The organism is Williamsoniiplasma lucivorax ATCC 49196 (assembly GCF_000518285.1).
Classification (GTDB): Bacteria; Bacillota_I; Bacilli_A; order Mycoplasmatales; family Mycoplasmataceae; genus Williamsoniiplasma; species Williamsoniiplasma lucivorax.
In genome coordinates, this window is the sequence record NZ_JADH01000003.1 from 1 (window position 1) to 57,671 (window position 57,671).

At 30.3% G+C, this 57,671-nt stretch carries 51 protein-coding genes, 1 pseudogene and 1 other annotated feature (1 of these 53 running past the window's edge); of the genes and pseudogenes, 7 read left to right on the forward strand and 45 right to left on the reverse strand.

Annotation, left to right across the window (positions count from 1 at the left end; genetic code table 4):
* From P695_RS05275 to oppB, 24 genes are all read right to left on the reverse strand, one after another.
* On the reverse strand, positions 1-275 hold a 275-nt coding region (locus P695_RS05275), incomplete at its 3' end, for a hypothetical protein (RefSeq protein WP_035026160.1).
* Positions 276-355: 80 nt separating this feature from the next.
* The gene (locus tag P695_RS0101285) at positions 356-1,213 is read right to left on the reverse strand and encodes a hypothetical protein (RefSeq protein ID WP_028126505.1); all 858 of its coding nucleotides are present in this window, start codon (positions 1,211-1,213) and stop codon (positions 356-358) included.
* 20 nt (positions 1,214-1,233) lie between these two features.
* Positions 1,234-1,524, reverse strand: coding sequence for a hypothetical protein (locus P695_RS0101290; RefSeq protein WP_146063643.1), 291 nt, complete (start codon positions 1,522-1,524; stop codon positions 1,234-1,236).
* Between the two features lie 313 nt (positions 1,525-1,837).
* Positions 1,838-5,269: a lipoprotein gene (locus tag P695_RS0101300; protein WP_028126507.1), complete on the reverse strand. Its 3,432-nt coding sequence runs from the start codon at positions 5,267-5,269 to the stop codon at positions 1,838-1,840.
* A gap of 280 nt (positions 5,270-5,549) precedes the next feature.
* Positions 5,550-6,902 carry a Sapep family Mn(2+)-dependent dipeptidase gene (locus P695_RS0101310; protein ID WP_028126508.1) on the reverse strand — a complete coding sequence of 451 codons (1,353 nt, stop codon included), beginning with the start codon at positions 6,900-6,902 and terminating at the stop codon, positions 5,550-5,552.
* Positions 6,903-6,958: 56 nt separating this feature from the next.
* Positions 6,959-7,873, reverse strand: coding sequence for a DnaJ domain-containing protein (locus P695_RS06255; RefSeq protein ID WP_028126509.1), 915 nt, complete (start codon positions 7,871-7,873; stop codon positions 6,959-6,961).
* A gap of 74 nt (positions 7,874-7,947) precedes the next feature.
* Positions 7,948-8,133, reverse strand: a complete 186-nt coding sequence (locus tag P695_RS06335; RefSeq protein ID WP_244868774.1) for a DnaJ domain-containing protein — start codon at positions 8,131-8,133, stop codon at positions 7,948-7,950.
* 8 nt (positions 8,134-8,141) lie between these two features.
* Positions 8,142-8,981, reverse strand: a complete 840-nt coding sequence (locus P695_RS06340; RefSeq protein WP_051437296.1) for a hypothetical protein — start codon at positions 8,979-8,981, stop codon at positions 8,142-8,144.
* A 170-nt stretch (positions 8,982-9,151) separates the two neighbouring features.
* A complete protein-coding gene (locus P695_RS05985; protein ID WP_084331583.1) occupies positions 9,152-9,388 on the reverse strand; it encodes a DnaJ domain-containing protein in 237 nt (78 codons plus the stop codon).
* Positions 9,389-9,409: 21 nt separating this feature from the next.
* The gene (locus P695_RS0101330; protein WP_028126510.1) at positions 9,410-10,045 is read right to left on the reverse strand and encodes a hypothetical protein; all 636 of its coding nucleotides are present in this window, start codon (positions 10,043-10,045) and stop codon (positions 9,410-9,412) included.
* A 95-nt stretch (positions 10,046-10,140) separates the two neighbouring features.
* Positions 10,141-11,013 (reverse strand): J domain-containing protein, encoded by an 873-nt coding sequence (locus tag P695_RS0101335; RefSeq protein WP_028126511.1) that lies wholly within the window; start codon positions 11,011-11,013, stop codon positions 10,141-10,143.
* Between the two features lie 53 nt (positions 11,014-11,066).
* The gene (rpmA, locus tag P695_RS0101340; protein WP_420855364.1) at positions 11,067-11,363 is read right to left on the reverse strand and encodes a 50S ribosomal protein L27; all 297 of its coding nucleotides are present in this window, start codon (positions 11,361-11,363) and stop codon (positions 11,067-11,069) included.
* 5 nt (positions 11,364-11,368) lie between these two features.
* Entirely contained in the window at positions 11,369-11,680 is a 312-nt protein-coding gene (locus P695_RS0101345; protein ID WP_028126513.1) for a ribosomal-processing cysteine protease Prp, read from the reverse strand.
* Positions 11,681-11,700: 20 nt separating this feature from the next.
* A complete protein-coding gene (gene rplU, locus P695_RS0101350) occupies positions 11,701-12,003 on the reverse strand; it encodes a 50S ribosomal protein L21 (RefSeq protein WP_028126514.1) in 303 nt (100 codons plus the stop codon).
* 7 nt (positions 12,004-12,010) lie between these two features.
* Positions 12,011-12,088: a sequence feature (ribosomal protein L21 leader region), on the reverse strand.
* 102 nt (positions 12,089-12,190) lie between these two features.
* Complete coding sequence (locus tag P695_RS0101355; protein ID WP_028126515.1) at positions 12,191-12,544, reverse strand: hypothetical protein; 354 nt, start codon at positions 12,542-12,544, stop codon at positions 12,191-12,193.
* A 251-nt stretch (positions 12,545-12,795) separates the two neighbouring features.
* Positions 12,796-13,683, reverse strand: a complete 888-nt coding sequence (rsmI, locus tag P695_RS0101360) for a 16S rRNA (cytidine(1402)-2'-O)-methyltransferase (RefSeq protein WP_028126516.1) — start codon at positions 13,681-13,683, stop codon at positions 12,796-12,798.
* A gap of 38 nt (positions 13,684-13,721) precedes the next feature.
* A complete protein-coding gene (gene greA, locus P695_RS0101365; protein WP_028126517.1) occupies positions 13,722-14,192 on the reverse strand; it encodes a transcription elongation factor GreA in 471 nt (156 codons plus the stop codon).
* A 27-nt stretch (positions 14,193-14,219) separates the two neighbouring features.
* The gene (gene uvrC / locus P695_RS0101370; RefSeq protein ID WP_028126518.1) at positions 14,220-15,986 is read right to left on the reverse strand and encodes an excinuclease ABC subunit UvrC; all 1,767 of its coding nucleotides are present in this window, start codon (positions 15,984-15,986) and stop codon (positions 14,220-14,222) included.
* Between the two features lie 18 nt (positions 15,987-16,004).
* Positions 16,005-16,745, reverse strand: coding sequence for a hypothetical protein (locus P695_RS0101375; RefSeq protein ID WP_028126519.1), 741 nt, complete (start codon positions 16,743-16,745; stop codon positions 16,005-16,007).
* A gap of 97 nt (positions 16,746-16,842) precedes the next feature.
* Positions 16,843-19,632 (reverse strand): oligopeptide ABC transporter substrate-binding protein OppA, encoded by a 2,790-nt coding sequence (oppA, locus tag P695_RS0101380; RefSeq protein WP_028126520.1) that lies wholly within the window; start codon positions 19,630-19,632, stop codon positions 16,843-16,845.
* 15 nt (positions 19,633-19,647) lie between these two features.
* Positions 19,648-21,495, reverse strand: coding sequence for an ATP-binding cassette domain-containing protein (locus tag P695_RS06385; protein WP_028126521.1), 1,848 nt, complete (start codon positions 21,493-21,495; stop codon positions 19,648-19,650).
* A 1-nt stretch (position 21,496) separates the two neighbouring features.
* A complete protein-coding gene (locus P695_RS0101390; protein ID WP_028126522.1) occupies positions 21,497-23,056 on the reverse strand; it encodes an ABC transporter ATP-binding protein in 1,560 nt (519 codons plus the stop codon).
* Positions 23,057-23,071: 15 nt separating this feature from the next.
* A complete protein-coding gene (gene oppC, locus P695_RS0101395) occupies positions 23,072-24,070 on the reverse strand; it encodes an oligopeptide ABC transporter permease OppC (RefSeq protein ID WP_028126523.1) in 999 nt (332 codons plus the stop codon).
* A gap of 15 nt (positions 24,071-24,085) precedes the next feature.
* Positions 24,086-25,444, reverse strand: coding sequence for an oligopeptide ABC transporter permease OppB (gene oppB / locus P695_RS0101400; RefSeq protein WP_051437301.1), 1,359 nt, complete (start codon positions 25,442-25,444; stop codon positions 24,086-24,088).
* A 325-nt stretch (positions 25,445-25,769) separates the two neighbouring features.
* Between oppB and P695_RS0101405 the strand changes: the two genes are divergently transcribed.
* Positions 25,770-26,270, forward strand: a complete 501-nt coding sequence (locus P695_RS0101405) for a hypothetical protein (protein WP_104207559.1) — start codon at positions 25,770-25,772, stop codon at positions 26,268-26,270.
* 28 nt (positions 26,271-26,298) lie between these two features.
* Here P695_RS0101405 and P695_RS05830 read toward each other — a convergent pair whose 3' ends face one another.
* The 4 genes from P695_RS05830 to P695_RS0101435 form a co-directional block, all read right to left on the reverse strand.
* On the reverse strand, positions 26,299-28,869 hold the full coding sequence (locus P695_RS05830; protein WP_051437303.1) for a DNA translocase FtsK: 2,571 nt from the start codon (positions 28,867-28,869) through the stop codon (positions 26,299-26,301).
* 62 nt (positions 28,870-28,931) lie between these two features.
* Positions 28,932-30,740, reverse strand: coding sequence for a ribonuclease J (locus P695_RS05295; RefSeq protein WP_169728734.1), 1,809 nt, complete (start codon positions 30,738-30,740; stop codon positions 28,932-28,934).
* Positions 30,741-31,061: 321 nt separating this feature from the next.
* Positions 31,062-32,546 (reverse strand): hypothetical protein, encoded by a 1,485-nt coding sequence (locus P695_RS06045; RefSeq protein WP_146063642.1) that lies wholly within the window; start codon positions 32,544-32,546, stop codon positions 31,062-31,064.
* Between the two features lie 847 nt (positions 32,547-33,393).
* Positions 33,394-34,698, reverse strand: coding sequence for a thymidine phosphorylase (locus tag P695_RS0101435; protein WP_028126527.1), 1,305 nt, complete (start codon positions 34,696-34,698; stop codon positions 33,394-33,396).
* Between the two features lie 307 nt (positions 34,699-35,005).
* Between P695_RS0101435 and P695_RS0101440 the strand changes: the two genes are divergently transcribed.
* Together P695_RS0101440 and P695_RS0101445 are read left to right on the forward strand one after the other, a co-directional pair.
* Entirely contained in the window at positions 35,006-37,708 is a 2,703-nt protein-coding gene (locus P695_RS0101440; RefSeq protein WP_028126528.1) for a PTS glucose transporter subunit IIABC, read from the forward strand.
* Between the two features lie 33 nt (positions 37,709-37,741).
* On the forward strand, positions 37,742-38,836 hold the full coding sequence (locus P695_RS0101445; RefSeq protein WP_028126529.1) for a MupG family TIM beta-alpha barrel fold protein: 1,095 nt from the start codon (positions 37,742-37,744) through the stop codon (positions 38,834-38,836).
* An 82-nt stretch (positions 38,837-38,918) separates the two neighbouring features.
* Here P695_RS0101445 and P695_RS0101450 read toward each other — a convergent pair whose 3' ends face one another.
* Positions 38,919-39,722: a diacylglycerol kinase catalytic domain-containing protein gene (locus P695_RS0101450; RefSeq protein WP_028126530.1), complete on the reverse strand. Its 804-nt coding sequence runs from the start codon at positions 39,720-39,722 to the stop codon at positions 38,919-38,921.
* 93 nt (positions 39,723-39,815) lie between these two features.
* Between P695_RS0101450 and trpS the strand changes: the two genes are divergently transcribed.
* Positions 39,816-40,829 (forward strand): tryptophan--tRNA ligase, encoded by a 1,014-nt coding sequence (gene trpS, locus P695_RS0101455; protein ID WP_028126531.1) that lies wholly within the window; start codon positions 39,816-39,818, stop codon positions 40,827-40,829.
* Positions 40,830-40,851: 22 nt separating this feature from the next.
* Here the strand turns inward: trpS and P695_RS0101460 are convergent, their stop codons facing one another.
* The 15 genes and pseudogenes from P695_RS0101460 to P695_RS0101530 all read right to left on the reverse strand — a co-directional run bounded on the left by P695_RS0101460 (position 40,852) and on the right by P695_RS0101530 (position 54,257).
* Positions 40,852-41,214 (reverse strand): hypothetical protein, encoded by a 363-nt coding sequence (locus P695_RS0101460; protein WP_028126532.1) that lies wholly within the window; start codon positions 41,212-41,214, stop codon positions 40,852-40,854.
* Positions 41,215-41,284: 70 nt separating this feature from the next.
* Positions 41,285-43,738, reverse strand: coding sequence for a PTS fructose transporter subunit IIABC (locus tag P695_RS05300; RefSeq protein WP_051437305.1), 2,454 nt, complete (start codon positions 43,736-43,738; stop codon positions 41,285-41,287).
* A 140-nt stretch (positions 43,739-43,878) separates the two neighbouring features.
* A complete protein-coding gene (locus tag P695_RS0101470; RefSeq protein WP_028126533.1) occupies positions 43,879-44,922 on the reverse strand; it encodes a cell envelope integrity TolA family protein in 1,044 nt (347 codons plus the stop codon).
* A gap of 698 nt (positions 44,923-45,620) precedes the next feature.
* Positions 45,621-45,971 (reverse strand): annotated as a pseudogene (rplT, locus tag P695_RS05305) (50S ribosomal protein L20); the annotation flags it as partial.
* Positions 45,972-45,991: 20 nt separating this feature from the next.
* Positions 45,992-46,186, reverse strand: coding sequence for a 50S ribosomal protein L35 (rpmI, locus tag P695_RS0101480; protein WP_028126534.1), 195 nt, complete (start codon positions 46,184-46,186; stop codon positions 45,992-45,994).
* 23 nt (positions 46,187-46,209) lie between these two features.
* A complete protein-coding gene (gene infC, locus P695_RS0101485; protein WP_028126535.1) occupies positions 46,210-46,764 on the reverse strand; it encodes a translation initiation factor IF-3 in 555 nt (184 codons plus the stop codon).
* A gap of 206 nt (positions 46,765-46,970) precedes the next feature.
* Entirely contained in the window at positions 46,971-47,264 is a 294-nt protein-coding gene (locus tag P695_RS0101490; protein ID WP_028126536.1) for a PTS sugar transporter subunit IIB, read from the reverse strand.
* A gap of 156 nt (positions 47,265-47,420) precedes the next feature.
* The gene (locus tag P695_RS0101495; protein WP_028126537.1) at positions 47,421-48,125 is read right to left on the reverse strand and encodes a hypothetical protein; all 705 of its coding nucleotides are present in this window, start codon (positions 48,123-48,125) and stop codon (positions 47,421-47,423) included.
* A 2-nt stretch (positions 48,126-48,127) separates the two neighbouring features.
* Positions 48,128-48,334, reverse strand: a complete 207-nt coding sequence (locus P695_RS0101500; protein WP_028126538.1) for a hypothetical protein — start codon at positions 48,332-48,334, stop codon at positions 48,128-48,130.
* A gap of 72 nt (positions 48,335-48,406) precedes the next feature.
* The gene (locus tag P695_RS05310) at positions 48,407-49,918 is read right to left on the reverse strand and encodes a PTS transporter subunit EIIC (protein ID WP_051437307.1); all 1,512 of its coding nucleotides are present in this window, start codon (positions 49,916-49,918) and stop codon (positions 48,407-48,409) included.
* 116 nt (positions 49,919-50,034) lie between these two features.
* Complete coding sequence (locus P695_RS0101510; RefSeq protein WP_028126539.1) at positions 50,035-50,331, reverse strand: MPN207a family PTS transporter accessory protein; 297 nt, start codon at positions 50,329-50,331, stop codon at positions 50,035-50,037.
* A 125-nt stretch (positions 50,332-50,456) separates the two neighbouring features.
* Positions 50,457-52,142 carry a PTS transporter subunit EIIC gene (locus P695_RS05315; protein WP_051437309.1) on the reverse strand — a complete coding sequence of 562 codons (1,686 nt, stop codon included), beginning with the start codon at positions 52,140-52,142 and terminating at the stop codon, positions 50,457-50,459.
* A gap of 113 nt (positions 52,143-52,255) precedes the next feature.
* On the reverse strand, positions 52,256-52,834 hold the full coding sequence (locus P695_RS0101520) for a hypothetical protein (protein WP_028126540.1): 579 nt from the start codon (positions 52,832-52,834) through the stop codon (positions 52,256-52,258).
* Positions 52,835-52,843: 9 nt separating this feature from the next.
* Positions 52,844-53,089 (reverse strand): hypothetical protein, encoded by a 246-nt coding sequence (locus tag P695_RS0101525; protein WP_028126541.1) that lies wholly within the window; start codon positions 53,087-53,089, stop codon positions 52,844-52,846.
* A 1-nt stretch (position 53,090) separates the two neighbouring features.
* The gene (locus P695_RS0101530; RefSeq protein WP_028126542.1) at positions 53,091-54,257 is read right to left on the reverse strand and encodes an SIS domain-containing protein; all 1,167 of its coding nucleotides are present in this window, start codon (positions 54,255-54,257) and stop codon (positions 53,091-53,093) included.
* A 149-nt stretch (positions 54,258-54,406) separates the two neighbouring features.
* On the opposite strand from P695_RS0101530, the gene P695_RS0101535 reads away from it, so the two are divergent.
* Positions 54,407-55,177, forward strand: coding sequence for a DeoR/GlpR family DNA-binding transcription regulator (locus tag P695_RS0101535; protein ID WP_028126543.1), 771 nt, complete (start codon positions 54,407-54,409; stop codon positions 55,175-55,177).
* 49 nt (positions 55,178-55,226) lie between these two features.
* Here the strand turns inward: P695_RS0101535 and P695_RS0101540 are convergent, their stop codons facing one another.
* Positions 55,227-55,700, reverse strand: coding sequence for a PTS sugar transporter subunit IIA (locus P695_RS0101540; RefSeq protein ID WP_028126544.1), 474 nt, complete (start codon positions 55,698-55,700; stop codon positions 55,227-55,229).
* Between the two features lie 138 nt (positions 55,701-55,838).
* On the opposite strand from P695_RS0101540, the gene P695_RS05835 reads away from it, so the two are divergent.
* On the forward strand, positions 55,839-56,741 hold the full coding sequence (locus P695_RS05835) for a TMEM164 family acyltransferase (RefSeq protein WP_028126545.1): 903 nt from the start codon (positions 55,839-55,841) through the stop codon (positions 56,739-56,741).
* A gap of 94 nt (positions 56,742-56,835) precedes the next feature.
* Positions 56,836-57,671, forward strand: the 5' portion of a protein-coding gene (locus P695_RS05325; RefSeq protein ID WP_051437310.1) for a TMEM164 family acyltransferase. Its footprint extends 16 nt past the window's final position; the window shows 836 of its 852 coding nt (coding positions 1-836); the start codon lies at positions 56,836-56,838; the stop codon falls past the right edge of the window.

Consider the following 57,671-nt stretch of genomic DNA (forward strand, 5'->3'; position numbering starts at 1 on the left):
TCATTTTTTTGTTCTTCTGTTAAATCATTAATAATTTGGGGAATATCAGAGTCATCTCTTTTATTTGGTCTTCCTGAACCTTTTTTACTTTTAAATGCTTCCATACCTAAATTATCTAATAATTTTGCTTTTTTTCTAATTCAACGTCTAAGTTCTTTTAAATTTGGGTTGTGTTTTCTTATCTTTAAGTATGATTTTACAGCATCACTTATTCCCTGTTTTTTATATATTTCTATAACATTAATTCATTGTTGTTTAGTTAGTTGTTTTGGCATAAAAAATTCCACACTTTCTTTTTTGATTGTGTAGAATCATTTTTTCCGTGTTTAGAATGTGGTAACTTAAGTTTACTCATTTAGACTACTAATAATGAGTTCTTTCGATTGTTATTATAAATGAAAAAATGTTGTGCATTTCACATTTGAATAAATTCAGTAAATGTTGATACAAAATGTTCTACAGAGTCATAGATGTTTCCGAAACGGAGAAAAAATTTACTTTTAACTCACCCATTCAATGATTCTGTCGGAGCATTATGTTTAAAATCGGCATTTGACATTGAGTGTGTTATTTGGTGTCTTTTTTTGTGTATGAAGCTAAAGACATTTTTATTAACAAAAGCTGTTCCTTGATCAGATTGCACAATCATTTTTTGACTGTTCTTTTTAGCATACTTTTCAATCATATCTAAAACTTTTAAAGCAGAATTAGAATTTTCAGTAGGGTTAAAATGGTGGCCAACAATTGTTGAATTTGACCAATCATAAGCAATCATGCAATTTTGTTTGACCAACTTATTATTGATAAAAATTTTAAATTCTGTCCCATCAATACCAATAACATTTTCTAATTGAAAATTGTCTCCGACCATATCATCTTTACGGTATTTTTTATTTCTATTAATCCCCGCATAATTATTTTTTTTACGTTCAGCACTCGGCATTTCTAGCTTATTTTCTTTTCGTATTTTAGCAATTACTTTAACTGATATATGAGTTTGAAAATTAGCAATAATCCATTGATTAATGGTTTTTGCCCCTGTTGCAAGACCTTTAAATTTATCAAAACAAGCTTGAATTAGGTCTTGCGCACGTGGATCAACTTTACTTTTGTATTTTGGTAATACCAAATCATTTTGTAAACTGTCGCCTATTTTCACACTAGAAATTAATGAATTTCTTTTAACTCATTTATGATAACCTGCTTTTGACACGTGAAAATAATGACACATTTTTAAAATGCTAATTTGAAATTTAAAAGAGAATTCATAAATGGTTGGAAAAACAAAATGTTTATAAATTTTGTCTTTGTTATCCCCAGATTTGCCTTCTTGTCTTTCATCAACATGATCAGTATTTGTTGACTTGTGCAAGAAGGCATGGATTTTTCCAAAATCTCATATTTCGCATTTGCCAATAATGCTACTTCCTCCGCTTCTGCTAATTTCTTTCTTAAAACATTGTTTTCTTTTTCCAGTTTTTTTAGTTCAGGGTTTTTAAATTCTTTTTTTAATTCCTTAGCCATCTTCATAACCTCACAATCCATTGGATTTCTTCCGATGTTGTAATTATTATCTATGCTATTTTTCCATTTGTAAACCAATTACGCTCCAGACTTTAAATTATATTTAAAAGCCAATTCTTTTGGGTGTCCTCCATTAAGATATTCTTGAACAACTTTGATTTTCAAATTCCTATCATAGTGTTTATATTTCATATTTTATCCTTTCTTGCGAAAGAATCGTTATTGTGTAAAAGTAAACTTACGTTATGTTGTTCTTTTGTTGTTGTTTTACTTGCAAATCAAGCGAATAATAAAATTAATAATTATCAAATCATTACTTGATGATAGAAATTACCTTTTTAGCATTAATATCAAAAAGAATATTCAACACTGGTTTATCATTTTTTGATGAGAAATTTATCGTTCTTGAATTTTGATTATTTTTGTCAGTAATTTCTAATTCGATTTTGTTAAATGTCAATTTCATTTGTGCAGCCGTTAAAACATTAACTCCATTTAGTATTTCTCATTTATTATTCACAAGCACTAAAATATTTGCTTCATATTTTTTAACTTTAATTTTTAATTCATCAGCTAAATCAATTTTTAAAGCAGATGCCAGGAACGGCATCAGAATATCACCATTAATTAATTTATTAATTGGCACTTCAATACTTGTATTTATCGGAATGAATCCCACTTTGATATAAAGATTTCATCAAAAAGCTGAATTTTCTTTTAAGGTTCCTAGTGAATCAACCAGGTTTTTAAATTGATCTAAATAAAGAATATCTTTTAATCCAGGGGTATTAATTAATCAATGTCATTGGACTGAATATTTAATTGGCATATTTTTAATAAATGTTTCTAAAACAAGTTCAACTGGTGGTTTTGCATCTCATCAAGTTTCTCCATTCGAAAATCTTGCACCATCAAAAAGCGAAAGGACTAAAAATTTTAAATTAGTGTCAATATCGTCACCATTTTTATTAATCATTTGGTCAAAACGATCATCACCGTATGCTTGTGGTTTACTTAATAAATATTTAACAAAACTCAAAACAAGATCTTTTTCTTGTTCTTGATTAACAAAATTTCTAAAGTTAATTAATAGCGGGATTAAACCTCGTAAGATATCTTTTGGGGTGGTTTTGATTAATAATTTAACACTAAAATACTTTGTTCATTTATTTTGTGGTATCAAATCTTTTTCAATAACCTTATCTCAATCAAGAAGATTTAATTTTTTAATTGAATCAATTCAAGTAGCAACTTTATTAGAAAAATCAGTATTTTCTGCTGGGTTTGTTGGCAGTTTAGTTGGTAAAGTACTTAACAAGTTTTTATCCATAATTGGTGCTAGCTCAAGAATATTACCAATTGTCAAATCACCAATAATCGGGAGATTTTTTAAAATTTGCATGTCACTTGTCGACATATCAATTCCTTCATGTAAAGCATTAATAATCGCTTGGCTTTTATCAAAATAAGAAGAACCAAAATAAATGGTATAAGCTTTACTTCTAGCAAGTTTATTATCGTATTTAATTTCGATCTCAGCCAAACCATTTTGTTCGTTTTTGGGAAATTCTCTTTTTAAGACACGCACCTCTAGTTTAGAAGTATCTAAAGATTTAGCTTCTCTTCTCGCAAACTTTTGCACTTCTTGTAAAATTAATTCTCGTAGTTTATTATCATCATTTTTTAAAACAAGATGAGGGAAAACCACTCTTTGTTTATCTAATTGATCAAATTTGGCCAGTTCTCGTGATGTTTTCTTTTCAGCATTTCTAGCTTTAGCTTCAGCCAGTTCTCTTTGGTCTTGTTCAATTTGCTCTGGAGTTTTTTGCTTTCTAGGTGTTGCAATAAAACTACTATCAATCCCAAAATCAATAGTCAAAGCATTAGTATCAACAAATTTATGATGATCATGTTCAATGAGAAAGTTGCCTTTGTGATCAGTTATTTTGGTAGAAAGATATTTAACTACAACTCTTAATTTTGCAGCTTGAGCAATATTAGCTATATCAAAATTAACTCATGCTCCATTGACTAGCATTTGTGTTTTAGCACTATAATCTACAATTTCAATTTTTAGATTAGTCAAACTTCGACTAGCCATTTTTTCAATCATTGGCACAATTGTTTGTTGATTAATCATTTTATTAATTGGTAAATCAAATGGCATTTCCACTGGAAACTCTTTGCCCATAACTTTAAAGTTGATACGCATCTTGATTTTCATCACACCATTTTTATCAAATGAAGCCAAATTGTTTAACTGTGCTATAAAATGTGGGAAATCAATCATCTCTTTGATGCCAATAGTTTGTAAAGTATCTTGTTTTTCTTCAAATCCAACATGGATAGTTTTATTGATTTTTGGAATACTCAACTCTATTTTTAAAGGTGATTTAGCAATTATGTTATCTTCTTTGCTTGATAAGTTATCAAGCAAAGCAGACATTAACATTTCTATGTTTGTATTAAAACTGACTTCTCGTTTTTCTAAAAAAACATCAAATTTGTCACCATTGTAACTTTTTGGTTTGCTTGTTAAATAGCTTAAAAAATTGACAACCAAATCTTTGTGTTGTTGTTCAGCAACAAAATTACGGAAATTAATAATAAACGGAATCAATGCTCGAATAAGATCGTTAATTTCGGCTTTAATTTTAAGCACTGCTGATAATTCTTTACTAATGTTTAAATTAATTTCTTTATTGAGTGCTGGTAAATCATGTAAACCTAGACTTTTTAAACTATCAATAAAACCTTGACTTTGTTGGTAAATATCTAGACCATCAACTTCTTCAAAAGAAGTTGATAATTCACTTAAGATTGGATCTAAGACTAATGGTAAGAAAGTAATTACTCCACCAATTGAAGCATTAGAAATCATGTCCGGCAATCCCAAACCTTGTGGTAAACCTAAGTCGGTAATATTAAGATTGCGTGAGTTAGATAATATTTGGTTAAAAGTTCTGTATTCACTAAAATAATGTGAATTATAACTCAATGTTCATGGTGTGGCTCTACATTCTTCATCATTATATTGAATAGAAAGTTTAATGCTACCTGCTCGAATTAAATCAGTCGTTACTAAGACAACAAATTCATTATCAAAAAGTTGCATGTTTAACTTGTCTAAATCAATCCCTTTAATATTTTTTAATTCTTCAATAATTTGTGTTTTGATGGTGTTTTTGATAATTTCTAGTTGGTTTTGATGTTCAAAAATAACATCATTGTCAAATAAAAATTCTTTTGTACTTAAAAGTTCCATTTTTGTATTAATTAAAGATTTAATTCTTTTGGTTTTTTGTTCTGTAGTTTCACCTTTAGCTTTAGCTGGCTTAAGTGGTCTGGTTGGTTGATTTAAAATTACCGGTGGAGAAATAACCTCTGACGGCGGAGAAATAATCTCTGGTTTAAAACTGGGCTTATTTCCCATAATACTATCAGCATAATCTGATTCTAAATTTTTTAAGTATTCAGCCTTGGCTGATTTTAACCTTTCCAATGAATTGTTAATTTGTAAATTTGTTTCAATTTTTGGGATTTGACCTAAAAATTTTTTGAATTCTTGCGTACGAGGCGAAGTTTCTGTTGGATCTTTTTCACTTATAAGTTTTTTAATGTTTTTAATTTCGGTTTGTAATTCTTTTATTTTGGGATTAGTTTGTTCACCATTACAGGCAATTACTGTAGATACACTTCCTGCTGTGACTCCCATACTACCTAATAAAGCTAGTAGTTTTCTCATATTAAAATTTTCCTTTTGCAATAATTCTTTTATCCATTGCTAATACTATGTTAATGATTTTTTTACATAATAAAACACAAAGGTTAGAAAATTTTAAAATTTATTTTGAGAAAATTAAACCAAAGAAAAAATGATAATTACTAAAAAAATAATAATTAAATTAAATTTTTAAAAAAAGAATAAATATCATGCAAAAAAAAGATGTTTTTAGCATTTTTTTACTAAAAACATCTTCAAAATTTATTTTTATTTTTAGTGGAAAAAATAATTGTGGAAAAAATTATTTAGTCAAAAGTACAATCGCTTTAGTATAAATTTCTAACATTTTTTCTAAATCTTCTAACGGTACATATTCATTATAAGCATGCATAGTCGAACGATTAATATCAAATTCAGCTCCAAAAGCAACAAGTCCAGGCATTGCTTTGGCGTAAGTTCCACCTCCGATTGCCAACGGTTGAGATTGCATATCTCCAGTCACTTCTTGATAAACTTTCATAATTTTTTGGACCATTTCAGATTCTTTTGGTACATACACTGAATCTTCAACAGCAATCACCTCTGCTTTTAAACCATATTTTTTAATTTCAGATTCAATTGCAGGAATAAATTTTTCTTTTGGTTTTGTAAAAACAGGCACACGATAATTAAATGCCAATCTTTGTTTACCATTTTCAATATCAATAATCCCTAGGTTTTGAGTTAACACACCAGTTTCATCTTCAATATTTGGAAATAATTTGGCAAAATTATGATCATTGTGAACATGATCACAAATAAAATCAACGATTGGGTGTTTAATGCCAACATTTTTCATGGCCTGCATCAAGTTAGTTGCTGCATTCAGACCCATTCAAGGTAATGAACCATGCGCTGCTTTTCCTTTAACCATTAACAGACCGTTTTTATGCTCTGTTTTAATTCCGTGTTGGTGTAAATCAGCTTCAATTTCTTTGGCTTTAACCCCTTTGTAGCTGATGTAGTCAGCAACCACATTGTAAGCTGCACCACCTTTAATTTCAAAATCAGTTTCATAGTTACCATGCATATCTAAATCAACAATTCATTTTTCAGCATACACCACTGGAAACTCTCCATCAGGAACATAACCAGCACTAGCAACCCCAAAGTCAGCAATATAAGCACGAATTGACTCTCAAGTTGTTTCCTCAGTTAAACCAAAAATCATTCTGATTTTATATTTATCACTTTTGAAGTTATTGTCTTTTAAATATTTCAATCCATAAAGGTTCATCATTGTTGGACCTTTGTCATCAAAAGAACCACGTCCAAATAATTTTCCATCTTTAATGAATGGAGCAAATGGGTCATTTTCTCATTCATCAATATTTCCTGGTGGCACTACATCTAAGTGACAAAGAATGACAAATAATTCTTTATCATCATCACCATAATCTAAAAACCCATAGCGATTTTCAGCATCTTGATAAGTTTTAAAACCAAGTTCATTACCAAGTTTAATCACATAATCTAAAACTTCTTTAGTTCCTTCTCCAAAAGGAGCCTGAGGTTTTGGATCAGTTAAAAATGATTTAATCTTAATTAACTCTTTCGTTTTTTCTAATGCTAATGGAAAATATTTTTCCATTAGCTCTTGCATATTAATTTTCATAATTAAACACCATCCTTATATGATTATAAAACTCAAATCATCTAAAGTCGGTATCTTTATTTTATATTTCTTACTTTTTTAATTAGGTCGTAAGCTGCATTCACTTTCGCCATTTTCTCTTTAGCACCATGGGATTTGTTTTTATCTGGATGATATTCCATCGCTAATTTACGATATGTTGATTTTAATTCTTGATCAGAAATGTTCTCATCAACCCCTAATGTTTTATAAGCTTTTCCAAGCTCACTCACTTCTTCATTAAAATTGTAATATTGTTGGTTTTGTTGTTGTTCAAATGAAGAATAGAAAGAATTATTAGAACTAAATTGGTTAAATAGTTCTTGAATAATCAGATCCACATCATGTTCTAAATCGGCATAAAATTCTTGTTCTTTAAAACGAATAAATTCATTAAAATTAATAAAGCGGTGGTCCTGAATAATTTTTTGTGGGTCGTCATTTAACACTTCACCAATGATAGCCGGAATAATATCTTTAATGTAAATATTCACCATTTCGTGTTTGAAAGCATCTAAAAATAAATTGTAATATTGTAATAAAAAATTAATTGCTTGTTGTGATTGTGGTAAATGGGTTTGGTCAAAAGCAATCAATAACTTTTTTTCTTGTTCAGCCCAAAATTTCATTAAATGGTCTTCATGAGTTAATAAGCTTTGAATAATTGCGTTAACTTTGCCACTGCTAACATTGTTTTTAATTAATCAAGTTTTGGTTTCATTGTAATTACTAAAAAAAGGAAAAACATCAAAAAGTTCTTCAATATTATAAAAACGAATTTGATGTGTTTTGCGTTGTTGTTGCAACCAAATCTTTTTGTTTTTCGCAAACACATCAAAAGTGTTTTCTTGTTTATTTTTACGATTGCCACTTGATCTTTTCGCTCAAAAACCACCACCCGAAAAAATGGAAATGATAATAAAGATAATTAAGATAATAAAAATTGTTTTCATAAAATGATTTTACATTAAAAGATGATAGAAAAAGCAATAATTAAAATAATACACTTGGTGTTCCAATAGACAATTTAATCCATTTTTCTAAATTCTTTTATCACAACATAAGCATCGATAATTTCAGACATTTTTAATAGTTCTTCTTTATTTTGAATTGTGTTAGGTTGATATTTTTCAATTAATTTAAGATATTCATTCTTAAATTCTTCATTAGTAGCTTTAGGGTCAATCCCAAGAATTAGATAAGATTTAGTTAATGAATGAACTAGTTCATTAACTTCACTTTCATTTTTATAATGTTTTGTAACTTGTCGGGGATTAACTCGTGGTTTTGTTGGTTTTGTTGGTTTTGTTGGTTTTGTTGGTTTTGTTGGTTTTGTTGGTTTTGTTGGTTTTGTTGGTTTTGTTGGTTTTGTTGGTTTTGTTGGTTTTGTAAGTGTGCTTCTCGTCATTGTCGTTTTTGTTCTCGATAATAGTAGCGTTGTTCCTTTTCATGTTCAGATAATTTATGTTTCCCATCTCATTCGGAATTTAGGCATTCTTTAAAATTTTTAGTAGTTCACTCTTCTCTAATAGCATTCATTGGTCCACCAAGAGTTACTGCGAATGACATTAATGCAACAATAGCAGAAACTAGAAACACCAAAAAGAATGATAAAATTGCTTCAACCATTCTAAAAATAGTTTTGGTAAAGTCATCTACAAACATATGATAAGCATGTGGCATAAACATCATGGTCCCAAAAAATAATATTGAACCACCTATCCCACCTAAACTTCATCAATGATGACAATAATTAAAAGTCGCAGTGGTGACGAGATAAGCAAATGAACAAGTAAAGAAACCAAATCCAAATCCTGCTAAATATCCAATAGGGATTGCTCTAAAATGTAATATCTCTCCTTGTACATTTATTCAATCATAAATTGGTTTAAACAGTTCCTGATTTCATAACATTGGTTTAACCTTACTATTAATGACTCCTGAAAAAGTAGTTGCTAATAAAGGAACGGAAAAATAAATAAAAAGAGCAAGTGCACCACCACAAATTGCCAATCTCAACATAACTTTTACAAAGTAAAAGAATCACCCTTGTTTTCTCATCTTATTTTTTTCCATTGAAATTAGTTTAATTCCTTTATTATCATAAAATGAGATAAAAAAAATAGCAAACTAATATTAGTTTTGACTCATCATTTTTAAATTTTATGATTTGATTAATCTTTACTGTATTAAAGCATATTCAAAATATTTTTCTCCAATTGAAGAAAATCCTATTTTATATTTCTTGCTTTTTTAATGAGGCTATAAGCACTATTAATTTTGACCATTTTTAATTTATTGGTTTCATTTGGTAATTTATCTGGATGATATTTTTTAGCGAGTTGACGATAAATTTTTTTTAAATCTTCATCACTAATATTAGAGTCCACCCCAAGTACTTGATAAGCATCTTCTAATTCTGAATTTGGTAATCATAAATCTTCAAAATATTCTTCATCTGGCGATATTTCAGCTTCTTTAAAAAAATCTTATAAATTTTTCTGATATTCTATATCCATTGTGACAACAAATTTTTGCAAATTCTCTATAATAATTTTCTCTAGAATATCACTTTTTGAAAAATGATTTTTTTTAATTAAAACTTGGCCAAGAATTAAAGGTAGTGTTTCTTGAACAAAAAAGAGAATAGTATTTTGTGTCATTATGTCTAAAAAAAGCTTGTGATACTTTAAAGAAAGATTAGTTTCTGGAGTTGGTGTTACATTAATAGGTAAACCATCTTCAACTGGATACATTAACAAAATTGCACTAAAACCTTCTTCATACTCTTCTCATTTAGTTTGAAACTGCATTGCAGCATTTTCAATTATTTCTAAAAAGAAATAATATTCATCATACTGTAAAGCTTGTTTTTGTAATCAAAATTGCACATTTTCAAAATCACTCAAAGGAAAGGAAAAATTAAATTGTTCTTGAATATTATGAATAGGGATTTGAATTGTATATTTTGCAGTCATTCTTCAATTCTTTTTATTTTCTTCATAAATAGTTGTCATAAATGGTGCTCTGTTTTTATTTTTGTATGAACGATATAAATAAACAACAGCCCCAACAATTAAATTGGCTGCAACAATTCCCAGAATTTTAGCTCAAATATAACTCATAAATTGATTTTACAAGAAAAATATAAAAACTAGTAAATTACTATTTTGGTTCTTGGATTGCAACTTTAAATAGAGGGTGCATTTTACTAAAAATATTATTTTATATTTTTATTTTTTTTAATAAGGTTGTAAGCATTATTGATTTCTGTCATTTTGAATTCAGTATTTTTTGTGCCAGCTGCATCTGGATGATATATTTTTGATAATTGCAAATATACTTTTTTTAGTTCTTCATCATTAACATCAGAAGTCAACCCAAGAATTCAATATGCTTTTTCTAAATCATTAATTAAGGAATCAGAATTATTATAATATGAATTTTTTGGTTCAGATTCGACTTCTGTCAAAAAATCTGATATATGTTTTTTTAAGGATTCTTCCATTGAAGCAACAAAATTTTCAATAGTTTTGTCTAATAATTTGTCTATCTGATCATTATTTTCAAAAAAATTACTATTTAAATTTAATGCTTGTTTGATAATGTAAGGAATTGTTTCAAAAATGAAAAACTTGATAGTGTTCTTTCTTAGTTCATCTAAAAATAAAATTTGATATTTTGTGGAAATTGCATATTCGGGTTCGTCTGGATCTTCTTCTGGTTCTGGAGTAGAATCTAAAACTTCATTAAAAGTTTCTTCGAGTCTATTTCATTCATTTTGAAAGATTGATTCGCTATAATTTATTGCTTCAATTACATCATCAACTCTATTGTCATTCAATCCCTTTTCTTCTAATCAATCTGTTATGTTATCATAATCACTAAAAGATGAGTCAAAAATGAAATCTTCTTCAATGTTATATTTTGGAATTAAAATAGTCATTTCAGAATCATCAATTCATTCGAATTTATTTTCTTCAAAAATATTCACATCAAGAGCTTTTTCATCTCTTTTTCTTTTATAAAACTTAAACAAATAATAAATACCTAACCCAACCAAACAAGCTAATCCCGGAATTAATCCTAACATTCAATAAAATTTCATAATTGAATAATAGCAAAAAAAAATAGCAACTGCTATTTTTATTTTGTGTCTTGAGCAACAACTTTAACTCTAGTACGTCCTTTGTTAAATCTTTCGTATTTAACAATTCCTGAAACTAAAGCGAATAATGTATCATCTCCACCACGTCCAACATTTTGGCCTGGGTGAATTTTAGTCCCACGTTGTCTAAAGATAATTGATCCAGCATTAGCAAATTGTCCATCAGCTTTTTTAGCACCAAGACGTTTTGATTCTGAGTCACGACCGTTTTTAGTTGACCCAACTCCTTTTTTAGAAGCAAAGAACTGTAAACCTAATAAATATTTAAATTTCATCATAACTAACGAACCTCCTTTAATTCTACGTTTTTTGGATATTGCATAACTATTGTTTGTAATTGAATTTCCAACAATTCAAACATTGTTTGAATTGTGGGATTACTTTTTTTAATTGTTATTTCAATTAAATTCTCTTCAACAATAATATCAATATCATTTGTAAATTTTTGATCAAAAGCATTTAATGCACCACTAACAATTCCAGTGAGAGCTGCACAAACTAAATCTTGTCCGTATGCTCCAGCAAGCGCGTGCCCGCTCATTGTCAACTTTTGATATTCACTATTGTGATAAGTTATTTTTATTTTAACCATGACTTATCATTCCTTGAAAATTATTTAACAATAATTTCATCTATTTTTACTTTTGTGTATGGTTGTCTGTGACCATAAACTTTATTAACATTTTTCTTTGGGTGGTATCTAATCACACGGATTTTTTTATCTTTCCCATGTTTTAAGATTGTCGCTGTGACTTTAGCACCTTTGACAGTTGGGCTACCAATTGTTCCGTTAACCATCAATACTTCTTCAAAAGTAATTTTTGATTCAACTTCTCCTGTTAATAATTCCACAAAGATTTCTTGTCCTGGTTCAACTTTAATTTGTTTTCCACCAGTTTTAATAATTGCAAACATTATTTTTCCTCCAGTCTAGACTCGCCTTTGCACGTGAGAATAAATTCTACTTGAAACATGCTTTTAAGAGCGGTTGAAACTTATTAAGATTTCAACTTTATATATAATACACTATTTTTAAGAAAAACGACTGCTTTTGTGGTGAATTTTGATGATTTTTGTATAAAAAAAGGCCTGAGCCTTTTTGCTAACAAAAATCATGTAAATGATCGACCATTGGTAGATCTTCATGATGTGGAGTTACTTCCGGAATGTAGATTGCAGCTGGTGCTGGATGCACTACTGGCGCTGGATGCACTGCTGGTGCTGGATGGTGCGCCGCTGGCTCTGGATGTTTAGTATTATCCCAAGTCATTGATGCATCCTTCGATTTAACCATGCCTTTATCTGCATCATTGTGTCCGAATGTAACAATTGAATTAATAACTGTCCCAACAAAGGAAACTACAGCATTGAAAATTGCAGCAATTCCACTAAGAAACGATCCTGAAATACGTCCCCCGTCAGTACTTTTTAATTCTTGTTGTGTAAGTTGTCTCACATATATCACCCCTTATTAGATTAGAGATTCTTTTGTGATTTTTGCGATTTTTTGTAAATTTATTTTTTGATTAGTAAATTTTGTTTGTTTTTATACATCTAAAAGAGGTCAAAATATTTTAAGAAAAACATAAAAACATAATGTAAGTTTACTTTTAAAACACTGATAATTTTATTGCAAAAACAATAAAATATGTAGGTCAAACCATAAAGTCAAGATTAAAAAATGAAATTATTCAATAATATTTTTGATTATAAATTTTTGTTCATTTTTAAGTATTTATTATAAATTTCATTTTTATTTAAATCAAATAAGTCCGAAACAATTGCACTGGCTTGTTTTAGTTTGTAGCCTTGGGCTAGATATTTTTCAACTTCAATAAAGATTTGTTGGTCAGTCATGGATGAATTTGTGGTTGGTTTAGCATCTAAAACAACCACAAATTCACCTTTCAAAATAAAGTCTTCACTTTGAATCACTTGATTCACTTCTGCTACTGTTCCTTGGATGATTTGTTCATTAATTTTAGTTAATTCACGAGCAACTAGCACATTTGCTTGGGCATCAATAGCCTGTAAAACTTGCATTGTTTCACGAATACGATGAACAGATTCATAAAAGGCGAGAATATGTTCTTGATTAAATTTTGAAATCACTTGAGTTAATTCAATTGTTTTTGTTTGCTCATTTTTATTTTTAATAAAACCATAAAATAAATTAGAAATATTAGTATATCCTGAAATAGCAATCGCATGAATATAAGCTGGTCCAGCATTAATCGCTGTGACATTCACAGGTAAATTCAACTTACGAATTTGGTTAATCACAATTGCTCCTGGATCAGAAATAATCGGTACTCCAGCATCACTAATGATTGCCACATTTTTATTGTCTTGTAAATACTGAACTAATTGGGCAATTTTTTGGGTTTCATTAACTTTGTTTAATGAAACCAAAGGTTTCGAAATGTTGTATTTTTGCAATAAAACTTTTGAAACTCTGGTGTCTTCACAAAAAATGACATCCACTGCCTGTAAAGTTTCCACACCTCGCAATGAAAAATCATCAAGGTTACCAATCGGGGTTCCGACTAGAAAAATTGTTGGGTAATTATTTTTAAAAGTATTTTGATTAAGCATAATTTCCTTTCACAAAAAAAGACCATCAAGGTCCTTAATTACTTCACAGCTTTAATTGTAATTTTATAAGGACTTTGAATATCTCTTACTTCAACAACAGCCCCTTCAGAATGACCAATCATTGCTTTTGCTAATGGTGATTCATTAGAGATTGTGCCTTGAAAAGGATCTGCTTCAATTGCTCCAACAATTTTTACTTCTTTTGTTGCTTCTGAACCTTTAGTTGTAAAAACAACTGTTGATCCAATTTTCACATTTCCTTTTTTATCAGTTTTAGTATCAATCACTCGCGCTTTAGAAATCATTGCTTCAATTTCTTTGATTTTGTATTCAACTTCTGCTTGTCTGTTACGAGCAGCGTCATAATCAGCATTTTCGCTTAAATCTCCTTGGTTACGAGCTTCAACTAATTCTTCAATTACTTGCGGACGAATAACTTCAAGTAAATATTTTAATTCTTGTTTCTTTTCTTCTAAACCTTCTTTGGTTAAGATAATGTTTTCAGCCATACTACCATCCTTTTTTAACTTTATTGATTATACATTATTTTTTAGAAAAAGGAGGAGATTATTTGTAGCTTCTCTATTTTTCACCACTTTATTCAACTCTTCAAATGAACAAGCTTTCATTTCTGAAATTGTTGGATAAACTTTATATAATTCTTGAATTTTTTTAGTGCCTAAACCAACAACTTGCAATAAAACTTGGGTTGTGAATTGGGCATTTTGTTTTTTGCGAAAACCACTTTTCGCATAAGCATCAACCCTAATTTGCATCCCACTTAAAAAATGATAAAGTGGACTTTTGCGGTCTAAAGGAACAACTTGTTCTTGTAAATCAATTAAGGCATTGGTTTTGTGATGATCATCTTTGACTAACCCAATCACAGGAATTGTTGCCAAATTTAAAGATTGTAAAACTTCTTTGGCAAAATGCACATGTGTAATTCCACCATCAATAATAATTAAATTTGGTAATGCTCTTTTTTCAAAAAGGGCTTTTTGAAAACGACGATACAAAAGATTTTGTAAACGGTGTAAATCGTCTTGAGCTGCAATATCAATATTGTATTTACGAAAGCTATGACGATCTGGTTGACCATTTTTATAAACAATACAAGCTCCGGTCACAAACTCATCACCTAAATTGGAAAGGTCAAACATTTCAATATGATGTAAATAGTCTTGAATTCCTAAAATTTCTCCTAAGGTGATAATTGTTGCTTGGGCTTGGTCAGTTAATGTTTGACCTTGTAAATTTGCGACACGCATAAATTCTTCAGTATTACTGATGGCAATTTGCATCAACTTTTTTTCAATCGGATGAATTGGATAAGTAGCAATCTTTTTCAGTTCACTTGGCAAATCACTAACATCTAGTTGATCGGGAATAATTAATTGGTTTGGCAACATATTTTTTTGATAAATTTGTGCCAAATAAAAGGCTAATATTTCATTCAAATCTTGTTCATAATATTGATCAATAATTTGGTCTTTATTCAACAGTTTACCTGCACGATAAAACAACATCGTAATCACAATTTGATCATTGTTTAAAGCAAAACTTAACACATCTCGATCTTTGGTATCATTTAATTCGACACTATTTGCAGCAACAACAAATGCAAAAGATTTAATTAAATCTTTAATTCTTTGGGCTTGTTCGAATTGTAAATTGCTGGCAGCAAAATGCATTTTATTAATTAAATCTTGATGTAAAGTCTGGGTATTACCAGCAAAAAATTGCACAATTTTTTTAATTTGTTCTTGATAATATTTTGGATAAACTTCTTGAAAACAAGCACCCGAACATTGACCAATTAAAAAGTAAAAACATGGTTTGCCTAAACCACCTTTACATCTTCGCAACGGATAAGATTGTTCTAATAAATTTAAAATTTTACGAGCAGATGTGCCTTGTGGGAGTGGTCCATAACTTTTTAAATATTTCGGATCAAACTTTCTGACATATTTGTATTGTGGGTCTTTTTCTTTGGTAATCACAATGTAGGGATATGCTTTATCATCATTTAATAAAATATTGTATTTGGGATGGTGTTTTTTAATTAAGTTTTCTTCTAGTAAAAGTGCTTCTTTTTCATTGGTCACAATGAAATAATTCAAATCCACAATTTCACGTACTAATCGCGTGGTTTTAATATTATGAACACGATTAAAATATGAACTGACACGCTTTTTTAAATTTTTGGCTTTCCCAACATAAATCACATCACCAGCTTTGTTTAAATAAATATAGCAACCAGCTTGTGATGGTAAATTTTGGACTTTATTTTGTAAATCTATCATATTATTTATTTTATACTATTCATCCAATGAACAAGTAACTGATTCAGGGATTATTTTTTCTAATTTAGCTTTCATTGTTTTAATGATTAAAAAATTATATTTAAAAGTATATGTATATTCATCAATTTGATTTGCCTGATACTTTTTAATTTGTCAATTCAAAACAATTTGGCGAATGATTAAAAAGGGCAACAAAACAATTAAAAACAAACCTAAAACAACGATGGAAAGGATTAATTCTCAATGCCATGTGGTTGTTTTAAGTTGTCATTGGGCGATAAAACAACCAACAATTAAACCTAATAACAACACATCAAAAACCACATATTTAATGTTCAAAAATTTTAATGTTTGTCGGTTTTTGCTGTGGCAAAAAATATCATGACCAATTAATTGTTGAATTTTATAATTAATTTCTTTGTAATATTCATTAAAAACAAAGAAATAACTTTTAGTTCTCACTAACTTGGAAAAGTCATGATCTCTCACATGTTGTTCAACTTTTTGCAAAATCAAGTAAGCAATAATGTTTTTTACAAATGTTTGGATAGTTCAAAATAATAAGCCACTAATCACAAAAAATATCAAAACAATTAATGATAAGGGGTTACCAATGATTTGATTAGTTCAAGATAAAATATTAACAATTAAAAGTAAAGTCGGTGCTAAAATTAATAAAAAAGAATAAATAATGCGGGTTCTGATTTTGATTAATTGTTCATCAATTTTAAATTTTAAAAAGTCGATTGGTTCCATATCACTTATTATAACAAGCAAATCTTTAGTTCAAACTTTTACTCTTATTATTTATTCACACCTTTCTTGAAACAAAAAATCATCCGGAGATGATTTTTTAAGATTTTTGTACTTGAGCTTCTTTACCTGAGTTGTCTGAATAAATTCATAAATGTGTTCAATATTTAGCAGGTTTGTTAACATCATCATTGAACAATGCCTTTTCTGCATCAAATTGTTCACGAGTCATTAATTGTGGAACCATTTTAGCTCCAAACAAACGATATTGACTAGAACCAGTTGGAAACGCTGGTCTTGTAAAGGGATTAGTATATGAAAGATAAATCATGGTTGGTCCGACATTAGTATGTGATGGCAAAATTAAATTAGATTTTAAAATTCCATCATATTCTGCCTTGGCAAATTCTACAAAACGATCAGGATATTTTCCAACCGAATCTGTACCTTCCACTTCATTTGTAAATTGTTCAAGAGCAGTTCTCAAATCTTCAAAAGCTGCTGCTTTTCCCGAAGCTTTTAACTTATCATTGGCTTTTAATTTAGTGTTTTTATCATTATTACTTTGTTCTTTATCAAAAATTTTGGTAAAACGTTGTTTTGCATTATAGTCACCATCATAAGTCACTGTGTGTAAAAAATTATAAGTATCAGAGTAGTCAGGAGTTCAACCAACGGTTGCCATATCATAATTTCCTTTATTAAATAATGTTGTTAAATTAGCCACATCAGTTGATTCAACTTTTTCAATTTGAATAGGGTTGCCTGCAACTTTGTTAAATAATCCCAGCATATTTCCGACATTTATATTGACAGTTGTGGCGGTGGTTCCACTCATTAAATATTTAAATGTGACAGATTCCTTATCAATAGCTTTTCTTAGATCAGCTCTGACCCTTTTTTGGAAAATGTTAATTTTTTGTGGTTCATATTTAGTATATAATTTAGCGTTTTTGGCAGCTTCTACAGTAGGAGCAGCATCAATTTCTTGGTTTTGTTGATTGACAATGCCAATAAATTCATCATAAATTGCTTTGTTTTCACCAGCTGTTGCATCTTTTTGCAGTGCTTGGATAGCTAGTAAATCATTACGACGTAATGGATCAAAACCATCTTTTAAATTGTTACTAAATGCATAACGTTTATCAAAATTATCTGTCTTTGCATCTGTAAGAGGTGCTGAAATTTCTTTCATTTTTTCAAGATAAACTTTGTTCATACTTTCAGTATAATCATGTATTTCTCCATCTTGAGCTATATATGATGAAAAGCCAGGAGAAGTATAACTATTTCTTAAATATTTAGAAATCATTTTTCCGTCTTGATCCTTGTTGTTATTAGGACCATCAGCCGCATCAGAAAAGTATCTTGCTAATTCTGAACGTTCTAACATATATGAAAGATAAGCTCTGACTGAATTTTGAGCAAGTGCCACTGATGAATCTTGAATTTGATTTTCTTGTGGTCCAAGATTTGCATAATTATAAACAGTAAAGAATGAACTAGTACTTGGTTTACGAACTGCATGAGCACCTGTAAAAATAGGATTATCAAAATCTGGACCAACATATTTTTCTCATCCAGCTAAGTCAGTTGATTGGACAGCCATTTCAGAAACATCTCCTGCTTCAAAAAATAATCTTGGTTTTGAAACATCAATCCCTGAAACAAATGAATAAATTTGTTGTTTAATATATGTTTTGTCTTTATTGAAATAAAATGGATTAGTTTTAAATTTTAAAACTGTATTTGGACCATTTTCTTCAACAAGATAAGCCCCAGATGATCAAACATTATCTCAAGTATTACCATAGTTATAACTAGAATGTTTTGGTTGAGTGTAATCAACAGCTATTGGGGGCATTGGAGCAAAAGCCACAAATCCGGCAATTGACTCAAAATAAGGAGCTGGTTTTTGCAAACGAACAGTTAAGTTGTAAACTTCCTTATTACTAGTTGCAGATTGACCATTTTTGGCAGCAGTTACAATTATTGCTTCATTTCTTTTTTCACCAAGTGCAGTTCCGCGAATAATTCCACCTTTTGTGAAACTTTCCTTAACTACTTTGTCATGATCAGCTTGATTCAAATTAGCAATCTCGATAATTTTGTCCTTAGTGGATTCATTAATTAATGGTCCTTTTTCTGTACGTACAGATTTACCAAATTGTTTTCTTCAATCAAAAGCATGATCTGGATTTTTACTTCCATCTTCATTAAATTCCTTTTGACGATTTTCACCACCATTAGCATCTAATCATAAACCATATTGTAAGTTGTAATATAAGATAGCAGCATCTACAGCTCGTACAGCACGAGCTTGAATTCCTTCAGTAGAATCCTCAATATGATTATTATCAAATTGTTCTGGATAATCTTTAATTAATTGTCCAATAAATTTTAACAACCCATCACCTTCAGCAACCATAGAAGATCAAATTGCCTGTGTTTGTGATTGATTGTAATTATTCATGACAAAACGTAAAGCATCAAAAATTCCTTTAGCACCAATTTGACCTTTTTCTTCATATTCAGTTCATGAATTCTTTTTTAGACCAGTTCATGTGGCTTCATCACGAACATCAAAATATCATTCAGTTTTATTTTTATCATGTCCTCATCATCTTGCTAAACTACCTTCTCATTCATCGTGAGCATTTGGTGTTAGCAAAGTGTCTTGCATTTGGGTAATCATTTGAGAATCAGATGCTTCAATACTAGTTCCCGATGATCATGATGTCATTGGACTTGAAAAAATAGCACGATAAATTTCAGTATCAACTGTTCGTTTTAACAACTTTTCTTTGGTTAATGGTCCACAAGCCACAACCATTGTCGTCATCGACGAAACAAGTCCGATTGCTGCTATTGCTGAAAGTAATTTTTTCATAATTTGACCCCCTTCTTATTTATTTTTACAAATAGATTTATATTTTTTTAGTTCGCGTTCATTGGCATAAACATAATGTCCATTAGCAACTTCTGCTCATTGTGGGAAATCTACAATGTAATCAGCATGTTCAGTTGCTGGATCATATTTAAAATGTATTTTTTTCTTTTCTTGTTCTGGATTTGGCAATGGAATGGCACTCAATAAAGATTTTGTATATGGGTGCAATGGATTGGCGAACAATTCATCAGCTTCAGCTAATTCCACAATATCTCCTCGATAAATGACAGCAATTCGACTTGAAACAAATCGCACAACACTTAAATCATGAGCAATGAAAACATAAGTTAATTCAAATTCTTTTTGAAATTTGGCCAATAAGTTCATGACTTGCGCACGAATAGAAACGTCTAATGCTGAAATTGGTTCATCAGCAACAATGAAACTCGGTTTCATTACGAGTGCACGAGCAATTCCAATTCTTTGACGTTGACCCCCACTAAATTCGTGTGGATAACGTGAGAGGTGTTCAGGAAGCATCCCGACAGTGGTTAATAATTGTAAAATTAAAAACTTTTTCACTGCTTTAGGTTGGACATCTTCTGGTTCAATTCATTCTGCTTCTGGTTTATCGTGATTTACTCATTGTAAGTATGTTTCAATTGCTTCTTTACTTTTATAAAGATGCGGAAAGTTTTCCAAACCTTCAGCAATAATTTGTTCAACAGCCATACGATCATTTAAAGATGAGGCTGGGTCTTGGAAAATCATTTGCATTTGTTGTTTTAAATCATGCTTTTTAGCTTTGTTTGGTAATGTTAAAGTTTTTGATTCTTTAATTGATGTTTGAATTTCTGGCAATTGTAATAAAACTTTCATTTCTTCAAGTTCAGCGACTAATGCCATTTTTTGTTTAGCAGTATTAGAAACAATTCGACGTTCAATCGTTTTGAGATGTTTACGACGCCCTCTGCCACTTGATGATAAATCTAAATTGAAATGATGATTAGTTCTTGCTTGATCCAATAACTCAGAAATTTGTTTATGGTCTTGAACAATTAATTCTAATTGTTGCCCTAAATCACTAAAAAATTTAGAAATAGATTTATATTTACCTTTTAATACTTGATCACGAATTGCCTGCATTTTTTCTAAATTGTGATAGATATTGTTTTCTAAATCTTTCACTTGCAAAATTAATTCGTGTGTTTCTTTTTGGTATTTAATGACTGCTTTTTCTAAGCTGGCATCAATCTCAATATATTGACCAATTTCTTCAGCAAATCTTAATGTTTTCATTTGCAAACGAATAATTTTTAACAAACGTTTTAAATTATCCTTAATTGCTTCTGAAACATAATTTAAATCAGCATCTTTTTTAACTGAAACAATTTTAGTTCCTTTTAAATTGACTCCTTCAGCAATTTTACGATCAATTCCATCAGGATATTCTCTTAATTGTTGAGTTTTTAAATCATAGTATTTTGAATCAATATATTTATGATAAACACGTTTGAATTCTTGGAGATAATCATTTAGACGATTAGAAGTTGTATTTTGATTTAACTTCATAATTTTCATATTGTGAGCAATTTTTAAATTTAAATGGTTGAGGTCTGGTGGTTTACCATGAGCAATTTGGTTGTTAAAATAAATAGTTCCATCAGAAATTGGTTGAATTCCTAAAATAGCACGACCAACCGTTGTTTTTCCTGATCCAGATTCACCAACTAAACCAAAAGTTTCACCTTTATAAACATCGAAACTCACACCTTTTACAGCCTTAACTTTACGACGTCCATGACCAAATTCAATTAATAAATCACGGACTTCTAAAATTGGGTTTAATGCTTTTGTTTTCATACTAATCACCCACCCTTGCATTAATCGTTGCTTGATTCAAACGACTTAATTGTTTTGGTTTTTTGACTTTTGGTGCACGTGGATCCAATAATCAAGTTTTAGCACCATGTGTTGGACTTACTTCAAACATTGGTGGTTCAATTTCATAATCTAAAGCTAAAGCAAAATCATTTCTAGGAGCAAACGCGTCCCCTTTAATATCACTAAATAATGAAGGCGGAGTTCCAGAAATTGAATATAATTCTTCACCTTTATTCCCCAATTGTGGCAATGAACAAAGCAAGGCTCATGTATATGGATGTTGCGCATCAAAGAAAATATCATGAGCTGTTCCATATTCAATAATTTGCCCAGAATACATCACAGCTACTCGATCAGCAATGTTTGCAACCACTCCTAAATCATGGGTAATAAAAATCACTGTCAATTTATATTCTTCTTTAATTTCTTTAATTAATTCTAAAATTTGTGCTTGAATAGTCACATCAAGTGCAGTTGTGGGTTCATCACAAATGAGAATTTTTGGTTTACATGCTAACGCAATTGCAATAACAATACGTTGACGCATTCCTCCAGAATATTTTCCTGGGATATCTTTATAACGTCTTTCAGCATCAGGAATGCCAACTTTTTGCATTAAGTTAATCGCTTCTTTTTTAGCATCATTAAAATTCAAATTTTGATGAACTCGAATAACCTCACTAATTTGTTGACCAACACTTAATAATGGGTTTAACGAAGTCATTGGGTCTTGAAAAATTGTAGCAATAGTTCCACCACGTAATTTTTTCAAATCTTGAGTTGCTTTGATTTTATTTTTGATTGGTGGACGGTTTTGAAATTCTCAAAATTCCTGTAACATGATAATTTCTTCAGTTGCTACTTTTTCTTCTGCTTTAATTGAGGTTAAAATTTCTAGTAATAGAGTTTCAAATTCAGTTAAATAATCTTCATTTTGAAGGTGTTTTAAAACACCTTCAAGAAGTTGATCATCCAAAAGATTTACATCTGTTTGGGTTTTGAAAAACTTCATAATTGGTCTTACTTTATTTCTAGTTCTCAATGAAAGACGGCGGAATGAAGCTAATTCATGATATGCACCATTAATCTCACGATTTAAAAAAGCAATTTCTTCTTGACTATTTTGTAAATCAATTCCTTGTTCAATTTGTTTATTAAGAATGCCAATTTTAGTGTGTGCATGTTTTAAACGATGTTTATTGTATGTTTTAATACTTCTTCTGGCGTCTTTTGGAATTGTTGCACGGTGAAATTTAATTAAGTTAGTTTCGGTTTTGAAATAAGCATTAGTTTCGCTTTTTGATTGTTCATTTGGATAATACATAATTGATCCATTGGCAATATAACCATTTGATTCCAACATGTTGGTTAGTGTTTTTGTCAATACACTTTTCCCAGATCCAGATTCACCAACAATAGCTAAAATTTCGCCATCATAAATATCAAAAGAAACGTTACGGATTGATGTTAACATCTTTGAACGAACTCTGAATTTTACAACAATATCTTTTAATGAAAGAATTTTTCTTTTGTTTTCCATAATGTTTCTCCTTTTCTAACGGTGGTTTTTTGGGTCTAATGAATCAGCAAATACTTTAGCAACAACAAAGAATATAATGGAAACAGTTGTTGTTAAAACAAGTGGAATAATGATTAAGTGTGGGTACACTTCTCAAGTACTTTTAGCCATAATTTCATTTAATATTTTTCCTAATGAAGTTGTTTTTACCCCATCTGTAAAACCAAAACCTAAAAATGATAATGTGGCATCAATCGAGATGGCATTAGGAACAGCAAAGGTTCCGGCTTGAATAATAACTGGGAGAATTTTAGGCATAATATTTTTGGTAATAATTCTTCTAGAACCACTTCCTAATGAAACAGAAGCAGTATTATAATCTGTATTTTTAACTAAGATGATTTGGACTCTCACAGTTGAGGCAATGGCAATTCATGCTTGAATCGAAACCCCAATGATAATGGCGGCAAGTCCAACCTTCATCATAAAGACTACAAATAAGAGCAAAATTAATGAAGGAACTAATGTTAAAAGGTTGGTTAATTGAATAAAGAAGATGTCGGTTTTTCTAAAGTATCCTCAAATTGATCCAATCAAAATTCCCACAAAAATTTGAATAAATGCAATGACAAAAGCAAATGCTAATGTGGTTCTCATTCCAGCTCACATTTTAAGTCACAAATCTTCTCCTTGAACTCCTAGACCAAAAAGAAACTCTCAAGTTGGTAAATGTGGTTTTCCTGAAGTGTGTTCTCCAGTAATTCCGTCAATGTTTGGTTTAATTAGTGGGGTTGCATCTTTTCCTCAAGGTACTGCAATCGCTAAAATAATAAATACAATTAAGATCGTCATCGCCACAATAAATGATGGAGATTTAACTAATAGTTTAAAAACCGATTTTCAATAACTATATGGTTTTGATTTTAAAACTTCACTTTCGGTACTTTTAGCACCAACAACTTTAAATAAAGCAGGATCAATTTTATTGATATCGACGTCATTATTGATAAATTTGGTATTATCTTTTGTTTTCATAAAATTTCTCCTTTTCTAATTTTTAGTCAATGTGACACGTGGATCCATTCAAACCATCATTAAGTCCGAAACCAATGATCCAAAGATACGGACAAATGCTGCAAATGAAACATATCCTAGAATAACAAATGAATCTTTATTTCCTGAAATTGATTTAACAATAAATGAACCCATACCCGGAATTCCTCATTGTTGTTCTGTTAGGATAGAAATCCCAAACAAAGTGACAGCTAAATCAAGAGGGAAAACACGTAAAATTCGAATTCCAGCATTTCTAAAAATGTGAATGTAATAAACACGAGCTTCGCCCATTCCTTTTGATAGAGCAAATTTGGTGTAATCAGCTGTCATTTCATCAATAACATATCGTCTAGTGAAGATAATGGTTTGTGGTGCCATCATAGCTACTAAAGCAACCACTGGTCAAAATTTAGTTCAAAATGATCCAGAATTAAACATTGCTGAATGCCCAAAGACCGAAATACTTAATAAATAAATTCCGATAATAATGACAATTCCTGGAGCTGCAATGAATAAAATAGAAGTTCCATTAATGGCATTATCTGAATGTTTTCCTTTGCGTTTAGCAGCCTGAATTCCTAAAGGCACACCAATCAAATAAGATATAATGACAGCAACAGAGCCAAATGCAAGTGAATAAGGAATGGCATTTGAGAATAATGTCATAACTTCTGAAGTTCCAGGTGTTCCAATACTTGATGAAGAAACAACTCCTAAATAAACTCAAACAGTTTTAGTTGTAGTTGTTAAACCAAGTTCTGCAATTGATTTTCCAGTTAGATTAACAATGTCAGATGCTAATCCAGTAAAATTATCAGCTACAAGAACTGCTGGTACTTCTGGATTAATAGCACCATTAAAGGTAATAGTTACTCCAGTGACAATTGTTTTTGGAATAAAGGGGGTGATGTTTTTTAAATAATTTAATAAACGATCTCACCATGAACCATAAACCCCAAATAATTTCATTCGTTCATCTAAGAAACGTTGGTACCGTTCATCACCTGGTGAACCCAAGCCTAATTTATCAACATTACTTGGCATATAATTATTGACATCGGTGACAGCATTGACTAATAAAAATAAAATGATAATAGCAATCAACAATGTTAAAAGCCCATATAAAATTCGCTTACCTGAATATCCGATTAATGGATGAGCTCTTAAAAATTTATACACATTCGCATTTCAATCTTGATATTTATAATGTAGTTCACGAAGTTTGGATTGTTTTCCGTAGTTTAATTGATCATCTTCAAGCATGAGATTTGTTGAATAAATGTTAAAAGTTTGTTTATTCGAATTTAACTGAGAACCATTCTCATCTTGTGGATTTGTAGAATTTTTAATCATAATTTAACCTCCCAAATATAAAACTATATTTTTATATAACTAACATTAACTAAAATAAAAAACAATACAAGTTTTAAAAATATTGTAAAAATTTCCAAAATATCCACAAAAAAGGGGAGAAATTTCAAAAAAAATTGATGAAATTTTCAAAACCATATTATAATTAAAATAATGTGGTTAAAGATTATCCACCAGACTTTTCTCCATCTTCATTAAGTTAAGAATTTAAATATTAATTTAAAAATACTCATAAAAGAGTAAAATTTTGTTTATAGCTATCCAAGCTAAGCTAGTTTATGATTATTTTAAAGAAAAAGGAAAACATATGGAAAAAAAGCAAACAACAAAAACAATAAAAGATTATCGCCAATCACAAAAAAGAGTTCATACTCAAGAAGTTGATGACATTGTTCAACAAACTTATGAAGGTGCTGATCAAGCGACTAAAGTTTATTTGTATCAACAGAACAAAAAACTTCGTTGATGAGGATGAGTTTTACCAATTATTTTTGCGACAATCGCAACAGGATTATCTTTTTTAATTGGTTGAGCACTTTATTACAATATCAATATCAACGGGATTCATGGCGGATGACATGGAGTTGGATGAGTCAGCGGTTCTTTTCTTGTTGCTTTTGTTTTTGCTTTTATGGTGTTAAGTTGAGTGCGTAATCGCCAAGCTGCTAAACATTTTAATCATAAAGGAAGAAGATACCAATTAACCTTGACTGATTGAGAAGCAAAAATTATCATGTGAAAAAAAATCATCTTCCTGACAGCTTTATGATTAACTTTACCAACTGGTTTAACAATTGGTTTATTATAAAAAATGCCTTGTTTATTCAAGGCATTTTTTAATTTTCTCGATTTTGTTGTTCAACAAAATGAACAACATTTTCAATTTCTTCATCTGATAGATAAGCACCTTGGGCACGGAGTAAGTTACTTGTCCCTGGTGACATGAATAACATATCACCACGACCAATTAGTTTTTCTGCACCTTGGGCATCTAGAATTGTTCGCGAATCAGCCCCAGTTGTCACAGCAAAGGCAATACGGGCCGGAATATTAACTTTAATTGTTCCAGTAATGACATCAACACTTGGTCTTTGCGTGGCGAGAACTAAGTGAATTCCAGCAGCACGTGCCATTTGAGCAATACGCATGATTGATTCTTCAATTATTTTACGGTTAGAATTAGTCATCAAATCGGCTAACTCATCAATAATCACGACAATAAATGGCAATTTATCTTGGGCATTCATTTGTTTACGGTTAAACCCTTCAATGTTTCTCACACTAGCATCTTGGAATTTTTGGTAACGCACTTCCATTTCATGGACAATCATTGCCAATGATCCAATCGCAGATTCAACATCATAAATGACAGGTTCAATCATATGGGGAATTTTTGAGTAAAGTGATAATTCAATTTTTTTAGGGTCAATCATTAAGAATTTAACTTCATCAGGAGTGGCACGCATTAAAATGGAAATAATTAAGGAATTAATCATCACTGATTTTCCAGACCCAGTTGATCCAGCAATTAACAAGTGGGGCATTTTGTTTAACTCGGCCACCAGTGGTTTTCCTAAAACATTTTTTCCTAACACAAAAGTTAATTTAGCATCGTTAGTTTTCGGGATTGATTGCATAATCTCACGCATTGAAACCATGTTAAATTTAGCATTAGCAATTTCGATACCAACTAAATTTTTACCTTGGATTGGTGCTTCAATACGAATATTTTGAGTTGCTAATGCTAACTTGAAATCGTTTTCTAAACTAGTCATGCTATTGACTTTAGTTCCTGGTTCTGGCTGAATTTCAAATTTAGTAACAGTTGGTCCAATAATTGTATTAATGACTTTGGCTTTGATCTTAAATTGTTCAAAAACGCCATCAATTGCACGAGCTTTGAGTACAGCACTTTCTTTATTTTCATAATCATTAGACACATCTTCAGCAATCGTATTTAACAAGGTGATTGGTGGCAATTGATATGGTTTATTGCACTCATTTTCTCGTTCTTCTTCGTCATATAAATGATTAAAGAAAGCTGTGTCACTATCAATTGTATCTTCAGTTATGATATCGTCGACAATTGGTTCTTCAACTTTGATCTCATTATTTTCAACAACTTTGTTGGCGTTTTTTTCCACAACTTTTGGGTCATGAGTTTTTTCAACTTTTTGTGTTACTGGTTTTGGACCAAAGGGAGTCAAGTTAGATTCTCGAGCAAAAAGTTTTCTTGCTTCATTTGGGTCTAAATCACCATAATGAAAATTTGCTTCATTATCTACCACATCAATTACAGCTTGTTCGCTAGGAGGAAGTTCTTTTTTTCTACGTGATTGGAACATGAATGGGGTTTGGTCATTGATTTCTTTTTGGGGTTGTTTTTCATTGGACAATGGCTCTAAGTGATCTAAATTAGCATCTAAATGATCATTGAGTTGAATGTTGTTGTCCATATCATCTAAACGTAATTTAATTGTTTCTTCATTAAATGATGGTAATTTAATTGTCACATCAGCATCAGTAATTTCTTCTGTATTCTGTGGGTCAAAAACATTTAAAGTTTTTCAATGACCCTGTTTTTGTTCATCTTCTTTTTTCTTTTTAGCATTCGGATTTTTTTGTGATTTTAATGAAAGTACACGCAAGGCTTTGCCTTTTCTTTTTGCTTTGGGTTTAAAAAAGAAAAAAGCATCCCCTGTAAAAATTCACACCATATTTAAAAATAAACCAAAGATTGTCAAAATGAAAGCAAAAGGAATTGATAAATAACCCAGAATTCCAGCTAGTAAAGTTCCTAAAACTCCCCCACCACTAAACAAATTGACATAACCATGTGCTGAAATAAAAAATTCCATTTTATCAATTCCGTAATGAGCAGAAAAAATTGAACTATCTTTTCATTGTTCTCAATAAATTCCAAACATTTTAGCTAACATATCTTTTTGTCAAAGACTATCAATGGTGTAGGTTTTTCCAGGTGACCCAACTGCTATTTGTTGATCATAAACTGCAGTCATTAATGAAAGTGAAACAAATAAACATAATAAGGAAGTGGTCACTGCCACCATCACAAGAAAACGTTTTTTAAATTTAAAACGAATTCCAGAATAAATACAAATATCAAGAATAATTAAAATTAAATAAACTGGAAATTTAAATCAACCAAAAATTAAATTAAAAAACACATCATCAAAAAATTGTCCAACAACTGTAATTCTTCCGAGAGAAAAGAAGGTGAAGAAAAATAAGATTAGCCCAGTAACTATCCAAGCGATGGAATCTTTTTTATATTTTTTCTTATGTGTTTGAAAGGCAACCGTTTTGTCATCATTGAAGTCGTGATTAGCAATAATCTCTTCAGCTGTTTCTAAATGGTTTTCTTTTTTTTCATTATTATTGTTCATTTCTCTCCTAGTTTTACATATATAATTTTACAATATTTCAGTTAAAAAAAGGAAACTAATGTTTAGTTTCCTTTATTCCCATTATCGTTGTTTGCATCGTTTGGTTTTTTCAAATTACTTGTATGAGTTGTTCTTGGCTTGAATTTACGGGAATTATTCAAATTTTTTGAAGGTCTGACTTGCGGAACGTAGTTTTTTTCATCTACTTCATTGATAATAACTAGAGTCATTGGTTGCTTCCCAGATTCCGCTTTGACAATCGAACGTACTTTACTAATGATTTCTTTTTTCATTTCATTTAAATCATAAGCACTTGGTGCTTCTTTGTATTGAGTTTGTCCATTGCTGATAATATCTTCAATACCTTTTTGTAATAATTTGAAAATGACACCATCTTCTTTAATGTAAATTACTCCACGCATTTGCATATCAATTAAAGAAACAAGTTCTTTATTACGGCTATCTAAAGTTAAACCAATAATAATGACTCCATCAGTCGCTAATTGTTTTCTTTCATTTAAAACAACATTACCAATATCACCAATTTCAACTCCATTCACATAAACATCATTAGTTTTTTTAATGCTTTCTTCAGCAATTGCTAAATGGTTTTTAGATAAAATTAAAATTTCACCATTATCAATAATTCCAACATTAGTTTTTTCTACTCCAGCATCAATTGCTGCTTGTTCAGCTTTTAAGAAGTCTTTGTATAAAGATTTGATTGGAATAAAGTATTTCGGTTTCATAATTGAAGTCATCATTTTGATATCTTCATAAGAAGCATGCATTGATCAAATACTTTTATCTGATAAAGCAATAATACGTGCATCAGTTCTTGCTAATTCATCAAGAATTTGTGCATGACGTTTTTCTACTCCAGGTGCTGGGGGGGTTGCAATAATCACCACATCTTTTTCAGTAAATTCAATCACTTGTTCATTCCCATTAGCAATTTTTGCCAATTTAGAATAAAGTTGATCACCATTTCCAGCAATAATTAAAACACCATTTTCACTTTGCATGTATTCTTCATTACTAATTAAATCTTCTTTTGTTAAATGAAGATTTTCAAAAATTAAGTTTGATTCTAAAACAGATTTCATAGTATCACCATAAACGGCAATTTGACGACCATTTTCTTTCGCAGCAGCAACAATTTCTCCCACTTTAAAAATATCTTCTTCAAAAATTCCAACAGCAATTCTAGTTTTCTTTTCTTTAAATGGGGCTGCAATATAATTACAAATTGTGTGGTTTGGAACAGTAAAGCCATTTCTTGATGCTGTTTCAGCATCAGAAATTAATGCTAAAACTCCAGCCTCACCAATGTTTGATAAGTGGTTAAAGTCTGTTGAAAAATATGATTGTTCTTGACCATCAATAATGTAATCTCCAGCATAAACAACAATCCCTTTTTCAGTATGGAAAGCATAACCAAATGATTGTGGTGTTGAACTAGTTGTTCTAAAAACATCAATTTTTATTTTACCAATTTTTAAAATATCCTTATCCTTAATAACGTTTAAGTTATTCTCCATATTTTTTAATCGCATTTTTTGAGCTTTAATTTTTAAAACATGACTAGTAATTTCATTACAATAAATTGGTAATTCCATTTCCTTACATAAATAAACAACTGAACCAATGTTATAAGCTGAACAGTTTGAAAGAAATAGTCCTTTAATTCTTTTTTTATTTTCTTTTAAGTATTCGAAGTTAGCAATGACAACATCAACTCCTAAAATTCCTTTATCTGGAAACTTAATCCCTGCATCTAAAATGTATAAGTCTTTATCAATTTCTAAAACGTATAAATTTTTTCCTCTTTCGTCTTGGCCTCCAAGCGCGAAAAATCTAATATCTGACATAATCAAAAATCCTTTCTTAGGTTTTACTATTGAAGATTATTATTTCAAGTAGTTATAAATAGTGTCAAATCGCGTTATCCGTTAGATTTGAATATGTATAGATATTATAAATTGAAAAATGCAAAAGTCCAATGAAAAAAACCATAATTTTTATCTTCGTACGATAATCACAACACATTCCAAGAATTTATGAATTCTTGGAATGTGTTCAAAATATCAATGTGTAATTTAGTTAATACAAAATGAAATACTTTATTTTTAAAGCGACATCTTTAAATTAATGTATTCTTATCTTATGCTTGTTTGGGTTAATATTTTTATTTAATTGGAAATTTTTGGTTGACCATTTTCTTGTAAAAATTTTATGATTTTTTGATCATTTTTAGTTATTGTTCAATAAAAGATACCTTTTATTAATAACAAATATATTAAAGAAAAAAGTAGGAAAAAGATACCTAAAAAAACCCAAAACATTGTTAATAATAATGTTGATGCAAATTTTTCATGCCAACTGTGAGCCATAAAATATGGTAAACATGCACGCGAAGCATATAAAAATGTAAATGGTGGCATGATTTTATGTTTATAATTAGATGACTCTTTAGAAAAATCTTCTGCAATATCTTCAAAAATTTTAAAATACATTTTTTTGGTTATAAAAAGAGTTGAAATCACTCTATAAGCAGAGATGGTTTTATTATCTTTATTTAAAAAATATGCTTTTACTAAAATACCTATTAAATTTAAAAAAATAATCATTATTAATGCCATTAAAACACCCACAATAATAAGAGCATAATCTTTTTGTAGTTTTAATATTAAAAAAACCTCAATTTTAACCATTATTAAAAACAAGACAAAAACATTAATAGAATAAATTTTGAGCCATCGTTTAAATTTTTGAAATTGTGGAACCAAAATTTCAAAGTTTTCTTTATTTATCACCTCTTCTAAATTGCCATTGATTAAATGCTCATTTTCAATAATTTTTAATTTTTGTGTTTGAGATAAGTTTTTATAATAGAAAAAGTTTTCAATTGTTACTTTTTTTAGTTCATTCAAACCAACTTGTTTTTTATTGATATTAATGCTATTAACACCAAGTCTTTCCATTCACAGAATAAAAAGACTGACATTTTTTAAATAAGCAACAAATATTTTCAGTTCCTTAATTTGTTTGTTTTTGTTTGATAATTTCATCAGTTTTTTCTTGCATTTTTGTACATGAGAACTTAACATTCCTTCAGTTATTTCAATTTTATCTTTGGAAAATAGAGAGTCAGAAAGTCAAGCAAATCATGGTACATAAAACAACAACATTAACCGATTGGGATTTTTAAAAGAAATTAAGTTTGATTGACTAAAATTAATGTTGAAGTTAAAATTTTTTGGAGATAATTTCTTTGCTGATTCTAGATCATTATGAGAATATAAATTATTTTTAGATCAAATCAATTTATTATTTTTTCATAAAACTCATAGACTAATAAATACATGCAAAGACAAAAGGAAACCACTTATTGAAAAATAGACTATTATTTGCTCGTTTGTTGATTTATTTCAAAAAAATATCCAACAAGTAAATATTATAAAAATTAATAAAGATAAAAATAAAAATAAAAAATAGTAGATTAAGTATTTCGCTTTTTCGGTTTTTAAATATAAAGGAAATTCACTAAAATTTATTTCTTCGTTAAACACATTATAAATTACTTTGGTTTGTCTATATATATGTGTGCAAATAAAAGTGGAAAAAATACAAAATACTGTCAACCCAAAATAAAGATTTATAAGAAGAATTGTCATAGCCACTCCTTTCTTAAGGACAATATGCCAATATTATCCTCTATATAATTAATTTTGAATTATATATTTAAGTTTGTTGACTCAAGCACCAACTTAGTATAATTCAAGTTTCTTATCAATGTTATGAACATTACCGCAATTTTTCCTTTGATATTATAAGTGTCAGCATTGGTAAAGGCATTAAGAAAAGATGAAATTGAATTCATTTGTTATATCTTTGAGTTACAAAAACATTTTTGCTTAAAAATTTTTGATTTAATTTCATCTTTTACCTCATAAAATATTTTATTGCTAAAATGCTTATTAAGCATAATTTTGGCAAAAAATTTGTGATTATCATACGATTATGTCATAAGTTTATCACATGTAGTTTACAAGCGAAAATGTCAGTAAAATCAAAAAAATTAGAGAAGTCTTTTTAATTTCGAATGTTTATTGATCAACGCTTTAATTGTGAAGTTTTTTAAGCATAATTTTCAGTAATAAAATGTTAAAAATTCTTTTTTCCTATTCAAAAAACAACAAATTTTACTGTTTTTTGTGCTTTAATCGGTAAAAAATTAATTTTTTAACCAAAAACATTGTAGAATAAAAGTAGCCATAAAGTTTATCTTTATGGTGGGCCTTGGGTGTAACCCCTAAGGGGTAACTAGTCGAATTGATTAGCGCATTAACTAGACCGTAACCACATTGACCGCTAAATAGTCAATGATGAATAACAAACCAATAATCGTGGTATGTTAAAATTTATTTAGATAGAACAACTTTTAAAAAGTTGTTTTTTTAAGAAACAAAAGCAAGAACAAACAAAAATGCCCAATCATTGGGCATTTTTTAATTTGTTTAATTATTCAATAATTTCTTTAATGGTTTTTTCTGCAAAAGGTTTATCAACTAAGATAAATGTTGTACGAGCCATTTTATCTCAGTTTGTTTCTGGAGTTTTATTAGTTAATAAAGTCATCACAACATCACCTTTTTTAACTTTTTCATCAGAAATTTTATTTAAATAAATTCCGGCAGCATGATCCATATGATCTTCTTTAGATTTTCTTCCGGCCCCTAATTCAATAGCTAAGAATCCTAATTGTTGAGCATCAACAAATTTTAAATAGCCATCTTGCTCAGCTTTAATTTCGATATGGTGCTTGGTTGAGAAGTTTTTGTCGTAATTATTCATTACACTTCAATCTCCACCTTGAGCAATAATCATATCACTTAAGTAATGAGCAGCTTCACCAGTTTTTAATTTATTCATGACTGATGCTTTAGCTTCATCTAAAGTTTTAAATAACCCTGCTTTCACCAATGTAATTGCAACAGCAGTAGCTGATACTTCAATCACATCATGACTACCTCCACCATTTAGTGTTTCTCAAGCTTCTTTGATTTCAATCGCATTTCCAATTGTACGTCCTAAAGGTTTGTCCATATCAGTGATTAAAGCAACAACTTTACGGTTATATGCTTTCCCAATTTCAACCATTGCTTTGGATAATGCAATTGCAGTTGGTACATCTTTCATAAATGCACCAGACCCAACTTTAACATCTAAAACAATGGAATCAGCATCAATCACTAATTTTTTAGACATCACTGAAGCAGCAATTAAGGGAATTGAATCAACCATTTCCACGGCATCTCTTAAAGCATAAATTTTTTTGTCAGCTGGAGCAATATTGGCACTCGCCCCAATAATACTTAAACCAGTTTTTTCCACAACATCAATAAATTCTTTTTCTGATAATTCTGCTTTTCAACCAGGAATTGATTCTAATTTATCAATTGTTCCACCAGTTGACCCTAAGGCACGTCCAGATAATTTAGCAACTTTAATTCCATAAGAAGCAACTAAAGGTGAAAAAATAAATGAAATTTTATCACCAACTCCACCAGTTGAATGTTTATCTGCTTTTCAACCTTTGATTGAACTTAGATCATAAGTTTTTCCAGATTCAAAACAAATTCCAGTTAAATCAGCAGTTTCTCTAGGAGTCATACCTTTAAAATAAACTGATGCTAAAAAAGCTGCCATTTGATAATCAGTCACTTCCCCTGATAAAAATGCATCAACCATTCACTTGATTTCGGGTTTGGCAAGCTCTTTACCTTCTTTTTTGCGTGTAATAATATTTTTAAATGAATATTCCATTTCTTCTCCTTTTTTATTTTATTATCTCATTAACAGCAACTTACAAGAAAATTTTTCGAAAATTCCTTATTTTTTGGAAATTTTATTTTTAAATTAAATTTCAAAAAGTTTTTTTAAAAAGTGAAAGTGCTTTTTAATTTATCAAAAATCATTGCAATAAAAAATTCCACACCAAATAATGAAAATAGAGAAATTTTATTCATTAACAATAATTCAAAGTGTTTTTACACTTAAAAAAACAAATATTTTTTGCAAATTTTTTCATTGCAAAAAGAACAATATTTTAAATAGAAAAATGAGGTACAGAGTGGAAAATATTAAAATTTATGCTCCTGTCGATGCTGATATTGATTTTATTGAAAAATGTTCTGATTTAGTTTTTTCAGAAAAAAATTTGGGCGATGGTTTTTTAATTATTCCCAAAAAAAATAATTTTCAATTACCATTTGATTTTGCAAAAATAAAAATGATTTTTCCAACAAAGCATGCTATAGGCTTTGAACTTAACAATGGTTTGAATGCCCTATTGCATTGTGGTTTAGAAACGGTTCATTTGAACGGAGAACCTTTCACATATTTTGTAGAAGAAGGTGATGAAGTTAGACGAGGAGACAAAATTTTTGATGTAAATCTAACTTTATTAAAAAAATTAAAAGTGTCTGCTGAAACACCTTTAATTTTTGAACTAAATCAAAATGAACAATGTGTCATCAAAAATTTTAAACCTGGATTTTATAAACAAGGGGAATTAATTGCGGAGTTAAGCATCCAAAAAAATGAAGTTAACCCCCAAGATGAGATGTTGCAATTATTTGAAAGTGGTTCACAATTTGAAAATTTAGCTAAAAATATCGACAACTTAGTCGGGACAAAAACAAATTATAATGATGTTTATAATTGTATGACTAGACTTCGTTTTGACATTATTAATCCCAATTTAGTTAACATAGATCAAATAAAAAAAGAGAAACTTGTTAAAAATGTGCGCTGAAATGGTCAGGAATTACAAATTATTATTGGTGCAGAAGCTGCAAAGATTAAAGATGCAGTGATTGATTACAATAAAAAGCTGAATGATTTTGAATTAAGGGGCAACAAAAATATAAACAAAGATACGACGCTAGGTAAAAAATTTGTAGCAACTTTTATGGGAATTATGGTTCCTTTAATTCCGATTTTTATTGGAACAGGAATTATTCAAGCGATTATTGGTATTTTACAATTAACTGATGTAATGCCCACATTTGTCATTACTTCAAATCCAGAGACTATTAGTCAAATTGCCAATTTAAAAGGAATAGACATTTGGTGGTTTTTATTAAATGCCGTTGGTAAAAGTAGTAGTTTATTTGTCGGAATTATTGTAGCTTATAGTGCTTCTAAATATTTTGATTTTAATCGTATGTTAGGAGTTACTTTAGGGGTGATAATTTGTTCACCATTGTTATTTGTAAATGGTGGGTTATTTACAATTGGTGGTGATTGAACATTATTCAGAATTACAACAATTAATATTCCAGATAATCCAAAATTGACATATTTCATTAATAATCTTTTCAACATCAGAATTACACCTGGAAATATCAAAATATTTGTCATTATTTTTGCGATTTTATTTGGTCTGAAATTAGATAATTGATTAAAGAAAAGAATTACATCAATAATGGAGTTGATGTTTAAAGGCTTTGTTATTATCTTACTTGTTTCTATGGTTTCCTTAGGAATCATGACTCCAATTTGAAACTTTTTAGAAGCATTATTCGGATTATTATTTTACTTTATCGGCTTAATCCCCGGAATAGGCGTTGGGTTTTATGCTGGGATTGCTCAAATTGGAGTTATTTTTGCAATGCAAGCACCTTTGGGTATCATCACTTCCATTCAAACTATGGTGGATTTAGGATTAGGATTAGGCGGGTATAGTGTTTATAGTCCTGGTGCATCCATATCTGTTTGAGCACAAGTGGGGGCATTAATTGGTGTAATTATAGTCACTAAAAATGCCAATTTAAGAAGAACAGCTATTGGAATGATCCCAATTGGAATCCTTGGTGTCACAGAACCATTCTTATATGGAATTAATTTACCAAAAAAACGTCCATTTCTAGCAGCGATTTCAGCTGCAGCTATCGCCGGAACTTTCGCATCATTGATTGGTGTTACTGGTAGAGTTGGTACTGGAATGGGCATTTTTGAAGCAGTGGGATTTTTCCAATGAACTGTTGCGGATCCAAATGGAGCTATCGGCTTGGCTAATGGTCAATTAACACCAATTGCAAATGGTTTATGGTATGTTGTATCATGCCTAATAGCAATTGGTGGAGCAATCTTATTCACAATTTTTAGCTATAAAGAATATGTAAATGCTAAAAATAAAATTAACATGCTTTTAAAACAAGTTTTTACCTTTATTTCTTGAAATTCAAAAATGAATTCTACACCGATAACCAAAGAACAATTAAGGTTATTAAAAGAAGAATTGAATCAATTAAAAAAAGAGATCACAAAAGAAGAACTACTTGAAATTAAAATTTTGGAAAAACAAATCATCAAACAAGTGAAGTTTAAGTCTAAATTATTATCCAATCAAGAAAAAGAAGCCAAAGAAAAAGAAAAAATAATTTCAAAAGGTCAAAAAGATTTAAGTAGAAATAAAGTAAAAAATGCTGAACAGTTGTTTGATAAATATAAAAAAATTGATTATTCTGCATTAAATTTGGCATTAGAAAAAAATATTAAACACTCTGTTTCTCAAGATGATATTGCACGCATAGAAACTTTGATTTTGGAAAAAAATCAAGTGTTCTCTCAAAAAATTCAAAATATTTTGCAAAATTACAAAATAAATAATTTGGATTTAGATAACAACATCTACAACAGTTTGAACTCGATGTTAATTTCTTATGATTTTTTACAAGCAAAAGAAGAAACTGACATCAATAAAGAAAATAAGCATCTTAAAAAAGAGGTGCAAATAAAAAATAAAGCCATGAAATTAATGAATACATAGTAATTATGTTTGTAACAATAGAAAAGAGAAGTTATGGAAGCAAGAAAAAAGGGGATATCGATTTATCCAGAACAAGCAACATTAGAAGATACTTATAAATATTTAGCTAAAGCAAAAAAATTGGGCTTTGAATTATTATTTGTTAGTTTTGTTCAAATTACCAAAAAAGAAGATTTAGAAAAAATCAAATCTGCGATTAAATATGCAAAAGAATTAAATTATATTGTGTATGCCGATGTTTGACAAGGGACATTAGATTTGGTGGGTGCCACTGTTCATGATATGGGAAATTTAGTTAAAATGGGAATTGATGTTATTCGTTTTGATTATCCTTTATCAGCACGAGAGTTAGCTCATTTAACACATAATAAAGATGGTTATAAAGTCCAACTAAATATGTCCAACAATGATCATTTAATTCACAATGTTATGGATTTCAAACCTATTTTAACAAGAGTTGAAGGTGGGCATAATTTTTATCCCCAAAAAGATACGGGTTTAACATTAAGTTTTTTAAAAGAATGTAATCAAAAATATCTGAATTACAATTTTCCAATCAGTGCTTTTGTTGGTTCACATTTTGGTGAACAAGGACCTAAATTAGGTTTAAAAGCATTACCAACTTTAGAAGTGTGTCGTGAATTACCGATTTCGACACAAGCTAAAATGCTATTTTTTACTGACGAAGTGAATTATGTTTTTATCGGGAATGCTTTTGCCACTGATCAAGAACTAGAAGAATTTTCAAAAATCGATCCTGATCGTAAAAGTTTTAAAATTAATTTAAAGACAACTTTATCAAAACCAGAAAAAGAAATTCTTTATTGAGATGTCCACTCCAGAAGAATGGATATCACCCCATTTTTTATTAGATCTGTGTTTTCAAGATACGTTTGAAGAAATGCGTCGATCGAACCAAAAAATAGTGTGAAAGTATTCAATCGTGGTGATGTAATTATCAAAAATAATAATGCTGGTGAATATAAAGGTGAACTTCATATCATTTTAGAAGATCGTTATGAAAATAGAAATAATGAAGGGAACTTAATCGGTTCAATAGTTTCTGAAGAATTATGTTTATTAGATTATATCGATGCTGCTACTTATTTTGTTTTTGAAAAAGAGTAAAATTTAAGCGCAATCATTCATTTAAAAAATATCATTTATTAAATGCGAAATTAAAATTTCGCACTTTTTAATTCTTTAAAAATTAGTTATCTTTGGTATTGTTATTCAAAACAAAAATGTCATTTAAAATTTTGGTTTTACTAGTTCGAACTTGGGATAATGACATAATTTTAATTTTCTTGTCACTTAACCTAACTTCAACTTGAGGATCAGTTAGTGGGTAATTTGCAGTGTCGACTGCCAAAGTGATATTGGTAATATCTTTTAAATTTAAAGTAATAACTTGGTTATGGTCAAAAATGATCGGGGCATTCAAAGTTCGAAACTTATTAGTTGAAACAGGAAATAATTCAACCATTTCAAAAAGATTGGTATTAGGAAAAATAACTGAGCCGTGAGCTGATTTGGCAAATCCACTTGACCCAGATGGAGTAGCAAACACCATCCCAGTCCCGCGAAATGTCTCTAATAATTCATCATTAATAAAAACATCCATTTTCGTTGGGCGCGTATTATCAACAATTTTGACTTCATTAATTGAGTACCAAATACTTTGCTTGTTAGTTACTTTCAGCAAACTATATTCAACTCATTTTTGGTTTTTTTCAATGCCGCTGGCAAATAATTTTTTAAAATCATCCACCGTGTTATGACTTGTATAAAAACCAATCCCACCAAACTTAATTGGGATAAAAATCACTTGACCAAGAATTTGTGAAAATTTATGGACAGCAGATAAAAAAGTTCCATCCCCACCAATTACAAAAACATAATTAGGATTGACATCATCTTGGATAAAATCAGGTTGGTCAGCTACAATAGCTAAGATTTCTCGTTCCATATCTTTTGATTCTTGATAACGATTGGTTAAGATTGAATACTTCATTTTTACCTCAAAAATACTATCTTTATTATACAAGAAAGATAATCTATTGTTTCAAGTTTTAGAAATAGGTTAAAATATAAAAAAGAAATGAGAATGAAGATGAAAGAGAAAATGATTACTGGAATTACTCCAAGTGGGGAAATGACATTGGGGAATTATTTAGGAGCAATTAAACGTTGTGTGGAATTTCAAGATGAATATGATTTATATGTTTTTATTGCTAATTTACATGCGATTACAATTCCACAAAATAAAGAAATTCTGAGAAAGAACACCAAAGAAATTGCTGCTTTATATTTTGCTTGTGGACTTGACCCACAAAAAAGTACTGTCTTTTTACAATCAGATGTTTTAGAGCATGCCCAACTTGGTTGAATTTTAAACACCCAATCTTCGATTGGGGAATTATCAAGAATGACCCAATTCAAAGATAAATCGCAAAAAACCAAAGCCAAAACAAAAGATTATATTCCGGCTGGTTTATTCACTTATCCAACTTTAATGGCAGCTGATATTTTAATGTATGATGCTAAATACGTCCCTGTGGGAATTGATCAAAAACAACATGTTGAATTAACCAGAGATATTGCTATCAGGGTCAATAATAAATATAGCGAGGTTTTCAAAATTCCTGAACCTTTAATTAGTGAAAATAAAATCAAGATTATGGATCTCCAAGATCCATCAAAAAAAATGTCTAAATCTTCAACTAATCCCAAAGCAATTATTTATATGTTAGATCCACCAAAAGTCATTGCAGCTAAAATTAAAGCTGCCATTACTGATAGTGAAAACTTAATTAAATATGACCCCAAACACAAACCTGGGGTTTCTAATTTAATGATGATTTATGCCATTTTAAAAAACATCACCATTAAACAAGCTGAAAAACATTGAACTGGTAAAAATTATAAAGATTTAAAAGATGATGTGACTGAAGTTTTAATCCAAACTTTAGAACCAATCCAAACACGTTATCAACAACTTTATAATTCGAAAGATGTTGAACAATGATTAGAACAAGCAGCCACTAAAGCTCGCTTGGAAGCTCACAAAAAATTAAACAAAGTCCAAAATGCTCTTGGTTTAAATTACAATCGCAAATAAAAATTAAGCATCTAAAAAATGCTTAATTTTTATTATGATTTCAAAATGCATCGTCAAATTGTCATTCAACTGCTGAGATTTTTTTCAAAATTTTTGTGTTGTCTTTTTTGGGTTGATGACCAACACAAGCTAAATGAATCGCGATTAAATTTGTTGGTTCTAAATTAAATTTTTTAGCGTTAATCATATCAATAGTTCAAGCCAAACTATTATTGATATTTTTACCTTTCACAAAAATTTTGTAATCCATATGAAATTTACAAATATAACACAAACGCATCTCAGCTGCTGGTTTGTTGATTAATTTGGGAGCATGCTCTCATGCTTCGCTTAAATCATTATCATCAAAAATTACTGCATTTTTTAGTTCATCGAATTTTGCCATTATTGTACCTACTAATAAAAATAATAACACTAAGTTATAAAAAAACCAGTTGCCTGGTTTTTCTTATTTGTTAAGCAACAATTTGTTTGTTGTATTGATCAACGAATTGTTGACGATATTGTGTTTGCACAGCAAGACGTTTTTCACGTTTATTTTCTTTGATATCAGCTAATTGATCTAATTTTGATCTTTCACCTTTAACACTTTGAATTGACGCTTTTGCTTCTTTGGTTGCGATGTTAATATTTGTGTTAGCTGTTTTGATATTTGCTTTATTATCTTTAATTGAAGCTTTTTCAGCGATTTCAATTTCTTTCATAATTAATTTATTTTTATTAACCACATCTTTAAAGTCGTCATTAATTTTCACAATTTGTGCTTTTAGTACTTCAATTTTGTCAGTTGATTTAATATCATTACCAGTTTCTTTTTTCGCAAGTTTATCAGCATGTTTGATATTGTTGATTTCTTTTTTAATTTCTTGAATTCTGTCTTTTTTATCACTTCTTAATTGTGAAACATGAATGTTATGTGCTTCACGAACTGATTTTTCAGCTCCAGATTCAATAGTTACTCATAGTCCATAAGATGCGACAGTCACAATTACCCCAATAGCAACAGCTAAGAAGTAGTATGCGGTTTGTGCTCCATAAGGCACAGCTCCAAGAATTGCCACAATTGGTCCACCATGACCAGCAGCATCAGTGATCATAAATGCTCCAGCAATTCCTCCGGCCACAGCTGATCCTAAAACGTTACATACAATCGCACGTCTTGGATCACGAAGTGCAAACGGAATTGCTCCTTCTGAAATTCCAATGGTTCCCATAATAATGGCAGCAATTCCTAATCCTCTTTCATCTTTGTTGTAGAAACGAGGGAAAACTAAAGTTGAGATTCCCATTGCTAGTGGTGCTACTGGAATACCAGCAGCCATTGCTCCCATTGGTTGTTGAATACCAGCAGTAATTAAGGCTGTTGATGTGACAAAGGCGATTTTATTAATCGGTCCACCCATATCAAATCCAGCCATGGCACCAAGCACAATTCCAAGCCCTAGTCCTAATCCAACTCCAATTGTTGAACTTTCATAAGCATGTTTAATGGCATTTGAAAATTGGTGCATGATTCATCCAATTGGTCCACCAAGAACATAAATAAAGATTAGTGAAATACCAATTCCAGCAATTAACGGAATAAAAAAGATTGGCATCGCCGGTCTTAATGATTTAGGAACGTTTCAAGTGTTAATTCATCTTACAAAATATCCTACTAAAATTCCAGCAATTAATGCTCCGATGAATCCCATTGGAGTTTCAATTTTGTCCATACCAGGTAAAACCATTAAGTTACCTGTGTTATTTCCGATAAATGCTCCGACCATTGCTGGGGCAATTGCAGCACGACCAGCAATTGAATTAGCAATGAATCCAGCAAGAATCGGTATCATTAATGCAAATGCTGCTCCACCAATTTTGTCTAGAACAGCTAATGGACCTCATGGTGATAATCCAGGATTAGATGCAGGCCCCGATGTTGAGGCATCTGGTCCTCAAATTGCTTTCGCTAGACCAATTGAGAAGGCTAATGCAATCCCCCCCAAGACAATGATTGGAATCATGTATGAAATTCCAGCTAAAATATGTTGGATTAAGCCCATACGAGAATCAGCTTTGGCTTTTCCTCTTGAGTTATCAAATGATCCTTTACCATTTTGAATAATTGTTCCTTTAGCAATTGCTTCTTTCACAACAGCTTCAGGATTTTTAATGGCATCAGAAACTTTTGTTTGATAAAACTTTTTACCAACAAAACGTTCTTTATCAATGTTGGTGTCAGTCGCAAAAATCACAAGATCAGCTTGTTCAATTTCTTTGGTAGTTAATTGGGTGCCAATTCCTTTTGAACCTTGGGTTTCCACACGAATGTTATATCCCATTTTAGGGACTTCTTTTAGAAGTCTTTCTTCTGCCATATAAGTGTGAGCAATCCCCACAACACATGCAGTAATTGCTACAATGTTTAATTGGTCTTGATTAGTGTTTGAAACTTCTTGTTTCTTTTCTTCTTTTTTAGTTTCAAACGCTTTTAAGATGGCAGTTTGAGTTTTAGTTGTTTTCAATGTTTTCTTGAAACCATCATCCATTAACTTGACAGCAATTTGGCTTAGAATGGCCAAATGTTCATCACCATTTGGCCCTTCTGGTACTAATAATGCAATCGCAACTTTAGTTGGTTTTCCATCCATTGATTCTCATTCAATTGCGTTTTTAAAACGGAAGACAAGGACTGCTGCGTTTTTGATTTCCGGAATGCGCGCATGCGGAATGGCGAATCCATCTTCAAATCCAGTAGTACCTTGTTTTTCACGGTTTTCAAAACCCAAAATCAATGCTTTTTTATCTTTAGCTAAAATCAATTTTAAAGTTGCAGCTTGATCGGCCATAAATTTGAAGGCTGATTGCTGATCTTTAATTTCAACATCTAGAAAGATAAAATCTTTATTGAATATACTAAGATTCATTTTCTTCTCCTATGTACTATATAGAAGTTCATTGTCCACATATGAAATATTTTCCTTTATTATTTTATATTTAAAAATGCAGGAAAACAAATAAAAAAACCTATCTCTTTGATAGGGTTTTTCCATTTAAAATAATTAGCTTATTTTTTCTTATTATTAATTTCATTGGCAGCTGAACGCATAAATGAAATTAGTTCTTTTTTAGTCATATCACGTAAATTAGCACCTTTTAATTTTTTATGACTTTCTGGTACTATTGAGCGCATTTTATTAGCATGTTTTTGCAATTCAGAACGTTGTTCAGAAATCACAGCAGATCCATCCAACTTAGCTCTTTCTTGGGTTGACATTTTTTTCTTGTCTTCCACTCTTTTAGCTAACATTTCAACAATCTTTTGTCTTTCTGCATCTTGAGCAGCATTTTTTAAGGCTTCTTCGTATTTTTGACGTTCAAGTTTTTCAGCTTCTTCTTGTTTTTTTAATTCAGCAGCATATTTAGCTTCCATCATCGCCAAGAAATCTTGGGCATCAGCATCATCTTGTGCTTTAGGCACTTCCATTGTTGGTTGTGGAGTTGGGATTGGTTTAGGTTTAACAACTTTTGGTTCAACTGGTTTAACAACTGGAATGGGGGTTGGTATTATTACTTTAGCTTTAGGTTCAACAATTGGTTCATGGTGTTGCACAATGATTGGTTCAACTGGTTTAACTGGTTGAGACTCAGTTTGATGAGGTTGAAATATCACTTGGATTGGTGTGGTGTTGTTCTTTTCTTCTTTTGGTTCAACTGGGGCAACTGGTTTTTTATTTTTTGGTGTTTTTGTTGAAAAGGCAAAGATCAAGAATGATAACAAGGCAAGTCCCATGGCAACTGTTGCAACTATTAAAATTAAATAATTAGCAAAGAAGTTGAAGAGGAATGTGGTTGGAGCAACTTTAGTCACATTATCAAATCAAAATTTGTCTGCGATGTGTCAATCTAGTCCCGAACCACTTCATTCATATTTCCATCCCTCAATTAGTGATCAACTACCATCTTTAAATGGAGAAAACATATTATTAATGTTTCAACCCTCAATTGGTGAAGTGTGAATGTTCATTCATTTGATTGTAATTCCTAATAATAAAGCAATGATGCTAATTGTGAAAAACGTTCAAAAAAGTCTTCTAGCTTTTTTTCTCATATTTGGTTCCTTTCTAAGAAAAATGTATTTTCTCTACACTAACTAAAGATATTTTACCAAATAAAAAATAAAGCAATGCTTTATTTTTTGGTTTTAATAATATCAGCAACTTGTCTCATGTATTTGATTAGTTCTTTTTTAGTCATATCACGCAAGTTTGCTTCTTTTAATGTTTTATTTTTTGCTTCAACTAATGAACGCATTTTATTAGCATGTTTTTGCAATTCAGAACGTGGTTCAGAAATCGAATCAGATCCATCTAACTTAGCTCTTTCTTGAGTTGACATCTCAGCTTTTTTAGCTTTAGCAGCAGCACGAGCTTGAATTAATTTTTCTTTTTCTTCTTCTTTAGCTTCAGCTAAAGCTTTTTCGTGTGCTTCACGTTCTAAACGTTCTGCTTCTTCTTGTTTAGCTAATTCTGCAGCATATTTTGCTTCCATTTCAGCTAAATAATCATGTGTATCAACTTCATTTTCATCTGCAACTTTTGCAACTTTTTTAGTTTCTGCTTTTGCTTTTTCAACTTTTGGTGTTTCTACTTTTTTAGCTTCAACTTTTGGTGTTTCTACTTTTTTAGTTTCAACTTTTGGTGCTTCAACTTTTGGTGTTTCAACTTTAACTGGTTTTGCTTCAATAATTACTTTTTTAACAACTGGTGCTTCAACTGGTTTAGCAGTTGATTTAGTAGTTGCTTGTCCTAAAGCAGATTGTGCTAAGTTAACAATTTTTGCAAATTCATCAGCATTGTAAATTGCTAATTCTGATAACATTTTACGGTTAATATCAATGTTTGCTTTTTTCAATCCATTCATAAATCTTGAATATGATAAACCAAATGGACGGACAGCTGCATTAATACGAGTGATTCATAATTGACGGAAATCACGTTTCTTTTGTTTACGTCCAATGTAGGCGTAAGCCATTGAGCGAACTACTTGTTCATGTGCTTTTTTGTATGATGATTTTTTAGTTCCATAATACCCTTTAGCACGTTTAATTCAACGTTTTCTTCTTGCTCTGGTAACTTTACCAAATTTAATTCTTGCCATATATTTTCTCTCCTATCCTCTTAGTTTTGTAACAACCCTTTTAAACGTTTTGCATCAGTTGCATCAACAAATGTTGATTTTTCTAATTGACGTTTTTGTTTAGTTGTTTTTCCTAAAGCTAAATGTGAACGGTAAGCGTGGCCTCTTTTTAATTTACCAGACCCTGTTTTTTTAACACGTTTAGCTAAAGCTTTTTTTGTTTTCATTTTTGGCATAATTCTTGTCTCCTTTTTGTTCTCTAATTTTTCTTTGGCACAACATACATGTCTAGGAATCTTGAATTTAATTTTGCCTCTTTTTCAATTTTGGCAACATCTTCAATTTTCGTAAAGAAACGATTTAAGGTTGCTTGACCTAAATCCATATAAGTTATTTCTCTTCCTTTAAATTTAAGTGAGATTTTTACACGATCACCATCTGCTAAAAATTCTCTTGCTTTACGAGCTTTGGTATCTAAATCATGCTCCCCAATGTTGACTGTTAAACGAATTTCTTTGTTTTCAGTTTTAACTTGGTTTTTCTTAGCTAATTTAGTTTTCTTTTGTAGTTCATATTTGTATTTTCCATAATCAAGGATTTTAGCAATTGCAACTCCATTTGGTTGCAAACCAACTTGAACTAAATCTAAACCTTGTGATTCAGCTAATTCAATTGCTGCACGTTTAGATAAAATTCCGTGTTTGTTTCCTTGTTCATCAATTACAAAAATTTCTCGCGCACGAATAAAACCATTGATTGGATCTTGGTTGTTACTTCTTGGTTGTCTTGGATTTTGTTTTTGTCTTTCGTCCATTCTTTCTCCTATAAATAAAAAGTGTGCTATTAAAACTAGAAAGCACACTTTATCTGTTCTTTGTGATAAATAATTCAACCATTTCACATCTTTGTTCGTGGTGAGCTATAGTGCTTCTTTTTTAACATTATTATTATATATTGATTTTGCTAAAAAACAAACAAAAAAAGAAAGACAAATGTTTTATCACATTTGTCTTATCATTTTTAGTGACCTTGAACAAGTTTTCTAACTTCGTTAGTCACACTTTCAACATCAGTTCCTACAACAATTTGTAAAGCTGAATCTCCCAATCTTACTAACCCATATGTTCCAGCAGCCGAAATTTTGGCGTCATCAACTTTTTTATTATCTTTTAAAGTTAAACGTAATCTTGATGCACAATTATCGATTGTGATGAAGTTATCTTTACCGATTGCTTCAACGATTGCTTCAGCTTTAATTAAACTCTTGTTGACTTTTACTTTTGGTTCTTTGGTGTTCTTAGAAAATAATCCCATGTTTTCTCCTTATTTTTAATCAATACAATGTAATGCTAAATTTTTAAAATTGCATTTTCATTCAATAATAATAATATCACTTTTTTAAAAATTTGAATTTTAATATGTAAATACTTGCCCAAGAATAGTGGAAAATGAGTTAAATTTGAGCAAAACTTAACTAAATTTTTGAATATCTGAAATATTATAGCGTTCACGAAGTTGATTTCTGGTTAAATCGTTATCTTTAATAAACTTGATCAAGGCTCTTTCTTTGCTTGTGATTTGTAGTAATAGAGTATCTTCTTTTTGTTTGGTTTTGAACTTATGATTATCTAATTGATATTTTAAATGACGTAATTCGTCTTCTAATTTATATTGTTTCAAGAGTAAACTACGACGCAATTGTTTGTGTTCATCACTTCATTGCTGAGTTGGGATTTGGGTGACTTCAATATAATAATCTTGATCAATGTGATGACAACCCAAATGATGATAACCTTGAGCAATCGCTTGTTTCATTGTCATAATTTGATCTTCATCTTCTAATGATAAAACTTTGTTTTCAAATGGTCGACATAACACACAAGCATCTTCTAGTTCTTCAACATAAACTGTGCGTTGCAAACGCATCGCTTGTTTTTTACCAAACCAATTATAAATTCCTAGAAATGAAGCATTGTAATTCTGTGCTTTGGTTTTTGCTTGTTCAAGAGTGATTTTTTGATCTTTATTTTGGTCCAGTTTTGAACGAATTTTTCCTCAAGGAATAACAACTAAAATAATTAAAATCACAGCGATAATAATTAAGATAGCTCATCAAGGTAAGTTGGTAATACTCGAACCATTATTGGTTCCTTCAACAAAAAAGTGTAAAAACATAATTATTGATTATGATCGTTTAAGTGATCATAATACTCCTTAATATCTTTGAGTAAAACTGCTTGTTTACGTTGGCAAGTATTACATTTGCCTCATAACTCATCTTGGAGATCAACTTGATTAAAATCATTGGTGAAATCAAATTTACGTTGTTCTCAACATTGCTTACAAAACATAAAAACTGATGATAAACTTTGATTATTTTTCATACCATTTTTCCTTCTTACTTATCAATAATTATAAAATAAAAATATCAAGTTTGACTTGATATTTTTGTTTGTTTAAACTTTTGTTTGTTTTTGAGCTTTAATTGGTTGTGGAATTCCAATTGGTTCTTGCGCAACTAAGTTTGGATCAACTTGATGTTCACGACCTGGAGTTTGAATATCTAGTTTTTTAATTAAACTATAGAAGACAACATAATAAACTCCACCAGCAACAGCTGTTAAGGCTAATGTTCATAATGGGTTTGAAGTGACTCCTAAAACTCCACTCTTACTTGCAGCAAATCCTCAAGATTGTGCAAATGAAACAATGTAATCAATTAATCCAGCCGAGAATCCAAATCCGACTTGAATTCCCATTCCTGTTGAAGTAGCCACAAAAATTCCAGTTAATAAGGCATGGATGACTAATAATAATGGTGAGACAAAAACAAATGAGAATTCAATTGGTTCAGTAATTCCAGAAATTAGAGAAACTAAAGCAACACCACCGAAGAATCCACCCATTTTAGCGCGATTTTCCTTTTTAGCTGCAAAAATCATTGCAATCGCAATTGCTGGAATTCCTCCCATCATAATTGGGAAGAATCCTCCTTGGAAGAATCCTGATCCTTGAATACCTTTAGTGAAGGCTGAAATATCTCCATTAGCTCAAATAGTTTCTGTACCGATTGCTCCTGTAATTGGATCAACAACATGTCCACCAATTGGTAATTGGAATCAGAAGAATGTATTTAAAATTTGGTGTAACCCAAATGGTAATAAGAAACGGTTTAAGACAGCATAAACTGCAGTTCCCGGAACTGTGATAGCTGGATTATCTGGGTTAGCAACTGCTTGACCAAACATCATTAAAACATATTGAATTCAAGGTCATAAAACAGCAAAAGCAAAAGCAACTGGAATTGCCACTAAAATCCCTACCATTGGGACAAATCTTCTTCCTGAGAAGAATGATAATGCTTGCGGTAATTGAATATGTGACAATCTATTATATAAATAGGCAGAGAAACATCCGGCAGTGACCCCTCCCAAGACCCCGACATTGAGTACATATTTTCCACCAACGACAATATCTTGGCTACCTTTAGCAAATTCTTTAACATAGAATAGTTGTGAAAATGCATGACCGTCTTTGTCTTGGAATGTTAACACATTTTTATACATCATTTCTGGTAATCCGTGTTCAGCATTCATCACAGCAATGATGAAATAAAATACGGCAGCAACTAACGTAACTTCCCCTCGATGATCTTTAGAGAGACCAAAAGCGAGACCTAGAGCAAATAATAATGGTAAATTATCAAAGGCAACACCACCCGGTTTTTGAATAATGAATGAAATTCAGTAACCAACTTGATTGGTAATATTACCATCGGCATCAGTGGTAAAAGTAATTCCTAAATTACCAAACCGATTTAAAATGGCTGCAAATGGTAAGACTGCAATCGGGAATTGCAAGGCTTTACCAAGTTCTTGTAAAAGTAATAAAAAGTTACCTTTTTTAGGACTTGATTTAACACTACCAAAAGCATCATTTTCTTTTTTCTTTTTAAGTGATAAGAACATTTTATCTCCTTTTCTTTAAACATAATTTTTCATTATGTCTCTTTAATTATATAAATTGTTTTTCCATTTTTTTCTGGAAAAAATGGAAAATTTGGAAAAAAATCGCAATTGCGATTTTAGATAAAATATCCAAGGCCAATACCAAATAAAACAAGTCCTGCAATAAAACAAACTCCAATAATAAATATATATAAATAGTGAATTCAAAAATTAAAAATCTTGTGGGTGAATTTTTTATCTTCGACAGCAAATTCGCGTTTTTGACCAGCTTTACGACGATTTAAAACTTCTTTTAAAAGAAAGATTACCCCAATTCCAAGAGCTAGGCAAATTAAGCCAACAACCAAAAAAGTAATCGCTAATGATTGGGAAACTTTAGGTGTTTCTTTAGCTAAAATATTAATCAAATCCATGTTACTCCTTATAATGATTATGCCTTAATATTTTAAATTAAAAATCTTGATCTGAGTTTGTAAAAAAACAGGAAATAAAAATAGAAGCAAATCTGCTTCTATAATCAATGTTTGTAAAAACAGTTTTATTGTTTCATGGCTTCAACTTTTGTCATATCTTTTTCACGACCAGGTGTTGGGATGTCCAATTTTTTGATTGTGAAGTAGAATGAGAAGAAGTATAATGGAGCAATTGTAGCAGCTAATGCTAACATTCATAATGGGTTTGATGTTACTCCATAAACTGGTCCATGAATGATACCTTCAGCTTTACTCATTCCTCAAGCATTCGCAAAGGAAATAATATAATCAATTAATCCAGCGGAGAAACCGAATCCAATATGCATGTGCATTGCTACTCCAATTGCAGCAAATATCGCTGTAAATAAAGCGTTATATGCTCATAAAATTGGGCCAGCAAAAATGAAGGCAAAGACAATCGGTTCATCGATTCCAGTTAAAGCAGCCACAAATGCCACTCCACCTAAGAAGGTGATAGTTTCTCTGCGTTTATCTCCAGGTGCAGCCATAACCATTGCCCCAGCAGCAGCTGTTAATCCTCCTCAATACATTGGGAAATATCCAGTTTGGAATGTTCCAGAAATGACTGATTTTTGGAAAGCATTAATATCACCAAAAACAGTATACATTCCAGCAGTTGCTCCAGCCAAATTACCAGTGGCTAAAATTTTTCCTCCTGAATTAGCAACCAGACCTTGTCTTAAAACAAAGTAGTCTTGTCAATTATCTTTAGTAATTGTGATTTTTGTGTAAAAATGTGATGCAATAGCTTGAAAATTTTCAAGATTAAATTTATCTCCTCCAAAAGCATCAGCATCTAAAACAATTTTTCCATGAATATCGACAATATAGTTTTCAATTGGCATTTGGAATCATAAGAAAGTATTGATAATATGGTGTAAACCAAATGGTTGAATAATACGATTAACTAAAGCATATAAAAATGCTCCAGGTATGGTTCAAGAGTCTGTTGAAGATATCAAACCACCAAATTTAACTAAAGCAAATTGAATTCATGGTCAAATCACAGCATAAAAGAATGCCAACGGTAAAGACACTAACATGACCATCATTGGCACAAAACGACGTCCACCAAAGAAACCTAAAGCTTGAGGTAGCGTAATGTTGTGAAAGCGGTTATATAAATAGGCAGTAATTGAACCCGAAATAATTCCTCCCAAGGCTCCAATTTCGAGAACATACTTCCCGCCTATAATTTCAATTTTGTCATTCACCATGCCAAATGTTTGGACATAGAATAATTCTGAAAATTGTTTACCATCATGAGCTGTAAAAGTTAGGACATTTTTATATAACAATGATGGTAAGCCACCTTCAATTAGAAAAGCAGTGATTGCTAAATACATCAATGCTCCGATTAATGCAACCTCACCACGATTTTCTTTGGCTAACCCAAAAGCGATACCAATCGCAAAAAATAATGGCAAGTTAGTAAAAACTATATCCCCGGGTCGGGAAATAATAAAACCAATTCAATTTCCAACATTTCTCACACCATTTTCCATTGGGTTTAAATCCATAGCTAAGGTCCCAAAACGATTTAACAAAGCCGCAAATGGTAGAATAGCGATTGGATATAATAGTGCTTTTCCTAACGTTTGCAGCCTTGCAAATGTTTTACTTCAAAATGTTCTAGAATTAGAAGGTTGAAAATCATTTGGTTTATTTGGTTTATTTGGTTTATTTGATTTATTTAATTTATTTGATTTATTTGATTTTAAGAGGTGCATATTTCTTCTCCTTTCATCACAATTATTCTATACTTGAAAAATAGAAAAGTGATAAAAAATTATCACTTTTCTAAAAAATTTTTTATTTTTGTGGTTATCTTTGTCAAAACAATCTATTTTTGCTGAACAAGGTCAAAAAGAAATTGGTTGAAAAGATATAATTGCTTCTCAAAAAGAAACTGAAATTTGCCTGAATTTTGGCCATGATATGTGATGATTTCTAAAATTAAAGCACCAGTTTTGAAATCATAAGCTGTTTGCAGATAAAAAATTTCTTGCAACTTAAAAACTTGTTTACTTTGTCCGGGAACAACAAATGTGATCATCTGTTTGTCTCGGTCAAATTGGATAGTTCCATTAGTTGATGTGACTTCTTGATTTTTATTGCGGTTCAAATCTAAATAAGCATTAAAAATCATTAAAGAATTGTTGATGCGACTTTTTTCAATGTAGGCTGATTTTTCAATATAAATATCGAGATTTTGATCAAAAATTTTAATTTCAAAAACACTATCAACAATTTGCTTTGTTGGGATTAAATTATAGTTAGTTTCAATTTTTGTAATCATTGCTGAGAGATTATGAAAATTGCGTTTTCTTTTATTAGCAATGTACAAAAAAGAAAAGAAAGAAAGTCCGCAAATAAAAACAATAGCAACAATGATTAGAATCACTCATTTTTCTCAACTCATAATTTCTCCTTATTTAACATACGTTGCTAAAAAAACAATAAAGGCTAGCAAATCACCTAATGTTAAAAGCACTAAGAGATAAAGAATAAAAAATTTAAAAAAATTTTTACTAAATTTTTGACCTCTAATTCTTAATTCTTTTCTTTCTTTATGAATCAAAATGGATCAATAAACCAGTCCAACAATTAAAAATGGTAAAGCAACTGCTGATGCAATTAATAATCCTAAGATAACAGGAGGAGATAGATCAATCATTTTATTTTAACTTTGCCTTTGTATGTATTATAACACCTTGAACGACACGATTAACCAAACCCGATGGTCAAGGATTATCTGGGGTTTTACCATTGGCCAGTGATTTATAAAAAGCATATAATTGAGCTAAAACAATGTAATTTAAACCCAATAAAGCAGTTGATGTTTCTGTTAATTCCACATTAAAATAAAAATCTGATAAGCTTTTGATTTCATGGTCATCTTTGTAATCAAAAACCACTAATGTTTGTGCTTGTTTTTGAGTGCTTAATTCTTTTAACAAATCAACATCATATGCTCGTTTGTATGGTTCTTGATTCATGAAGAAAAAGACAATTGTTTCTCGATTTAAAACTGATTTAGGTCCGTGACGAAATCCTAGAGGTGTGTTAAAGAAAGCAGTGTTTTCACCAGCTGTTAATTCCAAAACTTTTAGGTGCGCTTCTTCAGCAATACCTAATAAATTACCTGAACCCAAATAAACCACACGTTGATGGTGCATTTGAGCAATGGCTGCGATTTGTGGATAATTTTGCTTTAAATTAACAGTGGTCGCCATGGCTAATGTTTCAACTCTTTTCACATATTGATCAAAATCAGCAAGATTAAAAATCAACAAACAAGCAATCATCATACTTGAATAACTTGATGTCATGGCAAATGACTGATCATTTGTTGCATCGGGTAATAAAATTTCTAAACAATTTTTGGTGGTTTTGGCAAGTTGAGATAGGGCACCATTTTTATTACAAGTAATCACAATGTGGTGGATATTCTCCACGAACTTATTCACCATGTGAAAAGTGGCCACTGATTCTGGTGAATTTCCACTTCTCGCAAAAGAAATTAAAATAGTTGGTTGCTGGGGGTTAAGATATTCTTCAATGTTACTAACAATGTTTGTTGTTGAAATCACTTGAGCATCAACCCCCATCAAAAATAAATCTCTGATGATTGAAGCACCAACAAATTCACTTGTGCCTGCTCCAGTTAAAATCACTTTGGTATTAGCTTGGAAATGTGCTTTTAAAAATTGCTGAATTTCAGGAATTTTTTCTTGAATAATCTGACTGGTTTGCATTCACATTTCAGGTTGTTGCATAATTTCTGTTAAGGTGTGAATTCCCTTATTCTTAATTAATTGTTCTTTGGTAAAATTTAAAATCATGATTTTCTCCTTTGGAATTGATGTTTAATAAAATTTTTTTAAACTAGTTCAAATTTAGTTTAACAAAAAATGAAAAAAATTTATCATTTTTCCAAAATATTTATGAAAAAAATCATATAGAATATAATTATTGATAAAAGGAGGAAACAATGGATCGCATTGAACGTCGTAAACAAATTATTGATGTTTTAAAAAACAAAAAACAGCTTTCTTTAAAAGAATATTTCTTATTCACATCAGAAGCTGGGATTGTCAACATTACAGCACGGCGAGACCTTGCCTTTTTTGAACAAAAAGGTTTGATTAGTTTAGAAACAGGATTAATTCATTATGTTGGTACGAACAAAGCTGAGCAAGATCGCCAAGAACAAATTAATTTAAATAGTTTTAGTAAAAATAAAATTGCTCAATATGCCGCCTCTCTTTTAAAAACTGAAGATGTGATTTATGTTGACCCGGGAACAACAAATGAATTTTTAGTCAAAAATATTAAAACTCCGATTAAGCTACTGATCACCAATGGTTTACATATTTTTAACCAAGCTAGAAAAAATCCCAAAATTAAACAAATTATTTTAATTGGGGGAGATTTCAGAACCAATACTGGGAGTTTTGTTGGCCAGTATGCCATTAAAATGTTGCAAGAATTACCTCGCTTTGATAAAGGTTTTTTCACAGCCAATAGTGTTGATGAAAATTTAGATTTTTATAACAACAACCAATTAGAAGGTGAAGTTTATCAAATGGCACTCCAAAAAAGCCAACAAGCGATTGCTTTAATTGATGGCAATAAATTTAAAATTAAAGGGGATTATTATTTAGTTGCCAACATTGATGCTTTTAAAGTTTTTATCACCAGTACCCAAGCACCAAATAAAATTATTAACAAAGTTAGTCTACAAAAATTAAAAGTAGTTTAAAAAATACCTTGAAAATTTCAAGGTATTTTTTCATTTTTAAGTGTTGTTACTATTTAATAATAGCAATTAAATCACCTTTTTTAACTGCACCAGTTTTTACAAGGTTAATTGTTTTACCCATATCATTTGTGAAAACAATTGGAGTTTTAATTGAAGGAACTTTAGTTTTGATTTTTTTCAAATCAACATCAACTAATTTATCACCAACACGAACGTTTTGTCCTTGTTCAACATATGATGTGAATCCTTGACCATTTAAAGTTACTGTATCTAAACCAATGTGCAATAATAATTCAATACCTGTTTTGTGTTTAATTCCATAAGCATGTTTTGTTGGGAAAGCTGTGACTAATTCACCTTCCATTGGAGCAACAAATTCTCCATCAGTTGGATCAATAGCAAAACCATCGCCCATCATTTTTTCTTTGAAGACATCATCTTCAACCAAATCAAGACCAATTACTTTACCATTCACAGGGGCAAAGATTTGCACTTCTTTAGTCTTTTTCTTAAATATTCACATATTTTTCTCCTTGTATTTAATATTCAACCATCATTTTACATCAAGTATCTATTATAATCAATTAAAAAGATATGGTATAACTTATTAGTATCATTAATGATAAAGGATTTACTCCATTAATGGGAAAGGAAATTATTTATGCAACATATTGCCGAATTTGTTATTGCTTTAACTGCTTTTGTGGGATTAATCACTTCACTATTTGTTTTTCATAAATTTTGAGCCAAAACCACAAAAACAATTTGAGTGCGTTTAATTATTATGGTTTGACTCTTAATTAGTGAAATTTGATTTATTGTCAACAATCAAGTTTTTGAAATGTATATTTTAAAAGATGGTGAATGAATTATTAATTCAAAATTTATGTATTTTGAATTATGTAATTTATTAACTGTGACTGGAGCGATTTTAATGTTTATGCCAACGAAGTTAAATCTTGATATGCTTTTACCATTAGCAATCATTGCCCCAATTATTGTTTTAATCGTACCAACACAAGAATCACAATCATGAAGTTTTGCTAACTTTAGATACTGAAATTATTACTTTGGACATATTGGAATTATTTTTGGTTATTTATATATTTATTTATATGACTTCACTGGTGCTCGTTTAAGTTGAAAAAGCATGCGTAGAAGTATGGCATTTGCCCTATTCTTCTTAACATTTGTCATGGTTTGAAATATGGCATTTGTTCCAAATGGACATAACCCACTAGATCCAGCCCCACCTGGTTCAACAATTACTGATCTAAATAATTATTGAGGTCCGAACTATGTTTATAAATTTATTCTTTACTACTTAGGTTTAGGAACACAAAGTTTATTAGCCCAATACTTCTTAATGATTTTTGTTTTAGGACCAGTCATTATGTTAGTTGGTTGAACCATCATTTATTTTGTCCGACCAATTTATGCTGATCGTGGGACCGAAAAATTAAAATATAATGTTAAAGAAGATATTTTAGGTTTTAAAACCACATTTACTAAAGCAAATATGAAACAAATTTTCCAAACAACAATTAAAAAAATCAAACCCTAGTTTGGTTTTTTTCTTTTAAAATCATCTTTTGGAGACAAAATATCAAGCAATAAATATGATATCTAATGTAAGATTATAAAAGGAGGGATATAAAATGAATCACATTCCAGAATATATTACTGAAATTATAATTAGTATCATTGTGATGTCTTCACTTTTTATTTTTCATAAATTTTGAGCAAAAACTGCTAAAACCTATTGAGTGCGCATCGTCATTCTGATTTGAATGTTAGCTGTGCAAATTTGATTTTACATCGACAAAGATATTTTCAATCCGAATGCGGACAAATTTATGTACTTTGAATTATGTAATATGGTTGCTTGAACTTCAATTATCTTGATGATTTTCCCAACCAAAATTCAAGTTGATGCACTTTTACCACTAGCAATCATTGGCCCCACTTTAACAATTTTAATTCCTTTAAATAAGGGCTTTACATTTGCTGAGTGAGAATATTACCAATTTTATTTCGGACATCTTGGTACACTTTTTGGTTATTTTTATATTTATTTATATGGTTATACCAATTCCAAACTTAGTTGAGTATCAATCAAAAGATCAATGTGTTATGCTTTTATCTTTTTAACATTTGTGATGGTTTGAAATATGGCTTATTCACGACACAATCCCCTTGAACCAGCCCCATCAGGACAAGGTAATTTATGATGAGGTCCAAATTATATTTATGGATTAATTCTTTTTAATATTGGTTTAGGTTCTCTAAGTTTATTAAATCAGTACTTTATGATGATCTTGGTTTTAGGACCAGCAATGATGTTGATTGCTTACACCATTTTATATTTCGTCAGACCACTTTATGCTCACTGTGGAACTGAAAAATTAAAATTCAATATTCATGATGACATTCTTGGTTTGAAAGCTTTCTTTACTAAAGAAAATGTAAAACATAAATGATTAAGAATTATCAA